Annotated in this window: 45 protein-coding genes; 24 read left to right on the top strand and 21 right to left on the bottom strand. The window is 37.9% G+C overall.

Annotated features, from left to right (window positions below):
* The 3 genes from menD to ACEW8U_RS04945 form a co-directional block, all read right to left on the bottom strand.
* Positions 1-789: 2-succinyl-5-enolpyruvyl-6-hydroxy-3-cyclohexene-1-carboxylic-acid synthase (gene menD / locus ACEW8U_RS04955; RefSeq protein ID WP_373520929.1), on the bottom strand; the 789-nt coding region annotated here is incomplete at its 3' end.
* 2 nt (positions 790-791) lie between these two features.
* Positions 792-2,003, bottom strand: coding sequence for a chorismate-binding protein (locus ACEW8U_RS04950; protein WP_373520928.1), 1,212 nt, complete (start codon positions 2,001-2,003; stop codon positions 792-794).
* 1 nt (position 2,004) lies between these two features.
* Positions 2,005-2,427: a hotdog fold thioesterase gene (locus tag ACEW8U_RS04945; RefSeq protein WP_373520927.1), complete on the bottom strand. Its 423-nt coding sequence runs from the start codon at positions 2,425-2,427 to the stop codon at positions 2,005-2,007.
* 54 nt (positions 2,428-2,481) lie between these two features.
* Between ACEW8U_RS04945 and ACEW8U_RS04940 the strand changes: the two genes are divergently transcribed.
* Complete coding sequence (locus ACEW8U_RS04940; RefSeq protein WP_373520926.1) at positions 2,482-3,111, top strand: histidine phosphatase family protein; 630 nt, start codon at positions 2,482-2,484, stop codon at positions 3,109-3,111.
* On the opposite strand, the gene ACEW8U_RS04935 is transcribed toward ACEW8U_RS04940, so the two are convergent.
* The 3 genes from ACEW8U_RS04935 to ACEW8U_RS04925 all read right to left on the bottom strand — a co-directional run bounded on the left by ACEW8U_RS04935 (position 3,089) and on the right by ACEW8U_RS04925 (position 5,488).
* Positions 3,089-3,511, bottom strand: a complete 423-nt coding sequence (locus ACEW8U_RS04935) for a hypothetical protein (protein WP_373520925.1) — start codon at positions 3,509-3,511, stop codon at positions 3,089-3,091. The genes ACEW8U_RS04940 and ACEW8U_RS04935 overlap by 23 nt on opposite strands.
* A 108-nt stretch (positions 3,512-3,619) precedes the next feature.
* Positions 3,620-4,384, bottom strand: a complete 765-nt coding sequence (locus tag ACEW8U_RS04930; RefSeq protein ID WP_373520924.1) for a zinc ribbon domain-containing protein — start codon at positions 4,382-4,384, stop codon at positions 3,620-3,622.
* Positions 4,385-4,387: 3 nt separating this feature from the next.
* Positions 4,388-5,488 (bottom strand): Nif3-like dinuclear metal center hexameric protein, encoded by a 1,101-nt coding sequence (locus ACEW8U_RS04925; protein WP_373520923.1) that lies wholly within the window; start codon positions 5,486-5,488, stop codon positions 4,388-4,390.
* A 42-nt stretch (positions 5,489-5,530) separates the two neighbouring features.
* On the opposite strand from ACEW8U_RS04925, the gene lpxK reads away from it, so the two are divergent.
* The 5 genes from lpxK to ACEW8U_RS04900 all read left to right on the top strand — a co-directional run bounded on the left by lpxK (position 5,531) and on the right by ACEW8U_RS04900 (position 12,237).
* Positions 5,531-6,586, top strand: a complete 1,056-nt coding sequence (gene lpxK, locus ACEW8U_RS04920; RefSeq protein WP_373520922.1) for a tetraacyldisaccharide 4'-kinase — start codon at positions 5,531-5,533, stop codon at positions 6,584-6,586.
* The gene (locus ACEW8U_RS04915) at positions 6,576-8,552 is read left to right on the top strand and encodes a putative porin (RefSeq protein ID WP_373520921.1); all 1,977 of its coding nucleotides are present in this window, start codon (positions 6,576-6,578) and stop codon (positions 8,550-8,552) included. The genes lpxK and ACEW8U_RS04915 overlap by 11 nt, the downstream gene beginning before the upstream one ends.
* A 6-nt stretch (positions 8,553-8,558) precedes the next feature.
* Entirely contained in the window at positions 8,559-9,170 is a 612-nt protein-coding gene (locus ACEW8U_RS04910; protein ID WP_373520930.1) for a tRNA-(ms[2]io[6]A)-hydroxylase, read from the top strand.
* A 128-nt stretch (positions 9,171-9,298) separates the two neighbouring features.
* Positions 9,299-10,543, top strand: coding sequence for an ABC transporter permease (locus ACEW8U_RS04905; RefSeq protein ID WP_373520920.1), 1,245 nt, complete (start codon positions 9,299-9,301; stop codon positions 10,541-10,543).
* Between the two features lie 2 nt (positions 10,544-10,545).
* Positions 10,546-12,237, top strand: coding sequence for a GMC oxidoreductase (locus tag ACEW8U_RS04900; protein ID WP_373520919.1), 1,692 nt, complete (start codon positions 10,546-10,548; stop codon positions 12,235-12,237).
* A gap of 1 nt (position 12,238) precedes the next feature.
* Here the strand turns inward: ACEW8U_RS04900 and ACEW8U_RS04895 are convergent, their stop codons facing one another.
* Positions 12,239-12,592: a DUF805 domain-containing protein gene (locus tag ACEW8U_RS04895; protein WP_373520918.1), complete on the bottom strand. Its 354-nt coding sequence runs from the start codon at positions 12,590-12,592 to the stop codon at positions 12,239-12,241.
* Between the two features lie 482 nt (positions 12,593-13,074).
* Here ACEW8U_RS04895 and ACEW8U_RS04890 point away from each other — a divergent pair, with 482 nt between their 5' ends.
* A complete protein-coding gene (locus ACEW8U_RS04890; protein WP_373520917.1) occupies positions 13,075-15,021 on the top strand; it encodes a transglutaminase domain-containing protein in 1,947 nt (648 codons plus the stop codon).
* Between the two features lie 3 nt (positions 15,022-15,024).
* Positions 15,025-16,947, top strand: coding sequence for a DUF3857 domain-containing protein (locus ACEW8U_RS04885; RefSeq protein WP_373520916.1), 1,923 nt, complete (start codon positions 15,025-15,027; stop codon positions 16,945-16,947).
* Positions 16,948-16,950: 3 nt separating this feature from the next.
* Here ACEW8U_RS04885 and mtaB read toward each other — a convergent pair whose 3' ends face one another.
* Complete coding sequence (mtaB, locus tag ACEW8U_RS04880) at positions 16,951-18,270, bottom strand: tRNA (N(6)-L-threonylcarbamoyladenosine(37)-C(2))-methylthiotransferase MtaB (protein WP_373520915.1); 1,320 nt, start codon at positions 18,268-18,270, stop codon at positions 16,951-16,953.
* Between the two features lie 233 nt (positions 18,271-18,503).
* Between mtaB and ACEW8U_RS04875 the strand changes: the two genes are divergently transcribed.
* From ACEW8U_RS04875 to ACEW8U_RS04850, 6 genes are all read left to right on the top strand, one after another.
* Entirely contained in the window at positions 18,504-20,666 is a 2,163-nt protein-coding gene (locus ACEW8U_RS04875) for a glutamine synthetase III (protein WP_373520914.1), read from the top strand.
* A gap of 525 nt (positions 20,667-21,191) precedes the next feature.
* A complete protein-coding gene (locus tag ACEW8U_RS04870; RefSeq protein ID WP_373520913.1) occupies positions 21,192-24,317 on the top strand; it encodes a SusC/RagA family TonB-linked outer membrane protein in 3,126 nt (1,041 codons plus the stop codon).
* Between the two features lie 29 nt (positions 24,318-24,346).
* On the top strand, positions 24,347-25,927 hold the full coding sequence (locus ACEW8U_RS04865) for a SusD/RagB family nutrient-binding outer membrane lipoprotein (protein WP_373520912.1): 1,581 nt from the start codon (positions 24,347-24,349) through the stop codon (positions 25,925-25,927).
* Positions 25,928-25,993: 66 nt separating this feature from the next.
* Positions 25,994-27,139: a glycoside hydrolase family 18 protein gene (locus ACEW8U_RS04860; RefSeq protein WP_373520911.1), complete on the top strand. Its 1,146-nt coding sequence runs from the start codon at positions 25,994-25,996 to the stop codon at positions 27,137-27,139.
* Positions 27,140-27,214: 75 nt separating this feature from the next.
* Positions 27,215-28,237, top strand: coding sequence for a LacI family DNA-binding transcriptional regulator (locus ACEW8U_RS04855; RefSeq protein WP_373520910.1), 1,023 nt, complete (start codon positions 27,215-27,217; stop codon positions 28,235-28,237).
* Positions 28,238-28,498: 261 nt separating this feature from the next.
* Positions 28,499-29,407, top strand: a complete 909-nt coding sequence (locus ACEW8U_RS04850) for an ROK family protein (protein WP_373520909.1) — start codon at positions 28,499-28,501, stop codon at positions 29,405-29,407.
* A 19-nt stretch (positions 29,408-29,426) separates the two neighbouring features.
* On the opposite strand, the gene ACEW8U_RS04845 is transcribed toward ACEW8U_RS04850, so the two are convergent.
* The gene (locus tag ACEW8U_RS04845) at positions 29,427-30,761 is read right to left on the bottom strand and encodes a vanadium-dependent haloperoxidase (RefSeq protein WP_373520908.1); all 1,335 of its coding nucleotides are present in this window, start codon (positions 30,759-30,761) and stop codon (positions 29,427-29,429) included.
* An 88-nt stretch (positions 30,762-30,849) separates the two neighbouring features.
* Entirely contained in the window at positions 30,850-32,088 is a 1,239-nt protein-coding gene (locus tag ACEW8U_RS04840; RefSeq protein ID WP_373520907.1) for an ROK family protein, read from the bottom strand.
* Between the two features lie 232 nt (positions 32,089-32,320).
* On the opposite strand from ACEW8U_RS04840, the gene ACEW8U_RS04835 reads away from it, so the two are divergent.
* Positions 32,321-32,845, top strand: coding sequence for a phosphoheptose isomerase (locus tag ACEW8U_RS04835; protein ID WP_373520906.1), 525 nt, complete (start codon positions 32,321-32,323; stop codon positions 32,843-32,845).
* A 46-nt stretch (positions 32,846-32,891) separates the two neighbouring features.
* Here ACEW8U_RS04835 and ACEW8U_RS04830 read toward each other — a convergent pair whose 3' ends face one another.
* The 8 genes from ACEW8U_RS04830 to ACEW8U_RS04795 form a co-directional block, all read right to left on the bottom strand.
* A complete protein-coding gene (locus ACEW8U_RS04830) occupies positions 32,892-34,253 on the bottom strand; it encodes a DUF6600 domain-containing protein (protein ID WP_373520905.1) in 1,362 nt (453 codons plus the stop codon).
* Between the two features lie 430 nt (positions 34,254-34,683).
* Positions 34,684-34,860, bottom strand: a complete 177-nt coding sequence (locus ACEW8U_RS04825) for a Lacal_2735 family protein (protein WP_373520904.1) — start codon at positions 34,858-34,860, stop codon at positions 34,684-34,686.
* Between the two features lie 48 nt (positions 34,861-34,908).
* A complete protein-coding gene (locus ACEW8U_RS04820; RefSeq protein ID WP_373520903.1) occupies positions 34,909-36,471 on the bottom strand; it encodes a toxin-antitoxin system YwqK family antitoxin in 1,563 nt (520 codons plus the stop codon).
* A 107-nt stretch (positions 36,472-36,578) separates the two neighbouring features.
* Entirely contained in the window at positions 36,579-37,127 is a 549-nt protein-coding gene (locus ACEW8U_RS04815) for a hypothetical protein (protein WP_373520902.1), read from the bottom strand.
* Between the two features lie 3 nt (positions 37,128-37,130).
* Entirely contained in the window at positions 37,131-38,129 is a 999-nt protein-coding gene (locus ACEW8U_RS04810; protein WP_373520901.1) for a 3-oxoacyl-ACP synthase III family protein, read from the bottom strand.
* Between the two features lie 147 nt (positions 38,130-38,276).
* Positions 38,277-39,176 carry an MBL fold metallo-hydrolase gene (locus ACEW8U_RS04805; protein ID WP_373520900.1) on the bottom strand — a complete coding sequence of 300 codons (900 nt, stop codon included), beginning with the start codon at positions 39,174-39,176 and terminating at the stop codon, positions 38,277-38,279.
* A complete protein-coding gene (locus ACEW8U_RS04800; protein WP_373520899.1) occupies positions 39,176-39,874 on the bottom strand; it encodes an SOS response-associated peptidase in 699 nt (232 codons plus the stop codon). The genes ACEW8U_RS04805 and ACEW8U_RS04800 overlap by 1 nt, the downstream gene beginning before the upstream one ends.
* Positions 39,875-39,900: 26 nt before the next feature.
* On the bottom strand, positions 39,901-40,860 hold the full coding sequence (locus tag ACEW8U_RS04795) for a YheT family hydrolase (protein WP_373520898.1): 960 nt from the start codon (positions 40,858-40,860) through the stop codon (positions 39,901-39,903).
* Positions 40,861-40,982: 122 nt separating this feature from the next.
* Here ACEW8U_RS04795 and ACEW8U_RS04790 point away from each other — a divergent pair, with 122 nt between their 5' ends.
* Both ACEW8U_RS04790 and hslV read left to right on the top strand, forming a co-directional pair.
* Positions 40,983-42,707: a pyruvate dehydrogenase complex dihydrolipoamide acetyltransferase gene (locus tag ACEW8U_RS04790; protein WP_373520897.1), complete on the top strand. Its 1,725-nt coding sequence runs from the start codon at positions 40,983-40,985 to the stop codon at positions 42,705-42,707.
* A gap of 336 nt (positions 42,708-43,043) precedes the next feature.
* Positions 43,044-43,586, top strand: a complete 543-nt coding sequence (hslV, locus tag ACEW8U_RS04785) for an ATP-dependent protease subunit HslV (protein WP_373520896.1) — start codon at positions 43,044-43,046, stop codon at positions 43,584-43,586.
* An 865-nt stretch (positions 43,587-44,451) separates the two neighbouring features.
* Here hslV and ACEW8U_RS04780 read toward each other — a convergent pair.
* The gene (locus ACEW8U_RS04780) at positions 44,452-45,435 is read right to left on the bottom strand and encodes a TIR domain-containing protein (protein ID WP_373520895.1); all 984 of its coding nucleotides are present in this window, start codon (positions 45,433-45,435) and stop codon (positions 44,452-44,454) included.
* 332 nt (positions 45,436-45,767) lie between these two features.
* On the opposite strand from ACEW8U_RS04780, the gene ACEW8U_RS04775 reads away from it, so the two are divergent.
* The 6 genes from ACEW8U_RS04775 (at position 45,768) to ACEW8U_RS04750 (ending at position 49,492) form a co-directional block, all read left to right on the top strand.
* The gene (locus ACEW8U_RS04775) at positions 45,768-46,433 is read left to right on the top strand and encodes a TetR family transcriptional regulator C-terminal domain-containing protein (protein WP_373520894.1); all 666 of its coding nucleotides are present in this window, start codon (positions 45,768-45,770) and stop codon (positions 46,431-46,433) included.
* An 8-nt stretch (positions 46,434-46,441) separates the two neighbouring features.
* Positions 46,442-47,761 carry an ABC1 kinase family protein gene (locus ACEW8U_RS04770; protein WP_373520893.1) on the top strand — a complete coding sequence of 440 codons (1,320 nt, stop codon included), beginning with the start codon at positions 46,442-46,444 and terminating at the stop codon, positions 47,759-47,761.
* Between the two features lie 16 nt (positions 47,762-47,777).
* On the top strand, positions 47,778-48,134 hold the full coding sequence (locus ACEW8U_RS04765) for a DoxX family protein (protein ID WP_373520892.1): 357 nt from the start codon (positions 47,778-47,780) through the stop codon (positions 48,132-48,134).
* Entirely contained in the window at positions 48,131-48,481 is a 351-nt protein-coding gene (locus ACEW8U_RS04760; protein ID WP_373520891.1) for a DoxX family protein, read from the top strand. The genes ACEW8U_RS04765 and ACEW8U_RS04760 overlap by 4 nt, the downstream gene beginning before the upstream one ends.
* A 304-nt stretch (positions 48,482-48,785) precedes the next feature.
* Positions 48,786-49,091: a type II toxin-antitoxin system HigB family toxin gene (locus ACEW8U_RS04755; RefSeq protein WP_373520890.1), complete on the top strand. Its 306-nt coding sequence runs from the start codon at positions 48,786-48,788 to the stop codon at positions 49,089-49,091.
* A gap of 11 nt (positions 49,092-49,102) precedes the next feature.
* Entirely contained in the window at positions 49,103-49,492 is a 390-nt protein-coding gene (locus ACEW8U_RS04750) for a type II toxin-antitoxin system HigA family antitoxin (protein WP_373520889.1), read from the top strand.
* Between the two features lie 304 nt (positions 49,493-49,796).
* Here ACEW8U_RS04750 and ACEW8U_RS04745 read toward each other — a convergent pair whose 3' ends face one another.
* Complete coding sequence (locus ACEW8U_RS04745) at positions 49,797-51,119, bottom strand: ferric reductase-like transmembrane domain-containing protein (protein ID WP_373520888.1); 1,323 nt, start codon at positions 51,117-51,119, stop codon at positions 49,797-49,799.
* Positions 51,120-51,202: 83 nt separating this feature from the next.
* On the bottom strand, positions 51,203-52,339 hold the full coding sequence (locus ACEW8U_RS04740) for a sorbosone dehydrogenase family protein (protein ID WP_373520887.1): 1,137 nt from the start codon (positions 52,337-52,339) through the stop codon (positions 51,203-51,205).
* Between the two features lie 732 nt (positions 52,340-53,071).
* Between ACEW8U_RS04740 and ACEW8U_RS04735 the strand changes: the two genes are divergently transcribed.
* The coding region (locus ACEW8U_RS04735) for an ABC-F family ATP-binding cassette domain-containing protein (protein WP_373520886.1) at positions 53,072-53,982 on the top strand (911 nt) is incomplete at its 3' end.

Genomic DNA, 53,982 nt, shown 5'->3' with positions numbered 1-53,982 from the left:
GTCATGGAAAACGACTGTGTGCTCTGACTGCATGTTGGAAATAGTATCGGATACTACAACTGCTTTTCCTGAGATTGTAATATCGTCCAATATTTTTTGAATGTCCTGATCAGGTCTTTGCTGACCGGGTACAATCAATATCTTTTCAAACTTTTCCAAAGAAACTGAAAGTAGGTTTTTTGCTTCATTCGAAAGGGATTTTTCTATATCAATTGCCTCAATAGATCTTACATCTTCCGTGAAACTGAATTTCTCATTTGTTTCGGGATAGAAAGGCTCACGCAGTGGAATGTTGATATGCACCGGTCCTTGGGGAAACTGCATTGCCAGGTTTATAGCTTCATTTGCCAACCTATTGGCATGCCATACCTTATCAGGATGACCATATTCATCTGGAAACTGGAAAGAACCTTTAACATGTTGCCCGTATATATTCGTTTGCCGTATGGTCTGCCCGTCCCATTGATCTATCCATTCCGGAGGCCGGTCTGCCGTAATTACCAAAAGCGGGACCTGCTGAAAAAACGCTTCCGCAATTGCAGGAGCATAATTATAGGCCGCCGAACCCGAGGTACATAGAATGACTACCGGATGAGACAGTTGTTGGGCCATCCCTAGGGCGATAAAAGCCGCAGACCTTTCATCAGAGATGGTCCTGCAATGAAAGCCTTTATGACGGGTAAATGCCAAAGTAATTGGTGCACATCTTGAACCCGGGGACAATATCGCATTGGATATACCCATTTTGTGGCAAAGAGAAACTAGATCGTTAATGGATTGTAAGGTCAAAATCAGTTGTTCAGGTTAAGGTGTTTTCCAATAATGTCACATTTCATTTCAGTTTCTTCCCATTCTTGATCTGGAATAGAGTCTTCTGTTACGCCTGCTCCGGCATATAGTATAGCTTGATTTTCCAATAGTCGGGCAGTCCGTAGATTCACATAGATTGAGGTTTCTTGTTCTATATTTACCGGACCGATAAATCCCGCAAAAAGTGATCTGTCAAATTTTTCATTTTCCAAAAGAAACTCAAGTGCTTCTTTTCTGGGCATACCACATACTGCGGATGTTGGGTGCATCAATTCAAGCATTACGGACCCAAGTTGAGGAAAGTTAGTCTTCTTCATATTGACCTTAAAATCAGATCTCAGGTGCAATAAGTTACCCGCCAAGACTGTTTTTGGTCCATGTTCATCATACTCCCTCAATCGGATTTTTTTGAAACAATCCACGATATACCGACTTACCAATGCCTGTTCTTCAATTTCTTTTTGAGTCCATGCTACTGATTTAAGTGGGTTATCCCCTTGTGCTTTTTGGGTGCCGGCAAGTGACATGGTATAAAATTCATCTCCTTGGGTTTGGATAAGTATTTCTGGGGAGGCTCCAATCCAAGTGCCTAAATCAGGAATATGGAAAAAATTAATAAATGCATTTGGGTAGGATTGTATCAAACTTTTTAAAGATGAGATCAAGTCAAAGTCATGATTTAACTTTATTTTTTTTATCCTTGCAGGCACAATTTTGCTTAATTGACCTGAATCAATGGCTTTGATTCCTTTTTCTACCAACTCTAAGAATTCATTTTTGCTACATTCTATCGATGCTTTTTCTCCTATTGACTTTCCATCTTCTACAAATTTTTTTTTGATATCCTTAGCAAATTCATCCCTGGATTTGATTTGTGTGATTGGCTCCAAATCATCTTTTTGGTGTGTAAAATTGATATCCAAGTCAATTTTAAAATAAGAATTAGCTTCAAGGAAAAAAGCTTTTTTATCCTCTTGGTCTTCAAAAGGGTGCACAATAAAACCAGGAGTCAGCTCTTCAAGATTAGGAGTTACTCTTTTTAAAATACCTGTCTTGTCAATCAGTACCTGTAAAAAACCGGATTTTGGTTTTCTCCAAATAGCAATTTGATGTCCTTCATGCATTTGCTGGGATATTAGATTGCCAAGGTAATTTTGAAGTGATATTTGATCAATATCGGTAGTAGTGTACATATTACTTTCTTTCAATAACAGCAATTGTAATTCTGCTGATACAGCTCAATTCGTCATCTTCATTGAAGATTTTTATTTCCCATACTTGGGTTTTTTTACCCAGATGGATTGGTTTGGTAATTCCTTTAACAATTCCACTTTTTACGGATTTGAGATGATTGGCATTGATTTCCAAACCTACACAGTATTGCTCTCTTTGGTCGACCGTCATTGTTGCTGCCACAGAACCTAATGTTTCGGCCAGAACTACATTGGCCCCTCCATGTAACAGACCAAGTGGCTGTTTGGTTTTAGAATTTACAGGCATAGTTGCTTCCAAAAAATCATCTCCTATATGTGTAAACCTAATGTCCAAAAAATCTGTCATGGTACCTTTTCCCATGTTATTAAGAGTTTCTAGACTGAGGTTTGCAGGAAATATCATGGATTGTGAGATAAATTTTTTTTCTTTGAAAACTGAAAACAAAAATAAAGAAACTTGCTAACTAAAAAAATCTACTTGATAAGGCATGGTCAAACTGATTACAACCTCCGAGGAGTTGTACAGGGCAGTGGGATAGATGCACCATTAAATTTTAACGGTCAAAAACAGGCAGCTGCTTTTTTTGAACATTACAAAGATGTACCATTTGGAAAAGTATATTATACAGGTCTTCAGCGTACCAAACAATCCATTCAGGGATTTATTGACCTAGCATTGCCACACGAGGGGGTTCCTGATTTAAATGAGATTTCATGGGGGAAATATGAAGGCTTACCGATGTCCAACGAAGAAAATAAATATTATGAATCAATGTTGGAAAAGTGGAGCTCAGGCGATCTTGATTATGCAATTGAAGGTGGAGAAAGTCCCAATATGGTAGCAAAAAGGCTTCAAAAGGGTATCGATTACATTCTTTCGCAGCAAGTTGAGACTATTTTAATTTGTATGCATGGGAGGGCAATGAGAATTTTACTTGCAGTCTTGTTAGGTTATGATCTAAGATATATGGATGTGTTTTTACATCAAAATCTCGGACTATACCTATTGGATCAAAATACTTCTGGGAATTTTTCAGTTGAAAAATTTAATTGTGGGGATCACCTCAAGGACTTGGAACTACTTTAATGGCTTTCCCTGATTTTTTAATTTTTGGTGACTTATCTTCAAAAGAAGCCAAAAGGTATTGATAAGTGTTTTTGCTCTCATCCATATCAATAATCTGAAAGGCTAATTCTCCTAAGGAAGAAACCTTATTGGCATTCACACGAATTAAAAAATCAGCCAATTGAACTTTATCTATGTTATCATAGGGAACCTTGATGATTATAGCAGCATCAGAATTACCTGCATAAGATTTTGTCTTAAACACATTACTCAAGCTTAATTCGATATAAGTAGTACTTGTTTTGTTGGCTTTCAGTTCTGCTTTGTCGAAAAGAATCAAAAAGGTTTTTTCTTCTGGATTTTTAGCAAATCCTAAAGAAACTATACTGATAAAAAAGATGGATAGAAATATTCTTTTCATAAGTGCAAACTATAAAAAGAAAACGGGTTAAACAAAAAATGGTTCGAATTCAGTTATATATTCCGAAAAAAAGAAAAGCCCGATATTATCGGGCTTTTGTAATATGGATTAAGCTCTGCTTCTCTTTTTCTTGGTTACTTCTTCCTCTATCTCGTCTTCCACACCAGCAAATATTCTTCCGCAATGTTCGCAGACGATGAGTTTCTTTTTCTCTCTGATATCAGCCTGCCTTTGGGGTGGTACTACATTGAAACAACCACCACATGCACCTCTTTTGACCATTACCACGGCAAGACCGTTTTTGGCATTGGTTCTGATTTTGGTGTAAGATTTTGAAAGCCTTTCCTCAATTTTTTTGAGGGCTTTGTCTCTATCACCTTTAAGTTTGGATTCATCATTTTCACTTTCAGCGACTATGGTATCCAATTCAGATTTTTTATTGTCAAGATCCTTTTTTCTTTCAGAAAGGATACCTTTCAATTCTTCTACTTCAAGATTTTTTGTTTCGATTTTGGCTTGTGACTCTCCGATCTTCTTTTTGGACACCTGAATTTCCAAATCCTGTAATTCCAATTCTTTCGTGATGGCGTCATACTCCCTGTTGTTTCTGACATTCATCTGCTGTTCTTGGTATCTTTTGATGAGCTTCTCTGATTCTTTGATATTATCTTTGAATCTTTTGATATCATCTTCCAAAGTTCCTAGGTCAGTATTGAATTTTTCCAATCTGGTTTCATACCCAATAATCTCATCTTCAAGGTCTTGGACTTCTTCTGGAAGTGCTCCTCTTACTTTAAAAATCGCGTCGAGTCTGGAATCTATTTTCTGAAGGTTTAATAAGGCTTCAAGCTTTTGTGCAACTGTACTTTCCATGTACTATATGTAAGTTATGGGATTCGTAACTACTTTTGTCAAATAGAGTGCAATATTACTAAATTTTTGCGACAATAAATCCAAGAGTAATTCTTTTGTGTAAATTTCACTTTCATAATGACCGATATCACAAATAATCAATTGATTATCAGCATCAAAGAATTCGTGGTATTTGATGTCGGATGTAATGAAAATGTCAGCCCCTATTTTTTTTGCCTCAGATAATAGAAAAATACCCGCTCCTCCACAAACTGCAACGGTTTTGATTGACTTTTCAAGTAACGAAGTGTGTTTTATAATCTGCAGGTTCATCTTGGATTTTAAATGAATAAGAAAAGCTTTTTCTTCCATTGGCTGCATCAGTTCACCGATCATCCCTGCACCAACCTCTTGATTTTCGTTTTCAAGTTGCTGAATAAAGTAGGCCACTTCTTCATAGGGATGTGCTTCTTTGAGGCTTTCAAGTACTTTTCGTTCCAAATGTTTTGGAAGAAGAACTTCTATTCTGGTTTCTGGCTCCTTATGGGGTAATCCTTTTGTCCCTTTTTGAGGGTTTGATTTTTCAGAAGGAGTATAAGTTCCGGTCCCTTGTGACAAAAAACTACAACCTGAATATTCACCTATCAATCCTGCACCTGCAGTAAACAAAGCCTGTAGAACCTCTTCTGCAACTTCAAGAGGAGCAAAGGTGGTCAACTTTGACAACAATTCTTTTTTGGGTTGAAGAATTCTGGTGTTGGTCAATTCCAGCTTATCACAAATCTTTTTATTGACACCATGCGCCACATGATCTAAATTAGTGTGAATGGCATAAATGGCAATATCTTTTTTAATGGCTTTTATAACAGTCCTTTCAACATAGTTTTTACCTGTAAGACTTTTTAATCCTTTGAACACGATCGGATGGTGGGAAACGATCAAATTGCAACCCAAACTGATGGCTTCCTCAACCACTTCTTCAGTTGTATCCAATGTGCAAAGTATTCCAGTGACTCTATCATTAGGGTTGCCTGTTATTAATTGGGCATTGTCATAGGATTCCTGAAAGGATGGCGGAGCTATTATTTCGAGGTAAGAAACTATTTCCCGAATCGTGTAATCCATATTTTTTATTTTACTTTGTCCAAAATTAAGGAAAAATAGCCAATGCGCTGGTACGACCCCTTGCTTTATCCTTTTGCTGCAATCTATGATGGTATCACCTATTACCGTAACAGGATGTTTGAAACAGGAAACAAGAAAAGTATATCATTTTCGATACCGACCGTCGTTGTAGGTAACTTAAACCTCGGAGGTTCCGGCAAAACACCCATGGTGGAGTTTTTAATTGAATTGCTACTCCCTCATTTAAAGATTGCAACTTTGAGCCGTGGATATGGAAGGAAGACTAAGGGATTTTTGATGGCCAGTAAAGATTTAGGCCCATCTGAAATCGGAGATGAGCCATTTCAGATTTATGAAAAATTCGGAAAGAGTATCTCGGTGGCTGTAGGAGAAAAAAGGATACTGGCAATTCCTGAAATTATTAAACAAAAACCACAAACTGATTTAATACTGCTAGATGATGCTTTTCAGCACAGGTATGTTAAAGGGGATTTTAACATACTTTTGACCACATTTCAGAAGCCTTTTTTCAAGGACAGAATTCTTCCTTTAGGTACTTTGAGGGAAAATATCAATGGAGCAAAAAGAGCCGATGTGATCATTGTGACCAAATGTCTTGATCATCTTTCAGAGAGTGATAAGGTATTTTACATAACTGAGATAAATAAAATCACTAATGTTCCGGTGCTGTTTTCAGGAATTGAGTATGGGGATCCTGTTCCTATTTTCGATCCACAACCCAAGTCTTTTGAAAAGGTAATCCTTGTATCAGGTATCGCTAACCAGACTTTGTTTGTCTCTGAAGTAAAAAGAAGATTTCAGGTAGTGGAAACCATAACCTTTGAAGACCATCATAGGTATAAAGAGGCAGACTTGATCAGAATATCAAATTTGGTTAAAAAACATCAGGATTGTATGATTTTGACCACTGAAAAGGATGCTGTTAAACTTAAAAACAAAGCCTTTTATAAATATGTGGCAGAATTTCCGATTTTTGCCTTACCGATAAAAATAAAATTGATTGAGAAGGATAAAAAATTCCTTTTCGATCAGATCACCAAAATTGTCAAGGACAAAGCGTATATCCGTGAGATTTAACCCAGTTATCTTTCTTTTTTTACTTGTAAGTTTTTGGGCAGTCCAGTCTCATGCTCAAATCAGACCTACGGGGCCTCCAACAGGACCTCCGACTAGGACGCTCCAAGAAAGAAATACCAATTTGCAGCAAGGGGACCTCAATCAGGAATCTCAGGAACAATCAGGTGAGCGTAAAAAACTAATTGATGACAGTACCAAAATGGTTTTCGGACCCAAGACAACACTTTATTTTTTGGAGAAAGATATCAAAAAGAATTTAACAAAAAAGTTTGAAGTGGATACTGTCCTGACTGGTTTTCACTATTATGAACCCGTGGCTAAGTCAGGCTGGATGTACCAGGATTTGAGCAATATTGGGAGTGCTGCAAAACCTATTTTTTATGATACCCCCCAAATGATCGGGACTATCTCTGGATTTCATGTCTATGATCTTTACCATCACTCAGCTGACAGTATGCGGTATTTTGACAGTAAATCCCCCTATACCCAAATGAATGCTTTCTTTGGTGGAGGCAACAGGAATATGCTGGACCTTGCCTTTGCAAGAAATGTAAATCCCAGATGGAATGTAGGTTTCAATTTCCATACCATCAAAGCAAGAAAAACCCTCAATCCAAATGCAAGGGATGATAACTTAACCGAAAACACTTCATACTCTTTGCATACAAATTATAAGTCAGAAGACGGGAAGTATTTATTGTTGGCAAACCTTTCACGGACGAGACATCTAGTCAATGAACAGGGGGGAATCATCTCACCAGATATTGATACTACTTCTTTGTTCTTTGCCTATGAAGATGCCAAGGTCTGGCTGAGAAATTCCCGGGCTACAGATCTCAGGCTCGATTATCACCTGTATCATGAATACGAAATAGTAAAGGGGTGGCAGGTTTACCATGTATTTGATAAAAGAAAGCAAGATGTTCTTTTCAGATCCAATCTCAATAGTTCTGATACTTTGTTTTTCAATAGATTCAATCCTGAAAGGTTTGTATCTAATGACAGTACTTACAATAGAGGTCATTTTTCAGAATGGAGAAATGAGGTAGGGTTCAAAGGTGATATTGGACCTTTATATTACAATGCATTTGCAAAATTCAGGTCAGGGAGAATGCATATGTATGATAGCGTGAGAAGAAGAAACAATTTCAACGAACTTTTTTTGGGTGGAGCGCTTCGGGGTGATATCAGCGAGAAATGGAGGTTTGAAGCAGAGGGGGAATATTTACTACCGGGTGCTTTCAGGGTTAAAGGACTTTTTGTCTCACCTTTTCTGGAAGCCTCATACACCAAAGCTTTGTATAAACCGACCTCTGTTCAGGAGTTTTACTCAGGCAATCACCATAGCTGGGATAATACGTTTTCCAATATTGGGGTAGATCAAATTAAGGGAGTTCTTAAAGCGGATTTCCCCAGCTGGAATTTCAGGCCCAATATCACATTGAACAGGGTGAATAATTATGTCTTTTTCAATGAAAACCAACAAGCCATTCAATCTGATGGCGGCGCTTTCATGTTGATTCCTGGATTGACCTATTCATTCCATATCAAAAAGAAATTTTTCTGGGAGTCAGAGTTGTATTATACAATCATTACAGGGGAAGGAAAAGATAATTTAAGGATACCTGAAATTGTGGCAAATTCTAGGATTTACTTCGATAGCCCGATGTTTGATGAAAATCTATTTATACAAATCGGACTCGAAGGACGATTTAGAAGTGATAATTTTGCCGAAGCTTATAATCCTGCTCTGCAGCAATTTCATTTACAAAATGAATTCAATGTTTTTGCTTACCCTGTTTTGGATTTCTTTATGAATTTAAGGATAAACAGAACCCGGGTTTTGGTGAGAATGAATCATATCAATATCAATATGATGAATGAACCAGGCTATTTTGTCACCCCTTATTTCACAGGATTGAGGAGGACATTAGATCTTGGGATTAGTTGGCCTTTGTTTGATTAAAAAATGATGCATTGGGAAGAAAGCACTAAAAATAAAATGTTGCACCTGCAATTACCAACCGATCCGCGTTGGGTAAATATTGCAGAGATGAACCTTGAGGAGATTTTGGTGGACCATGCTTATTGTGAACAAAAGGCGGCTTCTTCCTGTATTTCCTTAATTGTGAATTTTCATGAATTCGATGAATTGGTGGAAATTTTGACTACGGTGGTAGCGGAAGAATGGAGTCATTTTGAAAGGGTGTTGGATCAGATCAAAAAAAGGGGGTACAAATTAGGCAAGCCAAGAAAAGACGAATATGTGATCAAGTTATCAGAATTTGTCAAAAAAGGAGGGAGCAGGGAAGACCAATTGGTAGAGCATTTATTGATGAATGCTTTGATTGAGGCAAGGAGTTGTGAGCGGTTTAAGCTTCTTTCCAAAAATATCCTTGCAGAAGAGCTTAAAAAATTCTACTATGAATTAATGGTATCCGAAGCGGGCCATTACGTGAACTTTATTGAATTGGCACGGAAATACAAAAACGAGGAAAAAGTCAATACAAGATGGAAAGAATGGTTAGCCTATGAAGCTGAAGTAATTCGGAATCTTGAAATAAGGGATGATAGAATGCATTGACCTTTTGTAGTTATAGTTAAGTGAAATTATTTTTTTTTATCAATGGGAAGATTTTTTTCTGGAATATACTTAATATTAAAATTGCAACGGGAAGCATAAAGTTATTTGTGTCCCATTTTGTACAGAATATGAATTTGATCGAAAATATAAAAGAAGCACTGAAGTCGGTTAAAGTTAATCTGCTGAGGACTATACTGACCGGAACTATTATAGCTATAGGGATTATGTCCCTTGTTGGAATGCTGACCGCCATTGATGGAATCAAGGCGCAGATAGCAGACAGTTTTTCTGGTTTGGGAGCCAATAATTTTGACATCAGATCAAAAGGATTTTCTGGAGGAAGGGGTGTCCAGCAAGGAGTTGCGGAAAAAACCTATCCTATTGTAAGGTATAAAGAGGTGATCAACTTTCAGGATGAATTCAGTTCAATAGGCCCATCTACGGTATTTACTACCGTATCAGGTGCTGTTGAGGTGAAAAGGGGCTCAAAAAAAACCAATCCCAACGTTCGAGTTACCGGGATCGATGATCAATACTTCAAGATTAAAGGTTTAAAAGTAGAGACGGGGAGAAACTTTAGCAATACAGAGGTTCGTTACGGTACCAGTGTCTGCGTTATTGGATTGGATATTGTAGAGACGTTATTTGCAAAGGATGAAGATCCCATAAATGATTACATTACTTTCTATGGCAGAAGGTACACTATTGTAGGCATTCTGGAAAAACAGGGTAGTGTTGGAGGTGGTTCAGGTGCTGACAGGGCAATTTTTATAACTGTAGAGAATGCAAGCAGGTTGGATAGTAGAGGTACTTTTAGATACTCCCTTACGGCAAGTGGTTCTGATCCATTGAAACTTGAATATGAAATGGGACAAGCCACAGGTATCATGAGGAAAATCCGACAGGATAGGGTAACTGAGGAAGATTCATTTGAAATCGTCAAAAGCCAATCCGTGGCCGAAAGTCTTGAGGAAGTTGCCGGCTATCTAAGGATAGGTGGATTTGGTATTGGTTTTATAACGCTTTTGGGTGCTGCTATCGGTCTTATGAATATCATGTTGGTATCTGTAACAGAAAGAACAAGGGAAATTGGAATACGCAAAGCGCTAGGTGCTACACCATTGAGGATCAGGCAGCAATTTTTAATTGAGGCAATCGTAATCTGTATTTTGGGAGGTATTTTAGGAGTTATCTTTGGCATAGCTATTGGAAATATTGTTGCAAATATTATTGGTCCGGGAGGTTTCTTGGTCCCATGGTTTTGGATTTTTGTAGGACTTGCCATTTGTATATTTGTCGGCTTGGCTTCAGGTTACTTTCCTGCGAGAAAAGCCAGTAAACTCGACCCAATCGAATCACTCAGATACGAATAAATATGAACAAAGAAAATGAATTTGATGCAATCGTAATTGGATCAGGCATTAGTGGTGGCTGGGCAGCAAAAGAATTATGTGAAAAAGGGCTTAAAACTCTTGTTTTGGAAAGAGGCAGAAATGTGGATCAGAAGAAGGATTACCCTACCATGACTGCTGCAACTTGGGATATGCCCCATCGAAATAAGATGCCACTTTCCGATAAATTGGAAAATCCCGTTGTCAATCGTTGTTATGCTTATGCTGAAGATACAGCGCATTTTTTTGTTAAGGACACAGATCATCCCTATGTACAGGAAAAGCCATTTGATTGGGTGAGGGGATATCAAGTTGGAGGAAAGTCTTTGCTTTGGGCAAGGCAAACCCAACGTTGGAGCAAGTACGATTTTGAAGCACCAGGAAGGGATGGCTTCGCCGTAGACTGGCCTATCAGGTACAATGAAATTGATCCATGGTATAGTTATGTGGAGCGGTTTGTTGGAATCAGTGGCAGTAAAGAAGGAGTTGAAACCTTGCCTGATGGAGAATTTCTTCCTCCTTGGGAAATGAATTGTGTAGAAAAAGTGATCAGGGACAGGATTGTAGAGGCTTACAAAGACAGGCATGTCATGATAGGTAGATGTGCCCATTTGACTGAACCTCAACCACATCATCTAGAGCAGGGTAGAGGTCAGTGTATGGCGAGAAATCAATGCCAAAGAGGATGTCCATATAATGCATACTTTAGTTCCAATTCATCTACATTACCTGCCGCTGCTGCAACAGGTAATTTGACAATTAGACCCGATTCGGTTGTACATTCCATCATTTATGATGATGCAAAAGAAAAGGTGACTGGAGTGCGGGTAGTTGATAGCCTCACTAAAACAACCACTGAATATTACGCTAAAGTCATTTTCTTAAATGCTTCAGCAATCAATTCAAACCTGATACTCTTGAATAGCTCTTCAAACAGGTTTCCCAATGGTCTGGGAAATGATAGTGGATTATTGGGTAAATACATTGCATTCCATAATTATCGCGGAAACATAAGCTCTTCGTTTGAAGGTTATGAGGATAAATTTTATTTTGGTAGAAGACCCTGTGCTGTAATGATGCCCAACTTCAGGAATGTTGAAAAACAAGAGATGGATTTCCTTAGGGGGTATATGACGTTTTACAGCGCTGGGAGAGGGGGATGGGGAGGTAAACCAAATGCGCCTTTTGGTGAAGAATTCAAAGATCAGAATTCCACACCGGGACCTTGGGGGGTATTTATGATGATGCAGGGGGAAACCATACCCAAAGAGCAATCCAAAGTATCCCTAAGTCCCGATAAAGTTGATAATTGGGGAATGCCTCTTTTGCATGTGGATGTGGATTATGATGAAAATGACATTAAATCCATGAATGATTTTTTTGAACAGGGAACTCAGATGCTGGAAAAAGCAGGCTGTTTCAACATCAGAACTAGGGATACCAAACAAGCTCCAGGTTTGGATATTCATGAGATGGGGGGTGTCCGTATGGGAAGAGATCCGAAAACCTCATTGCTGAACGGCTGGAATCAAATGCATCATTGCAAAAATGTTTTTGTCACTGATGGCGCTTGTATGACTTCTACCGGAAGCCAAAATCCATCCATAACATATATGGCTTTGACTGCTAGGGCTGTGGATTATGCTGTAAAGGAGATGAAAAAGGGGAATATATAATTTAGATCAAATCAGTTCTTCTGGGATCAGGACCATACATATTTTCACCATTCTGTCCTTCAGCCCAAGCCAACCAAATAAAACCTACGAAATTAATAGGTGGTGGTATCAAAAGGTATAAAGAATACATCCAATTGTAGCCTAAGTCATGCAATCTTCTGATTGCCTGTACCATCAATAATATGATTGAGCTGATAAGGCTAATACTAAAAGCCCAAAATGCAATCCATTCATTGGATTGAAAAGATTGAAAAATCATCATTAAGCTTAAAACATTGATAGAGTAGAATATTAAAAATAATGTCAAATACTTTCTTCGGGTAATTCTTCCTTTTGGATTAAATATTGATTTCATGTAATATTAACATGTTATAATTATGAAATGTTTATTTTTTACAATAGTTTTAATTGGTAAGAAACTCTGCTTCAATCTGTTGTCTCAAATTTAAGAGCTCCTTTTCTTTTTTGAAAAGATCAATTTTTTGTCAGAATATTTGATAATCAGTCCTGACGCAACCACTATGGTCAGACGCTCAAACGAATATTTCTTCTTAAATGCAACGATGATCTTCAGCTTGGTATCACCTTCATTTTTATTATCTTCAAATATATCGTACCCCAAGGTGGATTTGCCACATGTACCAACTGGGTGAAGAGAGGCGTTATTTACCTGATAAATATTTCTGTAAATATTAATGAATGGATAAAAATAGAAGGTTTGAAAAAAAATTACAATTGATTATCAATTAGTTGTATTTAACTACTAAAAATTTTTGACAAGTATTTTTTGATATTTGGTTTAATTCATATTTTGGTATGCTTATTTAACCCTAGACTATGAAAGCTTTTTTATCAATGTGCTTGTTTTTTGGTGCACTTATTTGTTTAGACACCTCATCCTTTGCGAATGATGCAATAAAATTTGGTAATGTACCTGATGATTTCGTAAGAAATAAAGTTTATGAATTAGATCTTGGTGCTAATGCCGTGGTACTTTCTCATGTTGGGATTGCTAAAATTATATACCAAAACCCAGTTGGGTTCCAGATCAATTATCTAATCCACAAGGTGATTAAGATAATTTCTAAAGATGGAGTTTCTCATTCAGATTTTCAGGTACCGTATTACAATATATCTGGAAGAACTGATATAGTTAGATCAATTAAAGGATTCGTTTACAATGATGAAAATGGAGAAATTGTAAGAGAAAAAATTGAGAAAATTCATGTTTTTGATGAGGCAATCACAAAGACCTACAAAATGAAGAAGGTATCTCCACCCAATGTGAAAGAAGGGACAGTTATCGAAATTTATTATGAAATTTCTTCTGATCTTTTTGGCTTGATAAGGGAGTGGGAATTTCAGTCGTCCATCCCGACAAAATGGAGTGAATTTACATTTGATTATCCAGACTATTATTCATTCAACCAGACTAACCAAGGATTTGAAAGTTATTCAATAATGGAAAGAAAGACGGGAAATGGGAGAACCTCCTTTCATTGGGCTGTTAAGGATGCGCCTGCTATGCGACCGGAACCTTTTATTGATAATCCAATGAGCTATGTAACAAAAGTTGAATTCCAATTAGAAGCGCTTCAGTTTCCAAATCAGCAAAGGCAAACAATAAGTGGAAATTGGGATAAATTATCTCAGGAATTATTAAATGATGAGGACTTTGGTAAGCACCTGAGCAAAAGCAAATTTTCAGGAGACATCGTTGCAGGATTGGTAAAAGACGCCAAAAGCGATGTAGAAAAAGCTACTTTGATTGTGAATCACTTGAGTGCCAATGTCAAATGGGATGGAAAGCGGGGCATTTATCCATCTAAATCACTTGATAAAGTGTATAAAGAAGGAAAGGGATCTTATGCCGAAATCAATTTTTTGTTGACTGTTTTTTTAAGAGAAGCTGGTCTTGAAGCGCATCCAATCGTAAGTTCTACTAGGGATTTGGGTTTTTTGAATCCTAGTAATCCTGTCATGTATAAATTAAACTGCATCACCTCATTGGTAAAGTTGGATGATAAGGAAATTGTAGTGGATGCTTCTATTCCTGACTTGCCTTTGGGCTTTCTACCCATTAATACCATTAATTTGAGAGGTTGGGCGGTGATACCCAATGGTTCAAAATGGGTCGATATGGCCAATTCAAGCTTTAATTCGGAAACAGCGATTATTACATCAAAAATTTTGGAAGAAGGGGTTCTGGTCAACGTCATTAGGAATAATCAGGGCTATAGGTCTGCTGCTTCAAAAAGTAAAGTGGTATCAGATGGTCTGGAAAAATACAAACAGGAATTTCAGGTTGAACTTAAAAATTGGGAATTGCTCTCTTTGAATTTGGAAAATGTGGAATCAAAGGAAAGTCCGATTATTGAAAAGTTTGAAATAAAAGGAAATGAAGGGATAATATTTTCAGGAGATTTTATCTATTTCAATCCATTTGAAAATATGTTTTTGTCTGAAAACCCCTTTAAATTGGATTCAAGGGTTTTTCCGATAGACTTTATTTTTCCACAAAAAAGGCAAATTGTTTATAGTTTTGAAATTCCGAAAGGATATGTTATTGATGAAATGCCTAAAAGTATGATTAATAATTTCAATGATAAAGATCTTGTTTATTCTTATAGAATAGCCTCGCAAGGGAATGAAAAGGTAAATGTGATGATCAATTATCAGGTAAATGAAACAATGTTTCACCATTCACAATACAAAGATCTTCGTGAATTTTTTGATTTGATCTCTCAAAAGCAAAAAGAAAACATAGTCCTAAAAAAAATATAGCTCATGGTAATGTCTAAACCCAAGTTGTTATTTTTCTTGTTTTGGTTTTCTTTAGTTTGTATCAACCTTCAAGCACAAGAAAATTTTTTGACTGTGCCATCTGAGTGGCTTCAGGCACCTGCCTTAATACATCAAAGTAGTCAAGAAATACAGGTAAATAAATCAGGAAGTTTTTTGTTGAAAAAGAAATTGATTGTAACAATTCTCAAAAGCGAAGCCTCATATCTGGCTATACTGAATGTGGGATATACTTCAAAAATCAAAGTAAAAAATATTACCGGAAACGTTTTTGACATTACAGGAAAATCAATCTACAAATCAAAAAAATCAGATATAGAAGATTTCAGCAACTTCAGTTCTTTTTCGGTTTACGAAGATAACAGAGTCAAGTTGCTAAATTTAAAGCAGGTTAAATACCCCTATACAGTTGAATTTGATTATGAAGTCGAATACCCTAATTTATATTATTTGCCTGATTGGGTTCCTCAATCCAATCCAACAATCCCTGTTCAATTAGCATCCACAAGCTATTATTTCCCTAAAGAAAGCAATCTTAGATTTTTCTCCAAAAATATTGAAGATGCTAAACATACGGAATCTGAAATGCCTGATGGCATGATTAAGAAAATATGGACTATCAATAACTTGCCACTTTATGAACCGGAGCCATACGTGCCAATCAATTTAATGGAGACAAAAATATTATTAGCATCAGCAAGTCAGTTTGAATATGATGGCTTTAAAGGTGATATGAGCACCTGGGAATCAATGGGGAGATGGTTTCAGGAATTGAATAAAGGGAAAAAAAACCTACCTACCCAAACAAAAGATAAAGTCAGGGAATTATTGGTTGGAGTGGATTCTGATAAGGATAAGGTGAAATTGCTCTATGAATACATGCAGAACAAAACAAGGTATGTAAGTATTCAATTGGGAATTGGTGGATTGATGCCTTTTGATGCAGCTACAGTAGATAAATATGGATATGGAGACTGTAAGGCATTGTCCAATTATATGTCAGCCTTATTGGAAGAGGTCAATATTAAAAGCCATTATGCTTTAATCTATGGAGGCACAGATGAGAAACGTTTTTTTGAAGAATTTCCCGGTCATTATTTTAATCATGCTATTTTGGCTGTTCCCTTTGAGAAGGATACAGTTTGGTTGGAATGTACAAGTCAAACCAACCCTTTTGGGTATTTAGGTGACTTTACTTCTGATAGGAAAGCTTTATTGATAACAGAAAATGGAGGAAAACTGGCAAAAACACCCAAATACGGTATTGAAGATAATATTCAGGTTCAAGAAGGCAGATTTCTCATCAATGAATCCGGAAATGCAGTCGTGGAAATCCAAATTAAGACCAAAGGTCTTCAAATCGAGAATGGAAATATGCTTTCGGTTGCAAGGAATTCCAAAGAAGAAAAAACCAAATGGATACAACAGTACTTTAATTTGCCTTCATTGGAAGTCCAAAATATGGAGTTTACTGTCAGTCAAAGCGAAACTCCTGAAGTCAATGTCCAAACTGTGCTAAATGTTAGGAATCTGGCCAATAAATCTGGGAACAGACTGTTTTTACAACCAAATCAGATCAATGTTTTCACAAATTCTATATCAACAGCAAATGGAAGCAGGACCCAAAGTTTTCAAAGAACTTTAGGGTATAGGGACTTTGATACCATGGTATTTAAATTACCGGAAGGGTTTGAAATAGAAAATCTGCCGAGTAGGGTAAAACATGTTACTGCATTCGGTGAATATGAGACAGAATTCGAAGTAGATGGAGATGAATTGACATATAGAAGAACTCTTGAAATGAGAGATGGAATATACACTCCCGAATTATTTGATAGTTATAAAGAATTTCTTTCACAAATTGAAAAGGCTGATAAAACTAAAGTAGTATTGAAAAAAATCAATTAAAACTCAATGTTTTTCCAAGATCATCTCCGGTTCCAATATATCAACATTTCCTTTATCATTAATTTCACTTAGAGTTACCTGTTTCAATTCGTTGATAAGTAAAGGGTCATATTTTGCCGCAACCCTAATATAGTTTTCTGTGAATCCATGCATCTGACCATCTTCGATATCCTCCTCAAAAAGAACTGTATAGGTTCTCCCTAGATTTTCTTCATAAAATTTCCTTCGTTTTTTCTCCGAAAGTATTCTTAGCATTTTGGAACGTTCGTTTCTTTTTTTAATGGGGACCACTCCGTCCATTTCTGTCGCTCTGGTGTTGGCACGTTCTGAATAGGTGAATACATGCAGGTAAGAAATATCCAATTCATTCAGGAAATTGTAAGTTTCCAGAAACAGTTCGTCCGTCTCTCCAGGAAATCCTACTATGACATCTACGCCAATACAGCAATGTGGCATCAACGTTTTGATTTTTGATATCCGATCCTCATACAATTCCCTCAAGTATCTCCTGCCCATACTTCTCAATATGGAATTACTACCTGACTGCAATGGAATATGGAAATGTGGGACAAACCTTTCGGATCTGGAGACAAATTCAATGATTTCATTAGCCAGCAAATTAGGTTCAATAGAAGATATCCTGAACCTTTCAATTCCTAGCATAGCATCAAGAGCCATCACCAAATCAGCAAAGCGTTCTTGTCTTTTTCCCTCCTGAATTCCAAAATCTCCAATGTTGACTCCCGTCAATACAACTTCTTTGACACCTGTGCATGCAATTTTTTCTGCGGCGGCAAGAATATTCTCTATACTGTCACTTCTGCTTTTACCTCGAGCAAGTGGGATGGTGCAAAAAGCGCAACCATAATTACATCCATCCTGAACTTTCAAGAAGGTCCTTGTTCTGTCATGAATAGAATAGGCATTATTGAAAATAGTTGCTTCCTGGATTTCTGATGCAAGTACTTTGGTTTCCTGTGCTTTGGCAAACCCATCAAGCAACTCTATCAGTCTGAATTTCTCAGCTGCCCCAAGTACAGCGTCCACACCTTCAATCTCTGAAATTTCCTTTGGTTTGAGCTGTGCATAGCATCCTATGATGGTGACATAGGAATTTGGTGATATTTTTTTGGCTTCCTTAACTATCTTTTTACACTTTTTGTCAGCATTCTCAGTTACCGAACAGGTGTTGATGATGAAAATATCTGGATTCTCTTGAAAATCTACTTTTTCATAACCCTTCGCCTCGAACATTCTACTAATCGTAGATGTCTCCGAATAATTCAATTTACAGCCTAATGTATAAAACGCAACTTTTTTCACTTGTCTCCAAACTTTAACTCGCGCCAAAGTTAAATATTATCCTGAAGTTTTCAATTTTCTATTTTTTAGGGCAAAATCATGTTTTTTTTAAGTCTTCTAATTAAAATTGACCCTTATTTTTTAAAAATAATATAAAAATTAAAAAGAATGGCTTCAAAAATGGGTTGTTGTCTTTGAAATTCATATTATTTCCTATTTTTGTGGGTATAAAATCAAACCACTGATTGTAGAAAATGGCAACTTTAAGACAAAGTGCGCTTCTAATAGCGCAAGGAAGACAAAGAACATTTGTCAATCCCCCCTCTCCAAAAATTTCTGACTTCTTTGGAAGCCATGTATTTGGAATTAAGCAGATGAAAGAATCATTGGCTCCTTCTGTATTTAAAAAAGTAATGGAAGCCATAGATAAAGGTAGCAAAATTGACCCGGCCACTGCAGAGGAAGTAGCATCTGCTGTCAGAGTTTGGGCATTATCCAAATCAGTTACACATTATACACACTGGTTTCAGCCTTTAACCGGCTCCACTGCTGAGAAGCACGATGCTTTTTTTGATGCACATGCAGGAATTGAAAAATTCAAGGGATCTGCTCTCGTTCAGCAGGAACCTGATGCTTCATCTTTTCCACATGGTGGAATTCGATCGACCTTTGAGGCGAGAGGATATACAGCTTGGGATCCTTCATCTCCGATTTTCATATTTGACAAAACACTCTGCATTCCTACCATATTTGTTTCCTATACTGGCGAAGCACTTGATTATAAGACTCCTTTGCTGAAGTCTATGGAGGCGATCAATGCAGCAGCGGTTGAGGTGTGTCAATTATTTGACCGAAATGTTAAAAAAGTAACACCATCTTTGGGTGTAGAGCAGGAATATTTTGTGATTGACAAAGCACTTTTTGCAACAAGGCCGGATCTTGTCATGGCTGGAAGAACTGTTTTTGGCCATAATCCGGCACGAGGTCAGCAGCTTGAAGATCATTATTTCGGATCTATTCCAACTAGGGTAAAAGACTTCATGGTGGATTTCGAAATTGAAGCCCTCAAACTTGGAATTCCTGTTTCAACCCGTCACAATGAAGTTGCCCCTGGACAATTTGAGGTTGCACCTTTATTCGAAGAAATCAACAAGGCTGTTGACCATAACCAATTGTTGATGGACCTGATGGACAAAATTGCCGAAAAGCATGACCTAAAAGTATTATTTCACGAAAAGCCATTTGCAGGTGTAAACGGAAGTGGAAAGCATAACAACTGGTCCCTGATTACAGATACAGGAGTGAATCTTTTCCAGCCAAGCAACTCTGCAAGGGAAAATCTACAGTTCCTCACTTTTGTGATAGCGACTGTAAAGGCTGTATATGATCATGCTGATTTATTGCGGGCAAGTATTGCCTCAGCAAGTAATGATTTTAGACTGGGAGCAAATGAGGCTCCTCCGGCTATCATGTCTGTATTCTTAGGCTCAACATTGACCTCTGTATTGGATGAGTTGGAAAAGAACGGAAATGTGAAAATCGAAAAAGGTGATAATATGTATATGAAATTGGGTATTTCAAAAATACCTGAAATCATTTTGGATAACACTGATAGAAACAGAACTTCTCCTTTTGCTTTTACTGGTAACAAATTTGAATTCAGAGCTGTGGGTTCGAGTGCCAATTCGGCAGGTCCAATGACAGTCTTGAATGTGATAGTTGCAGAGGTGTTGAAGTCACTTATCAAGGATATTGAAAAAGAAATCAGTTCAGGCAAAGAGAAAAAGATTGCTATAGTCAATGTTCTTAGAAAATACATCAAAGACAGTAAAAAAGTAAGGTTTGAAGGAGATGGTTATTCTGACGAATGGGCAACGGAAGCGGAGAAACGTGGGTTGTCCAATTTAAAGAGCACTCCATTTGCTTTGGATGTTTACCATGACAAAAAGACTATTGACCTTTTCAACAGACATGGTGTATTGAATGCCATTGAAGTGCATGCAAGACATGAGATCATGTTGGAGAGTTACATTAAGAAAGTTCAGATCGAATCTAGAGTAATGGGAGATCTTGCTTTGAACCATGTAATTCCTACTGCAATTTTGTATCAGAATAAACTGATTGAGAATGCAAATGGATTGAAAGGCCTTGGACTTGATAATACGGCAGCAATTGAAACCGTTAAAGAAATCAGCAAACATCTTGAATCTCTCAAACAAGGGGTTTATGATATGACTGATGCTAGAAAGAAACTCAATAAAGAGGAAGACTTAGTGAAAAGAGCAAAAGGCTATGGCGTTGATGTCAAGGAAGCATATTTTGAAAAAATCAGATATGCGGTAGATAAACTGGAGTTGGTGGTCGATGATGAATTTTGGCCATTGGTGAAGTATCGGGAAATGTTGTTTATCAAATAAAAATTAAGAACCGCCTCGGCGGTTTTTTTTTGACCTGCCCGTAAAGTTTTGCGTGCAGGTTTTTTTAATTTTCTAAAAGTACCGGATGCTTAATTGATATTTTGAATTTTTTAAATAAAAAGAAGTCTAATAAATAGAAGAATTAAGACTACTGGTTCACATATTTTTTAATTAAATGACTTATATACAAATAACTTCATCTAAAATATTAAAAAGACCATCCTATTTCAGTATCATAATTAAATTTATTAGCTAAACCGATTTATTAAATATAATAAATAACGAAAGTTAGATAACTTTTTTAAAAAAAAAGATTAAATAATTTTAACAATAATATTTTTTTAATATTTTTACACATCCCTTAATTCTTTTTATGATAGATCTTACGATATAAAATTCTTCATAACATGTTTATTGTAAACAAACATTCTTAAATCATAGATAAAATGCTTAGAAATGAAATTAAACTGAACTATTTACTAAAAACAACCAATGATTAAATGAAGTAACCTTAAATTAAATTCTATGAACAAAGTTGTACTATTTATGTTAGCGATGGCCGTGATGTTTGCCTCTGGTGTAGAGGCATACGGTCAGACGCGGGTTCTTACAGGCACAGTTTTAGATGCTAGTGGAGAACCGATTCCAGGCGTTAACGTCCTGGACAAACAAGCGAATACGGGTACTACATCCGATTTAGACGGTAAGTATTCGATTACTGTTACCAATACTTCAGTGTTGGTATTTTCCTTTATTGGTTTTTCCCCACAGGAATTTGTGGTGGGCAACAGAAGTATCTTGGATGTTACTTTGGCGGAAGATCTTTCAGATTTGGCTGAGGTAGTTGTGACATCATTTGGGATGGAGAAGGACAAAAAAGCACTTGGGTATTCTGTTACACAGATTGATGGAGATAGGTTTACAGAATCCAGAGCAGTCAATTTAGGTAATGCCCTGTCAGGAAAAATTGCAGGAGTGAATGTATCTCCACCAGCTTCCGGTGCAGCGGGTTCCACCAGAGTGGTAATCAGAGGAGGATCCTCTCTAACAGGTAATGATCAGCCACTTTACGTTGTCAATGGTATGCCAATTGAAACAGGTAATTTGGGCAGTGCAGGTATGTGGGGTGGAAATGACGGAGGAGATGGTTTGGCTGCCATAAATCCTGATGATATCGAAAGCATATCAGTCCTGAAAGGAAATGCGGCTGCAGCCCTTTATGGTGCAAGAGCGGCCAATGGTGTAGTTTTGATAACAACCAAATCAGGAAAGGCAAGAAAGGGAATAGGGGTTTCCTTAAACTCGAACACCACTTTTGACAATGCTTGGGACTTTACAGACTACCAAAGAACTTATGGTCCAGGTAGAGACGGTGCCGCTCCGGGCAATCAGGATGAGGCTGTTGAAATAAGCAACTCTCATTGGGGCGGGAGATATAATGGGGCTCCGGTCGTCCAGTTTGACGGGGTTTCTAGGCCTTATTCACATACAGGTGAAGGGATCAATGATTTTTATAGAACAGGCTATACACTGAACAATTCGGTGGCCTTGAGTGGTGGTAATGAAACCGGAACTTATAGGTTTGGTTATTCGAATTTGGAAAATCAGGACATAATGCCGAATGCTGGTTTCAAAAGGAATGTTTTAAATTTGAACATTAACAGTAAACTGAAAAAACTGACGCTTGATTTTAGTGGACAATACTCCAACCAAAATGCCTTGAACCGTCCAAGATTATCGGATTCACCGGGGAATGCCAATTTTGCAGTAATGAACAAACCTGGCACAATTCCTTTTGAAGCCATGAGAGGAAATACGAATAAATTAGGCGCATTGGAAGACGGAACAGAATTGAGATACCAACAAAATGTGTTTCAGACCAATCCTGATTGGGCTGCACATCAATTTTATCGTCAGGATGTAACCGATAGAATTCTTGGAAAAATTTCCTTAAAATATGATATAACAGATTGGTTGTATATAATGGGCCGGTTTGGGACCGACTACCAGGCAAGGACTGATGACTCTTCCGAACCTTATGGTACTGCCTACAAACCAAGAGGTGATTACAGGGTAGTGAAAAGGACCATCAGGGAGGATAATTTTGACATTTTCATTGGTGCCCAAAAAGAGTTCGGTGATTTTTCTGTAGATGCCTTGGTTGGAGGAAACAGGATGAGAAGGTCCGTAGAATCCCTTTCCGGTGGAGGTAATGATCTTGTTGTGCCATTCTTCCACAGTATAAGAAACGTAGCTGCACCACAAGTAGGATATGGCTTTTCTGAGTGGGGGATCAACTCTATATTTGGATCAGCGAATGTCGGATATAAGAATTTTCTTTTTGTGAATTTGACAGCGAGACAGGATCAGTTTTCCACACTTTCACCTGACAACAGTAAACTATTTTATCCCTCTATCGGGACAAGCTTTGTTTTAAGTGATGTCATTGAGATGCCGAGTCAAATTACATTCACTAAGTTTAGAGCATCTTGGGGACAAACTGGCGGAGGCGCTCCAAATCCTTATGCACTTAATCTGACTTATGGATTGGTAGGAGCAGGTCACTTAGGAGGAAGTTTGGGCCAAATAAATAATGGTTCAATTCCAAACAGCAACCTTCAACCTTACCTTTCCACTGAATACGAATTTGGATTGGATTTCAGATTCTTTAACAATAAAGTCGGTTTGGATGTCGCATATTATGACAGAAACACAACCAATGACATCCTTGCCACTGGAATTTCCTCTACCTCTGGTTTTGGATCTACAATCATCAATATAGGTGAACTGCGAAACCGTGGTGTAGAATTATTATTCAACATAGTGGCTGTAGAATCAAAAGATTTCAAATGGGATATCTCATTCAATTATGCCAATAACCAAAGTGAGGTACTCAATTTAGGAACCAATGCAGCAGGAGATCCTATTGAATTTATCAATTTAGATGAATCCAGGTTACGAAGAGAGAGAATACGACACATAGTGGGTCAACCTTTGGGAATGATTGCAGGATTCAAGCATCTTGAAATCAATGGTCAAAAAGTATATGATGATGACGGGTTCCCTGTTCCTACAAATGGACTTGAAACTCTAGCGGAAGGCCGTCACCCGGTATCCCTTGGTTTGAATAATTCTTTCGCCTACAAAAACTTCAGATTAAGCATGTTGTTTGATGGAAGATTTGGTGGTTCACTGGTGTCTGCTACCAATTACTTCGCTTATACCAATGGTTTGCATAAGGAGACCCTTGCGGGAAGAGAAAATGGCATTACTGTAAGTGGGGTAGATAGAAACGGGGAGTCCAGAACCTGGAACATTCCTGCAGTTGCTGGTAGTCCTACAGAATACCTTGTTGATAACTACTATTCAAGATATGCCATGGTAACGGAGAATATTGTATATGATGCTTCTTTTATCAAAATGAGAGAATTCTCTTTTGGATATACGATTCCCAGAAGTTTGTTGACCAAGACTCCATTTGAAGCAGCTTCCATTTCATTGGTGGGAAGGAACTTATTCCTGATTTGGTCCAGTGTACCAAATATTGATCCTGAATCTGCCTACACGGTATCCGGTAATTCCCAAGGATTGGAATTCTTCGCGATGCCTACGACTAGGAGTTTTGGTTTCAACCTAAATCTTAATTTTTAAAGGATAAGTTTGAAAACTAAAAAACAGAAATGATGAAAAAAATAAATAAAATAATAGTTCTTATCCTTGCCTCGGTATTCACTTTCAGTTCATGTGACGAGCAGGATTTATTGGATCTGAATATTGATCCCAATGCGGTCAATGAAATGGATATGCAGTTTCTGTTCTCCTTGGGGACGCTAGGCATAGGCGGGGAATATGAAAATACCCGTGTAAATATGTTATATTCTGCCACGATGATACAACATACTGCCTCCTTGGCGGGATATTTCAGTGGGGACAAGTATTTCTACAATGCCCAATATTCAGGTGCATATATGGAAAGACATTATACTGCTGTTATCAGATTATTTTCCCATGTAATCCTCAATACTGCCGATGATCCCAATGAGGCAAATGTCAATGCAGCAGCAACGGTGCTGAGGGTTTTTGATCTGCACAGAATGACAGATTTGCATGGAGATATTCCCTACTTTCAAGCTGGACGAGGGCTGGAGGGTGAAGAAAACTGGTTTCCTTCTTATGATCGTCAAAGTGATATCTACAATGATATGATTGAGCAGCTTAAGATCGCAAGAGCTAAGTTTTCCCCATCGGCAAGAGGCCTTGGTGCCCAAGACCATTTATTCAGAGGAGATCTTGATAAATGGAGAAAATTCACCAATGCGTTATTGATGAGAATTGCGATGAGAATGAGCAAAGTCGATGAAGCTAAGGCCAGAGAGGTCTTTATAGAAGCCAACAATTCAGGTGCATTTTTATCCATAGCAGATAATGCCTATATTCATTATGATGAAGGCCCTATTGGTGTCAACAGGAACGGATTGAATGACGGATACTGGAATACCTATAAGTATTCAAGGGATTGTAAGATCAGTAAGACTTTCATCGATTGGATGCAAGCCAATAATGACCCGAGGTTGATGATCATATCTGGTGGTATCGGTGATCCGACTTTGGATCCTGCTACTTGGAATACTGATCCTGCGGCTCAAAGAGGAATGCCCAATGGATATAATTCTGCGACACTTCAAAACATCCTTTCTGCTGAAGAACAGCAATTATTCACGACTCCTGGAGTGGGTAACAGAATGTACTCCATGCTCAATTTGAAATATCTGGATTGGTCTGACCCTTATAAATTGATCACCTATTCTGAGGTGGAGTTGATGAAGGCTGAAGCTTCTGTCAGAGGCTGGATAGGAACTGATGCGAATACCCATTTTTCAAATGGCGTAGCAGCAGCTATCAACTCATGGGTTGATTTCGATGCATCTTTTGCCAGAACAACTGCTGAAATCAACGCGTATATTCAGGGAAGAGGATTTCAGGCCGCTTCTACTGAAAACAAATTGAGATTGATCGGTGAAGAATATTGGGCAGCGACTTGGTTGAATGATATCGAGTCTTGGTCAAACTGGAGAAGGACCGGATACCCTACTCTTGTGCCAACTCAGGATCCGAACAGGTTTGAGGCAAATGAAATTCCAAGAAGGTTGCGATACTGGGAAGCTGAGATTGGAGCAAACCCTGAAAATTATGAAACAGCCCGCGCCAGAATCGGTGGAGACGACCTTATGACCAAAGTTTGGTGGGATGGAGGAAATTGATCTTTCATAATATCCACTTATATAAAAAAGGTGCCCACGGGCACCTTTTTTATTATATTCAAACATATGAACAAGACACTATTTACTGCATTGATAGGTTTAGTTTGGATAGGCATTTCATGCCAACCAAAAAATAAATCTCAAACACTGGAATCAAGCGAATCAGCTTCTTATAAAGTAATCGGCTACATAGCAGGTTGGAAAGGAGTTGACCTGGAAAAAATCCATGCCGATAAGCTGACGCACATTAACTATGCATTTGCCAATGTGGTTGATGGTGTGGTTATAGAAGGTGAAGGAAGGGCAGAACAGGATAAAGAAAATTTGTCAAAGCTGAGATCTTTAAAATCAATCAATCCTGATTTGAAAATCCTTATTTCCATTGGAGGATGGACTTGGTCAGGGGGATTTTCTGATGCTGTATTGACAGATGAATCACGTAAAAGATTTACAGATTCAGCCATTGATTACCTAATTAGGCATGACTTGGATGGATTGGATTTTGATTGGGAATATCCTGGATTACCAGGTGATGACAATATTTTCAGAAGTGAAGACAAAGAGAATTTTGTGTTTATGCTTAAATCAGTGAGAGAAGCCTTGGACAGTCTTGGCACGTTGAACAATACCCATTACCTGAGTACTATTGCCTCTGCCGGATTCAATGAGTACCTTGATGTCAATGACATGGCTGAGGCCCAAAAATATCTAGATTTCATCAATATCATGACTTATGATTTTATTGTTCAGGGTAATAAGCCAACTGGTCACCACACAAATCTGTATGCAGAGGGTAGGGAGGCGAGATCCGCAGAAAATGCAGTTTTAGATCATGTTGATGCTGGCATCCCAATTGGAAAGTTGGTAATGGGAATGGCTTTTTATGGAAGAAGTTGGGTGGAAGTCAATCCTGAAAACAATGGATTGTATCAAATGGGAAAGGCAGGGAAAGGATTCCCATTTAGTGCGATTGAGGGTTTGATTGCCAGTGGTGACTATGTACGATATTGGGATGATGCTTCCAAAGCACCTTATTTGTGGAATGCTTCAGAAAAAATATTTGTAACCTACGAAGACCCTGAGTCGATTTTCAATAAAATTCAGTTTATCAAAAAGCACAATATGGGAGGAGCCATGTTTTGGGAGTATAATGAGGATTCGGATGAGAGAACACTACTAAACGCAATAGACAAAGGCTTCAATAATCCCTAATTTTAAAAAAGCCAATGGTAAAATAAAAAAAATAGTCATATTGCTTTTCTTATTGTTATATAATCCTGAAATGATATGGCAAAAAAGAAATTATCAATAAAAGATATTGCCAAATCGCTTGGTATTTCTATCACAACAGTTTCATTTATCCTAAATGGTAAAGCCCGGGAAAAAAGAATCAGTGAGGAATTGACTAAAAAGGTGCAGCTTTATATTAAAGAGGTAGGCTATACCCCAAGCCACCTTGCCCAAAGTCTTCGTCTAGGAAAATCCAAAGTCATAGTATTTATGGTTGAAGATATTTCAAATCAATTTTTTGCCTCAATAGCCAGGATGATCGAGGAAAAGGCTTATAAAAACGGTTACAAAATCATCTATTGCAGTACTGAAAACGAAACTAAAAAGGCCAGAGAACTGATCAATACTTTCAAAGTCAGGAATGTGGATGGCTTCATCATTACACCCACCCCTGATTTGGAAGAATCTGTAAAGGCACTTTTGGATGAAGGCTTCGGTTTGGTTTTGTTTGACAGATGGATGCCTGATGTTGATTGTAGTTATGTCATCGTTGAGAATGAAAAAAGTGCCTTTGATGCTACACACCATTTAATTGATAGAGGATGTAGCAAAATAGCTTTGATAACAGTTGAGTCCGATCAGATACAAATGACCGATAGGTTAAAAGGTTATCAAAAAGCAATATCCCAGAATCAGCTTACGCCAAATGTATTTCAAGTGAAATTCCATAATATGGAAGAGGAAGAGGCCCACAATAGAATATTTGATTTTTTCACTCATAATCCTGATTTGGATGGAGTTTTTTTTACAACAAACTATTTGGCTTTCGAAGGACTTGAAGCTTTAGGGAATTTGGGAATGAAAGTACCGGAACAGGTCAAAGTGGTTTCTTTTGATGACCATTATTTTTTTAAATTGTATAAGCCGAGAATTACAGCAATTGAACAACCTTTGGAATTGATCGCTGAGAAGCTTATGGAAGCAATTTTACATCAACTTGATGAAGCTGAAATAAATAGTGAACCCAAGCAATTTATCCTTTCCAATAAGCTAAATATCAGGGAATCATCTATAGTCTAAGCTTATAGAATATCCAATGCGAATTATCTGAAATTATCAGAAAATAGACTTTTCAATTTTCTTTTTAATTTCCCTTTTAAAATTTTAGAAAAAGATTTAACGGATACCTTTTTTGAAACCAATGTTTTTTAATAAAATTATGATAATTTTAATAAATCGATTTAGTGACTTTGATTACAATCTTTAGAAATATTGGCCTTTAAAAGGCAAGCTTGATTACAAAGTATCAGAAGTTTTTGGGAAAAACTTTAAGATCAAAATATGTCAAATAGGATCATATTGGCAGGTGATATAGGTGGTTCACATATTACCCTAGGGAGATTTGATGAAAACAATGATTGTTTTATATTGAAAGATTTCCAAAGAAAACAGATTGATTCTTACGCTACCAAATCTAAAATTTTGAAAGAATGGACCACCATCATTCGAAGTATGGTAAACGAGGGGGAAAATTTTTCCATTTCACTTGCAATGCCTGCCCCCTTTAAATATGACCTGGGAATTTGCCTGATTCAAGAACAGGGAAAGTTCAAACATTTGTACAAAATTAATCTCAGGGATGAATTATCAGAATTATTGGGAATCCCCCAATCTCAAATTAAATTTATCAATGACGCCCAAGCTTTTCTTTTAGGCGAGACCTTTTTTGGGCAGGTCAAAGGTGCTGAAATTGTTTTGGGCCTTACACTGGGTTCTGGACTTGGTTCATCTATCAAAAAAGGCCAACATGTTGTGGATGCTGAACTTTGGAAATTTCCTTTTAAAGACGGAATTGCCGAGGACTATTTGGGGAGTTCTTGGTTTGTTAGCTGGGTTAAAAGAGAAACTGGGATTCATGTAAATGGGGTAAAGGATATTATCCAAGACCAAGAGATCTTCGAAAAAACAAGGGGGATTTTTGATCTATTTGCTGATAATTTGGCAGATTTTATTTATCTGCAACATTCCAAAATCAGAATGGAAAAAGTAATTTTAGGTGGTAATATTTCAATGGCCTCCAATCTTTTTATGAATAGATTAAAAGATAACCTCTGGCTAAATAAAATTAATATCCCGATAGAAGTCAGTCAGTTAGGAGAGAAAAGTGCCATTTATGGGGCAATTACAATGTTTTTAGAGGTCGATGATTTATTAAAATTAAAAACCACTATTACTTCTAGAAGTATTTAACCTGTTTTTATTTTTGTTATCAATTGATTCTTTCAAGGATATATTTAGCGATTAACTCTCCCTGTTTTACACCTTCTTCTATGGCATCTCTGAAATGGATTCCTCCAAATAACCTTGATATGGCCGCCTCTTCGGCGGCGAGATTAAATGATTTAAATTCTCTTTCCGGAAGTCCAAAATACACTTCGGAATCGTCAATGAATCCAAAATTATCCCCAAAGTAAGCTGTAAGTATCATTGCACTTGTTTTTGAAATCACACTATGACCACTGGTATATTCCGGAAAGGGAGGTGTCTGGAGTAAAGGCCTCCAATTTTGGTCCAAATGTTTTTGAATTGCGGATTCTGGTCTTATTCTGTCTGAATCATATTTTTCTTCCCAACAACTCACAAATGCATCATGAAGGGACATAGAAACCAAAGTGTGGATATAAATTGTTTCTTTCCAGGATAATCCTGCTTTTTTGCTGGCAATACCTGTAATACCCACCCAATGTCCACCAGGTGAAATCTTTTTCATTCCTATGGCCATGTGCCCGGAAAACTGTACCCTAAATGGGTTACAGTCCCAAAAATTGGCAATAAGTTTCTGGTCTTCTGTCAAATTGGAAGTGATTTTGAATACCTCTGTCAATTGGTTTTTGAAGGAGCTTCCTTCACCAAGGTCAAAAGGAGCTGGTGGATTGGGTTTATATGACACTAAATCAGAGATGAAAAATGTTTTTAAAGTTCGCCATTCTGGTTCTACCGCAGCCATATAAGCTGGTGGAGTAGGGTACCAATGGCCTTGGTTTCTTTTTGGAGTATACCTTGTCAATGTACTCAATTGGCTGTAACCATCTCTTCCTGCAATAGTCAAAACTTCTGAGGCGACTTGTTGGGCATATCTAACATTTTCGTCCAAAGCACTTTTCGAAATCCATTTTGACTTTGTAAATGTCTTTATAAGTTCTTGTTGTTTTGCCTCCAAAAGTTTACCCGAAGGCATTATTTTTTTTCCCACCTCCATCATGGCATATGTTGATACAAATTCAGGAGATAATTTTTTGACCGTTCCTTCTATGAAACCAGGAGCCTGAAGGTTACTTTTAGAAAAAAGACAGGACTCTTCAGATTGATCGGTCAGTCCATTCCACGCCAAGTGAGCCCCAAGCATGGAATAGGCATAGAATCTTGCAGCAGCAGGGGGGGATGCGACATCAGTAACCATCACTTCGGTCACAAAAAACAAGTTTTCAATGAGTATATCAATTGAAGGTTCATTTTTCTTTTGACCAAATACAGGTTCCACGATCCCTAGAATAAAAGAAATCAAGAATAACGTACCAATATTCAATATTTGAATTTTTCTCATTTTACCAGCAAAGCACAATTGTAATAATGGTTTTCTTTGGAGTCTATAACTAGAGGCAAATATGCTTTTGTTCTATTAGAGGATCGTATTAGAGTAATAGGTCATCAAATATTTTTTCATTGACAACTGCCAAGCCTCCCATAAGCCCCACCTCTTTTCCTAATTTATACAGACTGATTTGGGTATTTTCCCGCGCTTTTGCCATGCTATATATATTCAAGGCCTGTTGAATGGGCGTAATCAGATATTGTTTGGCTTCTGCTACAGATCCGCCTATAATGATAAGTTCAGGATTGAGCAATTGGATCAGTATTGAAATCCCCCTTCCCAAGTCAAGACCGGCTTCTGATAGGATGGTGATAGCTCGCTGATCTCCTGCCAAAGCTGCATCTACCACCACATACGGTTCCAACTCGTCATTGTTTTCTCTTACCATTCTAGCCAAAATTGAATCAGAATCAGTGGCAATTGCCTCCTTGGCCATTCTGACAATAGCGGTACCTGATGCAACAGCTTCTAAACAACCTTTTTTTCCACATGAGCAAGTAATGTCCCTTGATTCAAAAATTGGCGAGTGGCTGAACTCCCCGGCAAATCCCGATGCGCCTTGATAAATCTTCCCATCTATGAGAATTCCAAGTCCAATACCCCATCCAATAAAAATTCCCAATACATTTTTGAACTGATCGTTCTGGCCAAACTTAAATTCAGCCAAGGTCATTGCTCGGGCATCATTTTCAAGAAAAACTTTTCTTTCAAGTTTGAATTCAAAGCTTTCAACAAGACTTTTTTTACTGAATTTCAAATAGGTATGGTTGACACCATTGATTGAATCTATCAAGCCTGGCATTGAAATTCCTACAGCGATAATTTTTTCTTTGTCCAAACCCGACTTATTCTTGTGCGCTATCAGAAATTCACAGATTTTCTCGAAAGTCTCTTTTTCATTGTTCAGGGTAAGTTTGATGGTTTCTGGTTCAGTCAGCGCTTGATTCGAACAATCATAAATCGCTGTGCGAACCCTGAATCGATTGATGTCAACACTTAGAATATAAAAAGCACCATTATCCAACTGGTATAGGTCAGGCTTTCGACCTCCCTGAGATTCGGCCCTACCATTTTTAATGACTTCTCCTGAATTCATCAAATCTCCCAATAGCGAATTTACCGTAGGTAATGAAATCCCAACCTCCATGCAGATTTCACCTGCTGTATTACTACCCTTGGTATAAAGATTCTTTATTAATTTGAGTTTATTGATGAAACTTTTTGTTTCAACTACACCAGCAATTTTTTCTAAAGATTTTTTGGGGTCGATTAGATTCATTTTTTAGGGTTTGAGAAAGACAATTAAATAAATTTTTAAAGAATATCAAAAGAGCTTATTAGAAAAAATGTAAGATGACTTTGAAGTTCATTCAAAATAAAACAAGTTTTATCTTAAATTCATTATATCATTTAAAAGTTTTTTTAAATTGGCAATACATCAATAAAGTTTTACATACTTTTTTATTTGATAACTTTGAATTTAATTGCATTGATATAATTTAAATTCCACTATGATTGATGATAAATTTCTTGGGCTTGAGTTCGATAAAGAAACTCTTTTTGTAAAGCTAGGTGAAATTCTTGTCGCTGAAGGGTTCAATATTGACAAACAGGATATGCAAAGGCCATGGGGAGGTTTTTTTGTAATTGATGAAAAACAGATTGCTGCTTTTAAAGCCAGGTTTTTTTTCGAACTGGATTTGGATCAATTTCAGTTAAGTGAAAAATTAAGCCCTAAAATCCTGGTAGTTGCCCCTGAAAAAAGACTTTCCTGGCAATATCATCATCGAAGGGCAGAGGTTTGGAAACTCATCAGCGGCCATGCTGCTATAATCAGGAGTGATACAGATGATCAAAATGAACAAAATGAAATGGAAATAGGAGAGTTGGTATGGTTGAATCAAGGAGAAAGGCACAGATTGGTGGGAAAAAACTCCTGGGGTATTGTTGCCGAAATCTGGATGCATACTGATGAAAACAATCCGTCTGATGAAGATGATATCGTAAGGTTGGAAGATGATTATTCAAGAAAATAAAAATGGCCCATCAAAATGGGCCATATTACTTGATGAAACTGTTTATTTAATTGCCACCTCTGCTGCCCCCTCTTGTTCCTGTGGCAGATCTTGAATTGTTTTTTGAACTACCTCTTGAAACTGTACCTGAACCAGACCTACCACTTGCGTTGGATTGTGGTCTCGCAGTGGGCTGGGTTTGTCTGTTGGTAGAATTGCTTCTGACGGCAGGCTGACTTCTCTGATTGCTTTGAGGACTAGCGGGCCTTGCAACCTGATTATTGGCCGGCCTTGATTGCCTAGTTACCGCAGGATTATTTGTAGCACCACGATTTAACTGGCTATTTTGCGTACTCCTGTTGTTCACGGCAGGATTCCTGCTGGAATTTAAAGTACTTGGTGCTGATTGCTGCTGAACTCTGTTCTGATTACCAACCTGAGTTTCCCTACTTGAATTTGCTCTTGTTGGGGATTGGGCATTTCTCGATGGTGTCACAGCAGAATTTCTAGTTGGACTGGCAGCCGATTGATTTCCAGGTCTAGGTTGTCTTGTTTCCATTGTTCCAGAATTTGAATTACGGCTAGGACTTTGAACAGTTCCATTTGCGGTACTATTCGACCTACTTCGAGTTGCTGATCTTTGCTTATATTCGTCTGAAGAGTATACTCTAGATGGTCTAGCATTATTAGCAGACCTATTTTCAGTTACCTGAGGTCTATAAACATTCAGCCTATCGTTTTGGACTACTGCTCTACCAGGTCTTGATGAATCATTCACCTGATAAACAGGAACCCTCGATCTTGTTACCCTTTCAATATCTCTTCTTGCAGGTCCAGAAATATAGGTATTGTTGTTATGCACATATGTGTTGTTGATAATGGCAGTTCTATTGTAAATATTGACAACATTGTAATGTGGTACAAAATACCTATGGAAATGTCTATGCCTAAATCTTCTTTGAGGTACAAATACCCAATGAGATGCAGGAGCATAGAAAGAGACATTAATACCCATGCCAGGACCTAATGGAGCCCAACCATAGAAACCACCTCCGGTTCTCCAGCTAACCCATGCAGGTCCCCAATCATAGCCGGGTATCCATGCCCAACCATTATAGTTGCTAAAGAACCAACGTCCATAATGAAATGGAGCCCAACCCCAAGAATAATTCGAAACCCATGTATTTCCAAAATTTGTCATTTCCCAGTATCCATTGGTTGCATATGGCTGAAAACCTTGGTCAACATAAGGAACCCAGACATATCCATGTACCGGATCCATGACCCAATCCCCAAAAGGGCTAAGTTCATTGTAGAATGTCTGAAATGAAATGCCCATATGAGGTGACGCAGTCACATTTTGACTGAAAGCGATACCCATGCCTAGCAAGAGTAAGAAGCTATATCTGTAAATGAAGGACTTTTTCATGATAATATGGTTTAGTGTACTTGGGTGATTTTACGAAACCAGAAACCAGAAGGTTTTTAAATAATATTAAGAAAAAGGAAAAATATTTAGTAAAAACGTTTTAGCAACTTTTTTATTTATATAAAATATTTAAATAGTATAATAAAATATTATTATCCTAATGATTTCTAGCTAAATAATTTCCTTTGCTTTTTGTAGGAAGTAATTGTCAAATTTGGAAAATGATAATTTTGAACTGTAAATTGCATTCAATTCTATAAAGAACTTTGCCTTGCCACCTCGATCTCTATAGCTTTCGTGGAGATAGGTCTATAGACTGCCTTGATGTCATATCCCTTCCGGAAAAGCCATTATTTAAAACTAGGGGTGATAGGTTATTTTGTTCAGTAGGGGTGTTGGAAAACCTATCTCTGCAAAAAAAATCCGGAATTCAGTTTCCGGATTTTTTTAAGGCATCAATTTTTTTTGCGATTTCCTCAGCTTCAGCCATCAATTTATCTGCTTCAGTTCTGTTACTATGAGAAACTTTGTGCGCTTTTGATAGCATGGAGGAATATGATTCCTGTAGTTTCTCTATTTCTGTTTTTTTCTTGAATAACCCAAACATGTTTTTATTTTAAGAACATTGCGGAAAAGAAAGTGTTTCAAAAATCAATCAATATCTGAATTGAATTACATTTTCAGGTTCATTTTCCTCTACAATTTCATCATCCTTGAAGTTGATGATCTGTTCCAACCTTCCACTTAAATTGTAATATCTCCAAGGCCCTTCTTTTTTTCCATCCATCATATTACCTTCTGAAGCTTTTCTACCATTCTCATGGTAATAGGTCCATGTTCCTTCAGGCTTCCCGCTTTTATAAGTTCCTTCGGATTCTTTAGAACCATCGACATAATAGGTTATTCGGACACCTTCACCTTCATTTAATGTACCTTTGTTTAATGTCTTTGAACCGTCATAAGAAAAATAATCTCCCACATTGATTAACCTTCCATTGCTCCAAAATTCTTCTTGGGTCAGTTGCTTGTTATCATAGAATAATCCCCAAGTACCATCTTCAAAACCCAGAAAATAACTTCCTACTGATTTCAATTGACCTCCGTCATAATAATAAAACCATTGACCATTTTCTGAACCTAGGATGTATTCTCCTTCTGCAATGAGAATTCCTATTTTATTAAAATATTTCCAAAGCCCGGATTTAAGGTCGTTTTTGTATTCTCCTATGGAATAAATCTTTCCTTCGGGGAAGAAGCTTTTCCAAAGACCATCCTTAACACCACCTTTATATTGTCCCTGAACGGACGGATTACCATTGGCATGAAATTCTACATATTCCCCAATTGGTAATCCAAGTTCATAAGTCTTTCTTTTAGATAATGATCGATTTGGATAAAATTCCTCCCAAGTCCCTATGGGTAATTCATTTTCATACTTTTCTGTACGTGCGAGTCTTTTGTTTTCATAAAAATATTTCCACTCTCCTGTTTTGCTACCATTTTGAGTGTAATATTTTTCAGACGCTACAGTTCTTGTGCCAGGGAAATAAGTAGTCCATTGTCCCACTTTTCTTCCATTTGAAAATTCGCCCTTTTCTTCCACCATGTTCCCAAAAGTATATCTTGTGAAGGGTCCATGCGGTTGATTATCCTTATAATTGACCTGCACCATCAATTCACCGCCTATGGCATATTCAACATAAGGACCTTCCACGTTCCCGTTGTCATAATTCTGCACTACGGCTAAATCACCATTATTATAAAAAGTAACCCATTTTCCATGCTTCTTTCCATTAAGGTATTGACCTTCCACTTTGGCTTGACGGGGATTGAAATATTCTGGCTGATTCACCCTCCCGTAGTATTCTTTGTATGGACCTACGGGAATGCTGTCATTGAATACCATTTCAATTTTCAGTGCTCCTGCCTGATCATATTCTCTGTATATGCCTGTAAGCTTATTATCTCTATATTCAGCCTCGACATTGCGATTGTTGTTGGGGAAAAAACTTATTGCCAAACCTTCCCTTTTACCGTTGGAAAAGTTTATTGTTTGTACCAAGGTATTAGTCTGGGGATTTTGAAATTTCCAAAGGCCCTCCATTGCGCCGTTTCTCAATATCCCGGTGCCTACTAAAGTTGAATCGGCATTGTAGAGAGATACCATATTGGTATCTGTTTGGGCAATTGCCCCAAGATTTAGGATTATTAGGAACATTAATCCAAAAATATATTTCATAAAGCGAGATTTCTGGTTTTTAGTAATTAACGGTAAGCAATTAAGGTCGGTTCTAAATTAGCTTAATTTGTGAAATAAGGAAAGTTTTAATAATGATTATCAAAGATAAATGTAATTTCTTTTTTTAAAATAGAATAAGTTTTATAAAAGTCAACATCTGGTTGGATTCTTTTGAATATCTGATAAAAATCTGAGGTTGGATTATTATCCGTATTTTTTTTACATAAACTGTTACTAATGATCTTTTTATAATCCCATATAGATATTTGATCTGAAACAAAATAATGTTTTGACAATCTTTGGATAGAATCTCCCATTCTGATCGAGGTATCCTTTCCATATAAAACAAAAACAAAAAGCCCATTTCCCCACCAATTAAGAATTCTGATATTAAAAGCAGTTTCTGGGTCAAAATCCCTAATGAGATCAAGAACCTGATAAGGGCAATTGTCTAACCTATACCCATTTGTGATCTTGGTACCTTTGGATGGAGTATGTATGATAGAAAGTTCCTCTTGTGAGAATTCACCTGCCAATTGCTGAAAAAGCTCGAGGTTTAAATCTGTTTGTTCTTTGATTCTATGATAAAGTACAGGATCTAGAATTAGGTCAAGGTCAAAATTTTTATCCGACATTTCCTACCAATTCAATAACGCAGAAGCCCAAGCAAAACCGCTTCCAAAGGCAGCTAAACATACTAAATCACCATCTTTCAATCGGCCTTGTTCCCAAGCCTGACTCAATGCTATTGGGATGGTGCCTGCAGTTGTATTTCCCAAATACATGATGTTATTGAAAACTTTTTCATCAGGAAGCCCCATTTTCTGTTGGATATAATTGCTTATCCTCAGATTGGCCTGATGTGGTACAAGTAGGTCAATTTCAGATTTTTCTTTTCCATTAGCTTTTAAAGCTTCATCTATGACTTCCTGAAATCTGACAATGGCATGTTTGAAAACTGCATTTCCATTCATTTTGAGAAAAAAGTCACCTCTTTCGATCAGTTCAGCAGAAACTCTAACCTTGTTGCTACTGCTTGGTGCAATACAATATAATTCCTCTGCATGGGCGCCATCTGCATGAAGGTGGGTGGAAAGAATCCCCGGTTCGTCAGCCTCTACAGCACTCAAAATAGCCGCGCCGGCACCGTCTGCGAATATTACAGCACTTGACCTTCCCTCATCGCTTTTGTCCAAAGCAGATGACTGAATCTCCGCACCGACTACAAGTATATTTTTGTACATACCTGTTTTGATAAACTGATCTGCTACCGACAAGGCATAGATGAATCCCGAACAGGCATTTCTGATATCAAGGGCGCCGATACCGTTCATTCCCAATTCTCTTTGTAGCAGTACGCCATTTCCCGGTAAAAAATAATCAGACGTAATGGTGGCAAAAACGATGAAATTAATATCTTTTGCGGATAAGCCTGCCCTATCCAATGCCATTTTGGAAGCGGTTACTGACATACTTGTTACAGTATCCTTGCCAGGTGTAAACCATCTTCTTTCATGAATACCTGTCCTCTCTACAATCCAATCATCATTGGTATTCATGATCGTAGAAAGGTATTCATTGGTAATGATGTTTTCAGGAATGTAATGTCCTACACCTTTTATTCTGGATTTTTTCATAAAGTTATTTGGGTTTACCATGATGAATCACATCTCGGTTAATCAAACAAATATCTCATATACATAGGGGAATACCAAAAGATCAATTTTAAAGAGCACTTTATATAAGGTGATAGGTATTTTTTGAATATTTGATAAAGTCAATTATTATATCCTCCCCTGACTCTTCAATTTCCAATATCTATACAATCCTGCCACTGACATCCAACTTGGATTGGCATATTCATAGACCTGGATCAAGTCTTCGTCACAGCCTTCACTTCTCAAGTGAATTTTAGTGTACTCCATAAATAAGGGAATCACTTCTTTTTGATCCGTGTTTGTGTCGAAATAAGGTTTGATCCATTTGCTCCAATCGTGAAGGATATAACAAAGATTGTCCAAATGCTCGTCCACATTATTAATGATCCCAAAATGAGTTAAAAAAAGGCAATCCGGTTTTTCTGCTTTTAAAATGGCCATTGAGAACTCCCACTCTTTAATGTTGATATCAGGAGGAGGGCATGGGGGTACTGCAGGGCCACCATTGATTTTTACACCAGCAACATCACCTGTAAAAATCACATTTTCCATTTTCCATGCAATATGATGTGAGGCATGGCCAGGAGTATGCAAGGCTTTGAATTTGATATTGCCAAACTGTAATTCTTCTTCATGCTGAACTTCAACAATTTGATCTTTGGGTATAGGTTGCATTTCTCCCCAAAGCCGTTTCATATCATCACCATAAATCTGGGCTGCTGAATTCCAAAGTTTTTCGGGTGAAGACAAATGAGGTGCACCTATAGGATGGACATATATTTTGGCCCCTACTTCGGCAAGTTTCCATGCCGCCCCTGCATGGTCAAAATGAATATGGGTCAAGAAAACATGTTTGATTTCCTCCAATTGATAGCCATTCCTTTCAATACCGGCTTTCAATTGCTCAAACGTGCTTTCTGGACCTGTTTCAATAAGGACAGGTCCGATAGAAGTTTCAATCAAAAAACTAGCAATCGCTTCATTGGTATCCAGAAATTTCAGGTCAATTATTGCGATGTTTTCCATTATCCGAATAAAGTATAATTTCCAAATTGGTCCATTGGTGATGTTTTTCTGATGATGGCCGGCGTGTCATTATCCACTTTATTTACCAAAGGAGAAACTGTGTAGCTGATCATTTCATGTGGGGAGTAAGTGCCCAATAACCTTACCAGTTCCTCTTCTTTGCTGTATTTATCAAGCCATTTTTTTTCGTCTTCCTTTTTTAAAATGACAGGCATTCTATCGTGAATTTCAGAAACTAGGCTGTTTGGTGTGGTAGTGAGTATCAGAAAGGTATGTTTATTTTCTCCCTTTTCATTTTCAAATTCTTCCCAGACACCTGCAAAAGCAAATGGTTCCTCATTGGCCAGGGTAAACCTATATGGCGTCTTGGTTTTTTTTCCGATTTTTTTCCATTCAAAAAAACCATCAGCGGGAATCAGGCATCGTCTTTTTTGAAAAGAGGTTTTGAAGGACATTTTTTCATTCACACTTTCCGCTCTTGCATTGATTAATTTCTGGGAAACAGGTTTGTTTTTCGCAAAATCAGGTGTAATTCCCCAGTAGAAATAGGAAAATCCCTTAGGGCTGTCTGAGGTGATCACCGGGACCAATTGCGTTGGTGCGATATTGTATCTTGGTTTGAAGTCCGAAAGCATTTCTGCCTGAAATCTCTCCTCCAGTTCAATTTTACTTTTGCTTAATGAATATCTTCCGCACATGGGATGAAATATGGTTTTTTTGAAAATTACAGATTGCCGGTGATAAATTCAAATGCTCTTTTTTCGGACCAGTAGATATCTTCCCTTTTTCTTGGACTGAATCCGACATGTCCACCATACTTTGGAAATTCCATCCATACAGTGGCCAATTGACGGGCAAACTTAACAGTAAAGTATTTATCACTTAAAAACGGATCGTTTTGTGCATTCAGAACCAAAGCAGGAACTTTGATGCCCTCAAGGAAATAAAGAGATGAATTTTTTTCATAATAATCATGCGCATCTTTAAATCCGTGTAAGGGTCCGGTAAAGTGGTCATCAAAATCCATTAAAGTCTTGATTTTCCGTAAAGTCCCCAACGGGATTTCATCAGGAAAGATTAAGGCCTTTTTGGCCACTTTTTCTTTCAGTGTTTTAAGAAAGCGCTTGGCGTAAAGAATGTTTTCTCCCTTGGAAATCTGAATAGAAGAACTTTCCAAATGAAGCGGTACAGAAATACCAACTGCTTTTCTGATTTTGGGAGTCCTATCTCTTTTTTCACCAAGATATTTCAATGTCAGGTTTCCTCCCAAACTAAACCCAACCAAATAGATGGATTCATATTCATTTGCAGCATGTTGGATAACAAAATCAAGATCATATGTAGCTCCGGAATGGTAAAAAATCGCTTTTTTGTTCATTTCTTCCGAGCATCCCCTGAAGTTCCAATTGAGCACATCAAAACCATTGATGTAAAATTGTCTTGCCATACCGGTCATATAGGGACGTTGGCTATTGCCTTCAAGTCCATGACTGATGATCACAAGGTTTTTGGATGATTGTTTCAGCCAGTCAAGGTCCAAGAAGTCTCCGTCCGGAGTGTTAACTCTTTCTCTTTCAAAAGGTAACCTAAGAGTATTTCGAAAAAGGCTTGGTACAATCGTCTGCAAATGGCCATTGAAAAGCCATTTTGGGTGATCGTAATCAGTTTTTTTTATCAATGGCATTTAAATATAAAAAGGGCCTTTAGGTATTTTTCAATCCTGAAATTACTACTATTAAATTTGAATAAAGATATTTTAAGAACTATTTTTGACCTGCTTAAATTTTGAAAAGGATATAAAATCTTATGGCCGAAATAATACGAATGCCCAAAATGAGCGATACCATGGAAGAAGGGGTAATCGCAGCGTGGTTGAAGAAAGTTGGTGATGAAGTCAAACCGGGAGACATTCTTGCTGAAGTGGAGACCGACAAGGCCACCATGGAGTTGGAATCTTACGAGGAAGGGACTTTACTGCACATAGGAGTTGAAGAGAAAGGCGCTGTTCCTGTGAATGGGGTAATTGCTATTATTGGGGAAAAGGGTGAAAATATTGATGATTTGCTCAAAGAAATAGAAGGCGGAGATTCCTCTGGGTCCAAGGACAAAGAAGAAAATAAGGAAGAAGCAATAAAAGAAGATAAATCCTCTGAAAAAGAAGAGCCTAAAAAAGAAAAATCCAAGGAAGATGATTCCGAAGAGGAGGATTCCAAAGAGGATGAATCCGAAGATGAGGATGTCGATACATCAAATATCAATGCTACTTTGATCACCATGCCCAAAATGAGTGATACCATGGCCGAAGGTACGATAGCTGCATGGTTGAAAAAAGTGGGAGATGAAATCAAATCAGGGGACATCATTGCCGAAGTGGAGACAGATAAAGCCACCATGGAATTGGAGTCTTATGAAGATGGAACTTTATTGTACATCGGCGTTGAGGAAGGTGATTCTGTGGAGATCGATGGAGTAATAGCCATTGTCGGTGAAAAAGGTGCTGACTATGAAAAATTGCTAAAAGCCCAAAAATCAAAGGGAAGTAAATCTGAAGCTCCCAACAAAGAGGAGAAAAAGGAAGAAAAAACACCTGCCAAAGAAGAAAGTAAATCAGAAGATTCTAAATCGACTGAAAAAACATCGACTTCTTCTTCATCCGAAAACGGTAGGCTAAAAGCATCCCCATTGGCCAAAAAGATGGCTGAAGATAAAGGCTTCGACATCTCATTGGTAAAAGGCTCCGGAGAAGGGGGAAGAATTGTCAAAAGGGATATAGAAAATTTTGACCCTGCTGTGGCCAAATCCGCTGCGGCACCTGCTGCCATGGCGACTTCAGCACCTGCTGTCGGTCAGGAGTCCTTCAAGGAGGAGAAGGTGTCCCAAATGCGTAAGGTGATTGCAAAAAGACTTGCTGAGAGTAAGTTTCAGGCACCGCATTTCTACCTGACCATGGAAATCAACATGGACAAAGCAATCGAGGCCAGAAACAGCATGAATGAGATATCCCCTGTGAAAATCTCCTTCAATGACATGGTGATCAAAGCATCCGCTGCAGCACTTCGTCAAAACCCGAAAGTAAATTCATCCTGGCTGGGAGATAAGATCAGATACAATGAACATATCCATATTGGAATGGCCGTGGCAGTGGAGGAAGGTCTTTTGGTTCCCGTGATCCGTTTTGCTGACAGCAAGTCATTGTCCCAGATTTCCAATGAAGCCAAGACTCTCGGAGGCAAAGCCAAAAACAAGGAATTGCAGCCAAAGGATTGGGAAGGTAATACCTTTACCGTTTCTAATTTGGGAATGTTCGGCATAGATGAATTCACCGCCATCATCAATCCGCCTGATGCCTGTATTTTGGCAGTAGGGGGGATTAAGGAGACAGTTATCGTGAAAAACGGTCAGATGCAGATAGGCAATGTCATGAAAGTGACCATGTCATGTGACCACAGGGTAGTAGATGGTGCAGTCGGTTCAGCCTTCCTAAAAACCTTAAAAGGTTTATTGGAAGATCCGGTCAGAATCTTGATCTGATCCTAAAAAATAAAATAGGCCAAAAAGTCCTGTTTATTCAGGACTTTTTTGGTTTTGTATGGTTATTGAATTACTAAAATGAAATAAAGAGAAATATACTTTGTGAAATATGCTTCGCGAGATATGGTGGAAATAAGTTTCGCTAAACATGTTGCAAAAGATAGCAGTGAATCTGGTTGTTGGTTGAAAATTCAAATACCAGTTTAATATTGCAACTTATATCTATTTTATTTCGCCGTAGGCATATTTCTATTTATTCCATCTCCAATCTCATCCCAATATTTTGGGTCAAGTCGTCTTACGTCTTATGTCTTAAATCTCACGTCTAGAAAAAAAATGGAAAAAATAAAATCAACTACCGTAGTCGCCATCAAGCATAATGGAGAAGTAGTCATAGGTGCCGATGGTCAGGCTACATTGGGCAATACAGTTGCCAAAAGCACGGTCAATAAAATCAGAAAATTGCAGGGAGGAAAGATCGTGACAGGTTTTGCGGGTTCTACTGCAGATGCATTTACTTTGCTCGAAAAGTTTGAAGAGAAGATGGGTGCCTATGGCAATAACATGAAAAGGGCAGCAGTCGAATTGGCCAAGGAATGGCGGACAGACCGGATGTTGAGCAAGTTGGAGGCCATGATGGTAGTTGCTGATGCCAATGATATATTGATCATTTCAGGAAACGGAGATGTGATAGAACCGGATTTGGAAATCGCCTCTATAGGTTCGGGCAGCATGTATGCCCAATCAGCCGCCAGAGCCCTGAAAAAATTCGCCCCCCAGTTATCTGCCGAAGAAATGGTGCGGGAAAGTTTAGGTATCGCAGCAGATGTCTGTATTTACACCAACCATAATTTGGTGGTGGAGAAGGTGGAGAAATAGGAGAGGGATAATTTTAACAGCTCATGCAATCCAACTACAAAATATTTGCATTTTGCATAAATAGTCGAAAAAATACCTTCTGAATAATCGTTAGTCAGAAGGTCTTTTATATGATTCTCGGCTATGGTACATGTCAAAGGAAAACCCCTGATAGTTCATTAGATTCTAAATTTGGTTTCTTCCGTCTCCCGTCTTCTGTCTTACAGCCAAATAAATAGAAAACTCACCTAACTTGAAGACAATGCGGTGATAAATCATTCACATTAGAATATGGTGATTTGATTTGGAATGATTATGAAATGTGTTTTCCGATTTGGGATTTACACGAAGGAAAAATTTAAACGCCAGATAATCTATTAGGCAGCCTCGCTAGAATACTCTAATGGAAATATATTCCTTATATTGAATTTATAGTGGAAAATATTTTCCGTATTTATACCAAGAAGCATTTATAATGGAAAAAATTTTACCCACAAGGTTAATCGTTGCATATTTTGCGTTGTTTATATGGGTTAATCGTTGCATAGTCGGGTTTTAGGTAGAAAATGGTTAAGTTTAAAAGCTGTAGTGCATGAAAAGTAAACAAAAGTTCAAATTCACTACCAAGGTTATTAATCGCACAGTGCTTTCTACCGATTCTAATCATTTAAATATCTCCTCCCTCGGGAGGCTAGTTTTCTCGCCTAAGAAGAAAAAGGGTACGAATCCGTGCTTTCCTATTACCCCAAAACCTGCCTGACAATGTCATTCAAGCTGGCCCAACCTTATAATCCCATAAGTAGGGGGGACTCGTATGCTGATAGCTAACGATAGTGGTAGAAGAGGTACATCTCGTCAGAGACACATGGGGAGGTCGTATTTCCCATTAGCCAACGTACTTCTTGATTAACTTGTCGCAAAACTCATTTATTTTGTCAGCCGCCCCTTCCCTTGCATCATGATAATTTAGGATTTGCATTTGGAAAGGTAAAGAGGCGGAGTGCAAATAAATTGGTAGTACGTAATCATCACCTTGATTAATTAATTTCAAATTACAAAATAGATACTCATACTTGCACATTTTAGAATCAAGATAATCTGGAGATACGCACACTATGAATCGCTCTGAATTTTCTAAACTTGTATTGATTTTACTCAACCAATTTGACCCAATTTCTATACTTTCAGTGTCGAAAAATACTTTGAATTGTGTCGCAAGCTTCTCGTGAATTGCTCTAACCAAACCAGTATTTTTTCTACTGTAACTTAAAAAAAAATCATATTTATCAATGTTTAATTTTTTGTTGTAAAGGGGTTTTTGAGTCTTTAATGCCATTTTAAGCAAGTCAATTTTAGCATCACTTCTTTCAACTATTTTGATTATTTCTAATGAAGAATCATTGCTCAACCAAAATAGGCTAGTGCTAATTAGCTCTTTTACTACTTCATGTTGTGAAAAGCCTTGGTCACCTGTTAAAATCAATGGCATTGCCACAGATTTAATAGAGTGAGTTATTGTAAATGGCATTATACTTTGGTATATACCAGCAATCAAATTAAAAGGGAATTTCCTTTCTGTAGGCTCGAAACATAGGATTCTTCTAATATTTTTAAAGTTGATTTCTTTTGATAACCAGCAATGAAATTGGGCTCTTAAATCAACTTCTTTATCTCTTGATAATATCCCAACTGATAAACCCGCTCTAAAGAGGGCTCCAATCAGAGATGTCGGCGTAGGAATATAATCATTAGGGAAGGCTGAAAGAACCAAAATGTCAACTTTATGACTTTCTGGAATATTAGTCAAATCACCTCTTAATATTTGAAGTTTTTTACCTCTTTCTGTTTTTATTTCTTCTATTACCTCCATGGTATGTGAAATGTATGTTGCCCAACAGTTTAGCGCTTGGCGCATTGGCGGATTTTTAGACGATGTTCATTTGGAAGTACAAAGTTTGAAACCTGCCTAAACTGTAATAGAAGCACTTAATCCGCAATTGAGCCAAAGCCTGTCATGGGCTGGGCTTATAATGTTTCTTTTCACATTAGTTTAAAGCGCTCTAATTTGGAATGCTTTCAACAAGATCGTGAAATTACCTCCTATAAATCTAAAACATTTTTCAATAACCCAATCCGATTTATTCCAATTTTCTAAACTTCATATCCCTTTTATAGGTTATGCCTCTAGTAAACAATACCACCATGGAAAAAGTAAAGCCAAATAAAACTACGAAAGTAGATCATAGGACAAAAATAATAGCCGGATACGTCGAACATGTTTTGGAACATGGCAAACAACCTGCCTCGGTTTTTAAGTTTGCAAAAGCACTTAATATGAATGAGGAGGAGTTTTATAACTATTTCACCTCTTTCGAAGCCATCAAATCAGCCGTTTGGTCCAAGCTATTTGAGGATACCATCAATAACCTTGAATCACAGGAAGTCTTCAAAGAATACAGTGCAAGGGAAAAATTGCTTGGGTTTCTATTCACGCTTGTGGAAGAACTGAAGAAGAATCGCTCGTACTTGCTTTCTCTCTATGGGGAGAAGAAAAATATGAAAAGCCTCCTCCCAACAGAGGTAAAAGTTTTCAGAAGCAAATTCAAGGATTTTGCAAATGAGATTATTTTGGAAGGGAAGGAGACCGAGGAAATTGCCAGCAGACCGGTGATTTCAGACCGATACGATGAAGCCCTTTGGCTGCAGGTGTGGTTTGTATTTCAATTTTGGCTGAAAGACACTTCTACAGCCTTTGAGAAAACCGATGCGGCAATTGAGAAGTCCGTCAACTTGGCCTTTGACCTGATGGGCAAAAGTGCCTTTGACACCTTTATTGATTTCGCCAAATTTTTGTACCAGAATAAATAACCATTTCAATGAGTAACAAAATCAAAGAGCAGCAGAGTATCCCTGTATCCAAAGTTCAGCGGGCTGCCAAATTTATCAGTACCGGTGCAAAAGTTGGTGGCAATTACATGAAGCATTACGCCAAAAAGGTTGTAAATCCTTCCATGACCAATGAACAGCTTCATACCGACAATGCATCTGACATTTACAAATCATTGAGTCAGATGAAGGGATCGGCCTTGAAAATAGCCCAAATGATGTCCATGGACAAAAACCTGCTACCAAGAGCTTATCAGGACAAATTCACCATGGCGCAATATTCCGCACCGCCTTTGTCCTACCCTTTGGTGGTGAAGACCTTTCAGAAGAATTTTGGAAAATCACCGGATCAGATGTTCGATACGTTTACCCGTTCGGCTGTTAATGCGGCATCTATTGGTCAGGTACATCAGGCTACCAAAGATGGTAAGAAATTGGCCATTAAAATCCAGTATCCCGGAGTGGCAGATTCAGTAACTTCTGATCTTAGACTCGTGAGGCCTTTTGCACTTCGCTTGCTCAATATGAATGAAATAGAACTTGACCATTATATGGGTGAGGTTGAGGAGCGTTTGATAGAAGAGACAGATTATTTGTTGGAAGTAGAGCGGTCCAGAGAGATATCAGAGGCATGTGGACATATTCCAAATCTCAAATTTCCGATTTATTACGATGAACTGAGCGCAGATCGGATCATCACCATGGACTGGATTTCGGGAAAACACATCAAAGAATGGATGGACACCAATCCGTCACAAGAATCCAGAAACCAGATTGGTCAGGCACTTTGGGATTTTTACCACCATCAGGTACATAACTTAAAACAAGTACATGCAGATCCCCATCCGGGTAATTTCATCATTCAGGACGGAGATCAATTGGGTATCATTGATTTTGGCTGCGTGAAGGTTATCCCCGAAGATTTTTACCAAGGCTATTTTGCATTGATCAAAAAGGAACTGTTGATCAATCAAAAAGACCTGGATCAAATTTTCTATGATTTGGAATTTATCTCTGATAAAGACACTGAGGTTGAAAAGGCCTTTTTCAAAGGCATATTTACCGAAATGATTTCTCTGTTGGGCAAACCTTTTCATGTGGACAAATTTGACTTCGCGGATGATGATTTCTTCAATGAAATCTTCCAATTGGGAGATAGAATTTCCAATGATAAAATGTTCCGAAAGTCCAGACAGGCCAGGGGCTCCCGTCACGGGCTTTATATCAATAGGACTTATTTTGGTTTGTATAATCTACTCAATCAATTAAAGGCTGAAGTGAATACCACAAAGCCTCAATGGTTAGAATAATCTTGAAGTATAAAATATGATGATGACAAATTTATCTGTGATTGCGCAACTTATCGTTGCAGTTTCTATTGTAATTGTTTGGGTATTCCGTTTTGAGAATATCGAAAAAGAATTCAGAGAATATGGATTAAATACATTTATGCGTTCAGCAGTTGGTTCTGCTAAAATAGCTTTGGCAACCCTACTTGTGGCAGGCATTTGGTATCCTTCTTTGGTACTTATCCCAGCTTTACTAATGGCTTTTCTGATGGTCAGTGCTCAGTATTTTCACTTTAAAGTGAATAATCCTTGGCAGAAACGCATGCCTTCTCTGTTTCTTTTGCTTCTTTGTCTCTTTATAGCTGCAGTTTCCCTCAATTTAATCCCTGGATGAGTTTATTAGTTGGATTGGTGGTTTTCTCAGGAATTTCTTTTTTGATTTATGGGATAGCTTATTTTACATCACCCAAAATGAAAAGTGAATTTATTCGCTTTGGATTAGAAAAATTCGGAACGCTTACTGCTATCCTGGAGATTTTGGGAGGACTGGGCTTACTCGTTGGTTTGATGTTAAATTTTTTTCTATTAATATCCGCAGGAGGTTTAGCGTTGTTGATGCTTTTGGGAGTAGGGGCGAGGCTAAGGGTTAAGGATGGATTTTTGGATACGCTACCAGCTTTGTTATTTTTTGTTCTCAATTCGTTTATATTTATTGAATCAATAAAAATTATTGGGGATTAAAAATTTCTAAGGATGGCAAGAAAATGGCCATCAAAATTCAATACCCGTGCTTTACATATTCTCTATGTTCAGTGATAGGCAAGGGGGCAGGACCAATTTTTGGGATTTATAACCTACTCAATCAATTAGAAGCTAATATAGTAACTACCAAACCTGAATGGTTGGAAGCAAATGAGAAAGTTTACAATTAGATATTCCTGTTTTTTGTTTGTGAATAATGATACCTCTGAAAAACTCAGAGGTATATTTTTTGGAATAGTTTCCAAAAAGTGTAACTTTAATTAATTTTTAGATGTATTGGCTAATGAGGATTATTTCTGAAAAAAAATTAAAAGATTTTGCAATTGTTCATCCTGATGCAAAAATGCCTTTAGAGAGATGGATTGCTGTTATCAGAAGTTTGAAATTGGATAACCTCAATCAAATAAAGGAATTCTTTGGATCGGCGGATATTGTTTCTAACAATAAGGTAATATTCAATATTGGAGGAAATAAATATAGACTAGTTGCAGGGGTTTACATAGCTAAAAAAGGAAAGAAAGATATCATCTATACCATATGGATCGGTACGCATTCGGAATATGATAAAATTGATGTTAATAATATTTAAAACTAAAAACTATGGAAATTCAAGACAGACCTAGACTCAAAATCATCGAAAATGATAATGAATATGATGAGGCTTTAAAAGCTATCAAAAGTTTGATGGATTCTGGATTGTCAGAAGAAAATGAAGACTACTTAGAAGTATTGTCATTGATAGTTGAAAAATTTGAAGAGGAAAAAGGGTATAAGCTTGAAGATAATAATGTCGATGCTGTGGATATTATCAGCTATTATCTATCGGAACACGAATTGCCCCAAAAAAGCCTGATCCCAATACTAGGTCCTGCCAGTAGGGTCTCAGAAATAATGAATAGGAAAAGAAAACTCAGCCTGACCCAAATTGAAAATCTTCACACACATTTCAAAATCCCTTATCAGCTTTTGATGAAACAGAGAGAAAATTAATTGCTTGATTATTTTGAATTGATTTTTAGATGTCCTTTAATGAATTGTTCGACTCCTTTGGAGTCGCATGTTTATAGATAAATGTATTGTCTATAAACATACAACCCCGATGGGGTTGAATAAAAAAAAGCCAACATAACAGGCATTAATTGATCACCAGTTTAAAATTAAAATAGCACTATTTGTTATCAAAATTAAAACCCTCTAGTTGCAAATAGTATAGCAGTAAGCACTAAAATCACTCCAACCAGGTCCGCTATTCTTTTTATAGTTTTATAAAGTATTTTTCTGTGTTCTTCCATCTTTATACCAAATCAAATCTTTCTGCGTAAATATTCTTCCAATCAACTCCGGCATTCCTAAAAGTCAGCTCTGCTTGATTCATCATTGAAGCCGGTCCGCAAATGTAATAGTCGAATTCATTGCAGTTTTCAGGTAGATATCTCATCATCATCTCTTCTGTAATATATCCCTCTTCACCTTCCCAGTCACCTTCCGGCTCATCCAGGACATGAACCAATTGCAGGTTGATCTTCTTTTCCAATTCAGCCAATGCATCTCTGAAAGGGATGTGCTCCCAGTTTTTATTTCCAAAAAGCAGGATACATTTCCGCTTATCTTTCCGGTCAGATAATGTTTTTAAAAATGAAATTGCGGGAGTGACACCGATTCCGCCCATTACCATAAAACAAGGTTTGTCTTTGAGGGTAAATGAGCCAAATGGACCTTCCACATATACAGTCTGTCCGGGTTTCAGGTATTTCCAGGTATTGGTGAAATCCCCCAAACGCTTGGCCGTGAGCTCCAGAAAGCCGGAATCTGCACTGGAGGAAAATGAAAACGGATGTTGCTGCAACGTGAAGGGTGTTTGTGCTATTGTAATCCAGATAAACTGTCCCGGTTCGAAGCTGAATTCCAGCGCATCTTTTTTATCGAATCTTATGGTGTAGCAGTCATCTCTTTTGGGACGGACTTCCGTGATGATCCATGGTTTTTTCTTGGTTTTCCACGGTCTGATCAGTCTGGTATGGAAAATAAAATATACCATCGGTGCAAAGAATAGAATGAGTAGACCAACCTTCAAGGGACTGTTGAGATAATGACCTACCTGAATGCTGTGGACTATACCTACGAATACCAGTCCAAAACCCAATATGCCATGTATTAGTCTCCACCATTCATAATTCAGGCCCGTGCTGACACGCCAAAGGCTGCTGTAAAGCAAGGCAACCATTCCAAATGTGGCGAATACCAATGCGGCGGCTCTTGGGAGATTTGCTCTCGGATCGAAAAATTCAATATAACTCCAGTCTGCCATCAATAGCAATGCAGGATGGCAAAGTGTCAATACAATGGCTACGATGCCAACTTCTTTGTGAAACTGTATAATATTATCTGCCCCAAAATGAGAAGCTATTTGTTTTATTCTGCCTGAAAATAAAAACTGCAATCCAAACAAGGCCAGCCCAATAAATCCAAGTGACACCCCAAACTCCGCCAAAAAGCTTCTTTTCGGTGGGATACTTCCTGAATATGAAATTATGAGTGGCAATAAGCTGAGTGAGAAAAACAGCATTAACCAAAACAGTCCATTGGATAGACTATATCTTAAAGGTTTCTGTATCATATAAAAAGTAATTTTGAGATAGTAAAAAGGTTTATTTTGATATTTAATAAAGAGAGAAATTCGGGAAGGAATTCTCAGGTATTTTAAGAACCCTTATAGCTGATCCTATAAACACAATTGGCCATATCGTCTGAAACGAGCAAGCTTCCATCAGGCATCTGCATCACATCTACAGGTCTGCCCCACACATCTTGGCTGTGGTGGTCCAGCCAGCCTTCGGCAAAAACTTCCTCTTTCACCACTTTTTGATTTCCGTCCAATACCACATTTGTCACTTGGTAGCCTACCTTCTTGCTTCTGTTCCAAGAGCCATGCTTTGCGATAAATATATTGTTTTTGTATTGTGCAGGAAATTGGCTGCCGGTATAGAATCTCATTCCCAAAGGGGCAACATGTGCCCCGAGATTTTTTGCAGGAGGTATATAGGCTGATTTGTTCTTGTCTTTACTGCCAAACTCAGGATCTTTGACATCACCTGCATGCCAATAAGGATAGCCGAAATGCATTCCCTTTTTAGGAGCATGGTTCAGTTCACAGTCAGGTATATCATCACCCATCATATCGCGGTTGTTTTCGGTAAACCAGAGTTCTTTTGTGTTGGGATGCCAATCAAAGCCTACACTGTTTCTCACACCATGGGCAAAGATTTCAGGTTTCATATTCGGGGCATTGACATCTATCCTTGTAATGGAGGCAAATATTTCCTCATCTGGTTCGCAGATATTACAGGGAGCCCCAACAGGTACATACAACATTCCATCAGGCCCGAAAGCGATAAACTTCCAACCATGATGGGCTTTGTCAGGGTATTGGTCATACACCACTTCGAATGAGGGATTATCCAGATTATTGTCAATATCCTTAAATCTTAAAATCCTGCTGACTTCCGCCACATATAGGTCTCCGTCCTTAAACGCCACTCCGTTTGGCATCCTAAGTCCCGAAGCCAATGTGTATTTTTTATCCGCTTTGCCATCGCCATTGGTATCCTTCAGTGCATAGATATTTTTGCCCTGACGGTTTCCGACAAAAACAGTACTTCCATCAGCATTCATGGCCAAAGACCGTGCATTGTCCACATCCTCTGCCCAAACCTCAATCTCAAAACCTTGAGGAAGTTTGATGGTTTCCAATTGGATATAGGAATCTTTCTTTTGGGCATTACAGGAAATTGCTGCAAGACAAAAAATTGCGATCAGTGTTATTTGGAGTATTTTCATGTTTTTTTTATTTTTCAATTATGTATAGTTTGCAATACAGCATTCAAATCCAGTAAAGGACTTTGCCTTGCCACCTCGAGTCATTAAACATTTTGTAAAACTCTTCAGAATAGGCAATGATATCAGGTTACCCCTACATACGGGAGGTAGAGCGTCATCCCGAGGCACGAGGGATCTCCAGAGGTCCTATTTATGTTTATATCTATCATTTACTGATCCTCATGAGACCCTTCCTTCGTCAGGGTGACGGGCCGAGCCGATTAGGTCATTTTTCACACCAAGGGTAAATTACCTAACTGTTTTTAATTCCTGCAGACCTCTGGGATTTTGAGCAATCTTTGTACTACTTTTTAATGTTGGCTTAATTAGAAACATTTTTCTGTTCTGATAGATTCCCCGTAATTCTACAGGACAGGCTATCCCTTTACTGAAGGCTTTATGGTTAAATAAGAAAAAATAAAAGCTCGTTTTGATTGACGGATCCGTTTTCTTTGTACTTAGTTTGTCACTTTGCCAAACTGCCTACTACCACCCACACTGTGTGTACTGCCCACTACACCCTGCCCACTGCTACTACCTAATGAACACTGCCCACTGAACACTGAACACTGCCCACTGACCACTGAACACTGAACACTAAACCCTTTCTCCCAAATAACCCAAATTTACCCTTTCGAGTTTAATATTCCTTTCATAATCCTTTATTATTGGGAGAATAGTTATTTTTGCAGCATGTTATCAATCAGTAATCTTTCATTTTTCATCGGCGGCAGGGCTTTATATGAAAACGCATCCCTGCATATCAAACCAAAAGATAAAATCGGACTCGTCGGACTCAACGGTACGGGTAAGTCCACATTATTAAAAATCATCAATGGTGACTACCAACCTTCTTCAGGTGAAGTCCAAAAAGCCAAAGGCACGTCCATAGGATTCTTAAATCAGGATTTGCTTTCTTACCAATCAGAAGACAGTATTTTGGATGTGGCTTTGGAAGCCTTTCAGGAGACCCTGAAACTACAGGAAGAGATAGATGCTATCCTCAAACTGATGGAGACAGACTATTCTGATGAAGTCATCAATAAACTGGCAAAGCTACAGGATCAGTTTGAAGCCAATGAAGGATATACCATCAAAGCCAAAGCAGAAGAGGTTTTGGAAGGAATTGGGTTTCAGACCAAGGATTTACAAAGACCTTTGAAGACTTTTTCGGGAGGATGGAGGATGCGTGTAATGTTGGCCAAATTGCTTTTGGAAAAGCCGGCCCTTTTGATGCTCGATGAACCTACCAACCACTTGGATTTGCCATCAATTCAGTGGGTGGAAAATTATCTAAAAAACTATGAAGGTGCGGTAATCGTCGTTTCTCACGATCAGACTTTCTTGGACAATTGTATCAGTACTACCGTGGAGGTGTCAAATGAGACATTGACTTCGTATCCGGGAAATTATTCTTTCTATAAAGAAGAAAAGAAGATCCGAATGGAGCTTCAGAATAATGCTTATGAAAATCAGCAACAGATGATCAAGCAGACGGAGCGATTCATCGAGCGATTCCGTGCGAAAGCCACTAAGTCCAACCAAGTTCAATCCCGAATCAAAGCGCTAGATCGCTTGGATCGGGTAAATGAAGTCGTTAATGA

It is taken from the genome of Aquiflexum sp. (genome assembly GCF_041751335.1).
Classification (GTDB): Bacteria; Bacteroidota; Bacteroidia; order Cytophagales; family Cyclobacteriaceae; genus Aquiflexum.
Note: the sequence above shows the minus strand (reverse complement) of the source record. Positions and strands in the feature narration are given on the sequence as shown.

Coding starts and splice junctions, on each gene's coding strand:
- ACEW8U_RS04950 (WP_373520928.1), bottom strand. CDS start 2,003: ATGTACACTACTACCGATATTGATCAAATATCACTTCAAAATTACCTT.
- ACEW8U_RS04945 (WP_373520927.1), bottom strand. CDS start 2,427: ATGATATTTCCTGCAAACCTCAGTCTAGAAACTCTTAATAACATGGGA.
- ACEW8U_RS04935 (WP_373520925.1), bottom strand. CDS start 3,511: ATGAAAAGAATATTTCTATCCATCTTTTTTATCAGTATAGTTTCTTTA.
- ACEW8U_RS04930 (WP_373520924.1), bottom strand. CDS start 4,384: ATGGAAAGTACAGTTGCACAAAAGCTTGAAGCCTTATTAAACCTTCAG.
- ACEW8U_RS04925 (WP_373520923.1), bottom strand. CDS start 5,488: ATGGATTACACGATTCGGGAAATAGTTTCTTACCTCGAAATAATAGCT.
- lpxK (WP_373520922.1), top strand. CDS start 5,531: ATGCGCTGGTACGACCCCTTGCTTTATCCTTTTGCTGCAATCTATGAT.
- ACEW8U_RS04910 (WP_373520930.1), top strand. CDS start 8,559: ATGCATTGGGAAGAAAGCACTAAAAATAAAATGTTGCACCTGCAATTA.
- ACEW8U_RS04905 (WP_373520920.1), top strand. CDS start 9,299: ATGAATTTGATCGAAAATATAAAAGAAGCACTGAAGTCGGTTAAAGTT.
- ACEW8U_RS04900 (WP_373520919.1), top strand. CDS start 10,546: ATGAACAAAGAAAATGAATTTGATGCAATCGTAATTGGATCAGGCATT.
- ACEW8U_RS04895 (WP_373520918.1), bottom strand. CDS start 12,592: ATGAAATCAATATTTAATCCAAAAGGAAGAATTACCCGAAGAAAGTAT.
- ACEW8U_RS04890 (WP_373520917.1), top strand. CDS start 13,075: ATGAAAGCTTTTTTATCAATGTGCTTGTTTTTTGGTGCACTTATTTGT.
- ACEW8U_RS04885 (WP_373520916.1), top strand. CDS start 15,025: ATGGTAATGTCTAAACCCAAGTTGTTATTTTTCTTGTTTTGGTTTTCT.
- ACEW8U_RS04875 (WP_373520914.1), top strand. CDS start 18,504: ATGGCAACTTTAAGACAAAGTGCGCTTCTAATAGCGCAAGGAAGACAA.
- ACEW8U_RS04870 (WP_373520913.1), top strand. CDS start 21,192: ATGAACAAAGTTGTACTATTTATGTTAGCGATGGCCGTGATGTTTGCC.
- ACEW8U_RS04865 (WP_373520912.1), top strand. CDS start 24,347: ATGATGAAAAAAATAAATAAAATAATAGTTCTTATCCTTGCCTCGGTA.
- ACEW8U_RS04860 (WP_373520911.1), top strand. CDS start 25,994: ATGAACAAGACACTATTTACTGCATTGATAGGTTTAGTTTGGATAGGC.
- ACEW8U_RS04855 (WP_373520910.1), top strand. CDS start 27,215: ATGGCAAAAAAGAAATTATCAATAAAAGATATTGCCAAATCGCTTGGT.
- ACEW8U_RS04850 (WP_373520909.1), top strand. CDS start 28,499: ATGTCAAATAGGATCATATTGGCAGGTGATATAGGTGGTTCACATATT.
- ACEW8U_RS04845 (WP_373520908.1), bottom strand. CDS start 30,761: ATGAGAAAAATTCAAATATTGAATATTGGTACGTTATTCTTGATTTCT.
- ACEW8U_RS04840 (WP_373520907.1), bottom strand. CDS start 32,088: ATGAATCTAATCGACCCCAAAAAATCTTTAGAAAAAATTGCTGGTGTA.
- ACEW8U_RS04835 (WP_373520906.1), top strand. CDS start 32,321: ATGATTGATGATAAATTTCTTGGGCTTGAGTTCGATAAAGAAACTCTT.
- ACEW8U_RS04830 (WP_373520905.1), bottom strand. CDS start 34,253: ATGAAAAAGTCCTTCATTTACAGATATAGCTTCTTACTCTTGCTAGGC.
- ACEW8U_RS04825 (WP_373520904.1), bottom strand. CDS start 34,860: ATGTTTGGGTTATTCAAGAAAAAAACAGAAATAGAGAAACTACAGGAA.
- ACEW8U_RS04820 (WP_373520903.1), bottom strand. CDS start 36,471: ATGTTCCTAATAATCCTAAATCTTGGGGCAATTGCCCAAACAGATACC.
- ACEW8U_RS04815 (WP_373520902.1), bottom strand. CDS start 37,127: ATGTCGGATAAAAATTTTGACCTTGACCTAATTCTAGATCCTGTACTT.
- ACEW8U_RS04810 (WP_373520901.1), bottom strand. CDS start 38,129: ATGAAAAAATCCAGAATAAAAGGTGTAGGACATTACATTCCTGAAAAC.
- ACEW8U_RS04805 (WP_373520900.1), bottom strand. CDS start 39,176: ATGGAAAACATCGCAATAATTGACCTGAAATTTCTGGATACCAATGAA.
- ACEW8U_RS04800 (WP_373520899.1), bottom strand. CDS start 39,874: ATGTGCGGAAGATATTCATTAAGCAAAAGTAAAATTGAACTGGAGGAG.
- ACEW8U_RS04795 (WP_373520898.1), bottom strand. CDS start 40,860: ATGCCATTGATAAAAAAAACTGATTACGATCACCCAAAATGGCTTTTC.
- ACEW8U_RS04790 (WP_373520897.1), top strand. CDS start 40,983: ATGGCCGAAATAATACGAATGCCCAAAATGAGCGATACCATGGAAGAA.
- hslV (WP_373520896.1), top strand. CDS start 43,044: ATGGAAAAAATAAAATCAACTACCGTAGTCGCCATCAAGCATAATGGA.
- ACEW8U_RS04780 (WP_373520895.1), bottom strand. CDS start 45,435: ATGGAGGTAATAGAAGAAATAAAAACAGAAAGAGGTAAAAAACTTCAA.
- ACEW8U_RS04775 (WP_373520894.1), top strand. CDS start 45,768: ATGGAAAAAGTAAAGCCAAATAAAACTACGAAAGTAGATCATAGGACA.
- ACEW8U_RS04770 (WP_373520893.1), top strand. CDS start 46,442: ATGAGTAACAAAATCAAAGAGCAGCAGAGTATCCCTGTATCCAAAGTT.
- ACEW8U_RS04765 (WP_373520892.1), top strand. CDS start 47,778: ATGATGATGACAAATTTATCTGTGATTGCGCAACTTATCGTTGCAGTT.
- ACEW8U_RS04760 (WP_373520891.1), top strand. CDS start 48,131: ATGAGTTTATTAGTTGGATTGGTGGTTTTCTCAGGAATTTCTTTTTTG.
- ACEW8U_RS04755 (WP_373520890.1), top strand. CDS start 48,786: ATGAGGATTATTTCTGAAAAAAAATTAAAAGATTTTGCAATTGTTCAT.
- ACEW8U_RS04750 (WP_373520889.1), top strand. CDS start 49,103: ATGGAAATTCAAGACAGACCTAGACTCAAAATCATCGAAAATGATAAT.
- ACEW8U_RS04745 (WP_373520888.1), bottom strand. CDS start 51,119: ATGATACAGAAACCTTTAAGATATAGTCTATCCAATGGACTGTTTTGG.
- ACEW8U_RS04740 (WP_373520887.1), bottom strand. CDS start 52,339: ATGAAAATACTCCAAATAACACTGATCGCAATTTTTTGTCTTGCAGCA.